Source organism: Ruegeria sp. CDSA141 (assembly GCF_059612005.1).
This window is the reverse complement of sequence record NZ_JBXWPT010000004.1, coordinates 1-57,671: the sequence shown is the minus strand read 5'-3', so window position 1 is coordinate 57,671 and position 57,671 is coordinate 1. Positions and strand designations below refer to the sequence as shown.

Sequence of the window (57,671 nt, the reverse complement as noted above, 5' to 3'; positions counted from 1 at the left end):
ATACACCTTCCTCGAGGTCCTGACCCTTGAGCCCGCGCAACTTTCCCGCCAGCCGCACCAGCGGCTTGCAGCGTTCCAGCGGCAGGCCGCTTTCCTCCGCGACCACCTCGGCCTCCAACTCGGGCGAGGGAAAGTCGAATTCCAACGAGATGAACCGTTGCCGGGTCGAGGGTTTGAGGGTTTTCAGGATGTTCTGGTAGCCGGGGTTGTACGAAGCCACCAGCATGAAACCGGGCGCGGCCTCAAGTTCTTCGCTGGTTCGGTCGATCGGCAAGATGCGCCGGTCGTCGGTCAGTGGGTGCAGAACGACAGTGACGTCCTTGCGGGCTTCGACAACCTCGTCAAGATAGCAGATCGCGCCTTCGCGCACCGCGCGGGTCAGGGGGCCATCGACCCAAACGGTTTCTCCGCCCTTCAGTAGATAGCGTCCGATCAGGTCGGCGGCGGCGAGATCGTCGTGGCACGCCACGGTATAGAGCGGGCGGCCAAGTTTCGCAGCCATATGGGCTACAAACCGGGTCTTGCCGCAGCCCGTCGGTCCTTTCAGCAAGACCGGCAGGTCGTTGTTGTAGGCGGCGGTGAACACATCGCATTCATCACCTTGGGCGAGGTAGAAGGGGGCGTTTGCCGCCCCCTCTTTCAGGTTCATGGAGCCATCCATATCCATCACTCCGCAGGGGTTTCGGCTGCGCCGGGTTCAATGACCTCTTTCCGGGGAACCCAGATCGAGTAGATGAACAGCAACGCTCCAAGAACCACGACCACACCGGAGCCAAGACGCATCCAGTAGAAGATCGCGATTTGGTCTTGCACGTCCATGAAGTAGTCACCGACCACACGCTGCATGTGCGTCTGCACGGTTCCACCGAAGGTCAGGACGAAGGTCATGAAGACCATGCCGCTGGTCATCAGCCAGAACGAACCCATATTCAGAACCTGATTATAGGGATCACGGTTCTTGAGGATCGGCATCGCGTAGCTGAAGATAGCCAGATTGAGGCAGACATAGGCTCCGTAGAAGGCCAGGTGCCCGTGTGCCGCGGTGATCTGCGTACCGTGGGTGTAGTAGTTCACCCCGTGCAGCGTGTGCAGGAAGCCCCAGACACCGGCGCCGAAGAACGCCAGCGTGGCACAGCCCAGCGACCACAGCAGCGCGGCCTTGTTGGGGTGGTCCCGACGACCCTTCCAGACCATGACGAAGGCAAAGGCCATCATCGCGAAGAACGGGATCACCTCGAGGCTGGAGAAGATCGACCCGATCCACTGCCAGTATGCAGGCGTACCGATCCAGTAGTAGTGGTGGCCGGTGCCGAGGATGCCCGAGAACAGCGCGGCAGCGACGATGACATAGAGCCATTTTTCGACCACCTCACGGTCAACACCGGTCAGCTTCAGCATCAAGTAGGCCAGGATCGAGGCCATGATCAGTTCCCACACACCTTCGACCCACAGATGGACGACATACCACCAGTATTGTTTGTCGAGTGAAAGGTTGCCCGGGTTGTAGAAGGCAAACAGGAACAGCAGCGCCAGACCCCACAGCCCCAACAACAGGATGTTGGTAATCGCGGTCTTTTTGCCTTTCAGAACGGTCATCGATACGTTGTAAAGGAAGATCAGCGCGGCCACGACGATGCCCGCCTTGACCCATTTGGGTTGTTCAAGGAACTCGCGCCCCTCTTTGCCCAGCAGCCAGTTGCCTTCGAACAGGTTGAAGACATAGGTCACGACCACCCCCAATGTGCCGACCACAAGGATGATCAGCTGCAGATAGGCCAGCTTGGGTGAGTGGATCTCGCGTTCCGCCTCTTCCGGGATCAGGAAGTAGGCCGCACCGAAGAAGCCCAGAATCAGCCAGACGATCAGTGAGTTGGTGTGCAGCATCCGCACGATGTTGAACGGCAGAAGCTCACTCAGGAAATTGGGGAATACATAGATGAAACCGGCCAGAAGACCGCCAATCACCTGTATCGCGAACAACGCCATGGCTACCGCAAAGTAGGCATAGGCGATTTTTTGGGATTCGTATTTCATTGCTCCGTTCCCTTTCTCAGCCTGCCTCGTTGGGCGGCCAGCCCTGTGCGTCGATATTGTCCGTCCAGATCAGGAAGTTGGTCAGGTCACGGATTTCTTCGTCGCTGAGGTTGAAATTGGGCATTTGTCGACGACCGGGAATGCCGGTCGGTTGTGCTTCCATCCAGCCCTTAAGGGATTCAAAGGCTGATTCCGGGTCGTCCAGCACGCCCCAGCGTGTCATCACGTTGCCGACTTCGGGGGCAAAGTAGGCCCCTTCACCCAGAATCGAATGACAGTTCACACAGGCGTGTTTTTCCCAGACATGTTTACCCCGAACCACACTATCATCGAGTTTCGCGGCATTTTCGGAATTGACGATATACCAGTGGGAGTGGGCCGAAAGGGCCAAAAAGATGAGAATGAAGAACAGTGACCCGCCATAAAAAATATTGCGGGCCATGCTCTTTGTCATGACGTCTCGCATCGCGCTCTCCTTTGCGCAGATTAGCTAGTGAGAGCAACATGCCGGGCGGGAGCCGGCGATGCCTTAACGAAAGTCAAGGCCTGTCACGAGATCAACCGGACGGTTCAGAATAGAGCGATTTGGACCCGCTGATCGTCAGGAGAAAAAGATCTGCCAATCAATTTGCGAACAGCATTGCTTTTTTGAGTGCTCTCTCCATTGTATGGCCTTTAAATTGACGCAAGTTTTTGCCAAGCGGTATGAAAGGAAGGAGAGTCAGCGCACTTTCCTTACTGTGGGTAAGATTTCCGGTGCCTCGGTAGCGCCAATGGTTAAAAGGTACGAGTATGGCAAACTATTCCTATATTGGTTACGCCCCCGGGGTCATTACGGTCGATTTTAATTTTGGCCCCGACTTCATTACGCTTGACCCCAATTTCGATCCCGCAACAGACCGTCGTGTATTTGATGTCACCGATGCAGCTGGCGGAACGATCCTGAACGGGGCGAACCCTCTGCCCGATACTGGCACTGTGTTCAATGGTGACCGCTTCAATAACGAAAACGGTGACGACGCCACGCAAACTGGTGTGGTGACCAACCTGGACGGATCGACTACTTTTGCCGACGGAGACATCTACCTTGAAGAATCCTACTCCCTGACCAATCCAGCGGGCGGAACGATTGACGTGTTTCGGGTCGAAGTTGAAGGCACATTGGTTGGCTACATCACGTCCGAGCCTCTGGTTCCGGGTCTGACCTATACGTTCCAGGCTTCGAACGTTACTCCGACCAACGCCCCTGACACTACGGATCCCTCCGCGATTGTCGATGTACCGTGCTTTGTGGCGGGAACACGGATCATGGCCCCGACCGGTCCAACACCGGTCGAGGATCTGAAAGTTGGCGATGTCGTTTTGACCGCAGACAATGGGCCGCAACACATACGTTGGATTGGCACGCGACATCTGGACCAAGCGGCGCTTCGCACCCGTCTGAGGCTGAAGCCCATCCGGATCGAGGCCGGTTCACTGGGCGATCAGTTGCCCCAGCGCGATCTGTTCGTGTCACCGCAACACCGTATGCTGGTCCGGTCCCCGATTGCCGTCAGAATGTTCGGCGCCGAAGAAGTTCTTGTTCCTGCACACATTCTTGTGGGCGTTCCTGGCATTTCGGTCGCCGAGGACACTTGTGCGGTGACCTATGTCCATCTTTTGTTCGACCGTCATGAAATCATCTATGCAGAAGGCGCACCTTCCGAAAGCCTGCTCACCGGCGCGCAGGCCCTGTCCAGTGTTCACTCTGACGCACGGTCAGAAATTCTTGAACTGTTCCCTGAATTGGGTCAGCGCAATTTCGTTCCGCCGGCCGCACGACGGATACCGGATAAAGGGAAACGTGCCCGTGCGCTGATCCGTCGCCATATCAAAAACGAGCGGCCTCTGATCGCTGGAAGATAAGTTCAGTCTTTACAAGCTTCAGGTTTGTTTCACGGCACGGGGGCCAGTCAGGGCAGGCCACATGGCAAACAGGTACAGTCCTGTTGCGGCGATCCAAAACCCGTCCGCGGTCAACATCGCTGTCATGTAACCTCCCGCCAGTCCGGACCCCAGCCAACGCACAAGCGCAGCAACCGCCATCAAGCCATAGGCAATCACCATGGGCTTTGGCGCGACAAGGGGACGACCGCTGTGGCCCAAGGCGGCGCGGCTCATGACGGCAAGGGTCATGCCGCCAACGCAACCGATGCCCAGAACGTGGAGCGCGCCGATCTCATTTCCCATTCCAATGGCTGCCAACCCCCAAAGAATCAGACCCAAGGCCAGCATCCCGAGGCCCAGATGCAGGGCGATCAGGATCGGTTGACGCAAAGCCCATCCGGTTCTCCAACGCGCCATGCGCATCATTTGAACACCACCCATCGACAGGGCAACGCTTCCCGCAAGAGGCCCGACATCAAGTGCAAGCACAAGCAGGGGCAGCAGCAGTGCCAGAATCATCGTCGCCCTGTCCAACCAGGCCACAGATACCGGCCACGATGCTTCGGGTTGACCAGCTCTCTTCATTGCATTGCGGGTAAAAGCTGGCGTAATCCGGCCGCCCAGGATCGCAATCATCGAACACAAGGTCAAAAGTCCGGCCCGGATGCCGGTGTTCAGTGTATCCACCGTGACCCCCATCCATTCCAAGTGAACCATTACATTCGAGGCCAGAACCAGAATCAGAAGATACAGAAACACCACATTCTGAGGCTTGGGCCGACGGACCAGTTGACTGGCAATCTTCAGCGCCAGAATGGGAACAAAACTCAGGTCCACGATCGCGACGACCATGGGTGACAACGCTCCGGAAAACCAGACCGTCAGGCGCCCGGCCATCCAGATCAATGCGACTAGCGTGATAAAACGGGCCCGCGCCTCGGGCGCACCAGTCCAGTTCGGCACGGCGGTCAGAAAGAAGCCGCCCAGAGCGGCCGTTGCATATCCAAAAATCATCTCATGAGCGTGCCACATGACCGGGGGCATGGCGTAGCTTTGTTCCATGTGAGGCATCAGCCCGTCCAGCGACGCCAACCACACGCCCCACGCGACCCCTGCAAACACACCATAAAGACCCGCCGAGAGGAAAAAGACCCGAAACCCTTCACTGAAAACACGTGCGATTACAGCTGTCATGCCTGCTCTCCATAGCTTTTCCCGCCGTTGAGCAATGTGTAGTTCCTTCACGACGCGGCGCCCTTAACCGAAATCAAGACAAGGCTTAAAGATGCGGTAAAAACACAAGATTTATTGAGGGGTTTTGACCTGAGTTTTCTGTCCAAAGCGCTCAGTCTGCACCTTTCCCGTTGACTTTGGTCAAGGATGACATCCTCGTGATGCTTCACTCTCAGCAGCGCCTCACCACGCATATGGAGAGTGATCATGTCACTTGGAATCAGCTACAACAAACCCGGCCGCGCCTTTGGGGTCGGATTGGCAATGTTGTTGGGCAGCGTCGCTGCTCCGACTTTCGCCGAAGAGCCAACTTTGAGCGAAGAAGTCTTTGAATCGTCTAAGCAGCTCTATTTCGAACAATGCGCAGGCTGCCACGGTGTGCTGCGCAAGGGTGCCACAGGTAAAAACCTGGAACCCCACTGGAAAAAGACCGCAGCCGACGGCACGGTAACCGAAGGCGGCACCCTGCAACTGGGGCAGGAACGCCTTGAAAAGATTATCGCCTGGGGTACCGAAGGCGGAATGAACAACTTCTCGGACATCATGACCGAGCAGGAAATCAAGGACATGGCGACCTACATCATGATGGAGCCGCCAAAGCCACCTGAAATGTCGCTGGAACAGATGATGGCGACCCGCAAGGTTTACGTCGAAGAAGAGGACTATCCGACCGAGCCGCTGCACGGTCGTAACTGGGAAAACTTCTTTGTCGTCATCGAACGTGACGTAGGCAAGGTGGCCGTGATTGACGGTGACACTAAAGAGGTCCTGACCCACATCCCGACCGGCTATGCGGTGCATGTTCTCAAAGCATCCGAGCACCACGCGCTGGAAGAGCCGGAACAGCCCGGGCGCTTCTGGTACACCATGGGCCGCGACGGCAAGATGACCAAGATCGACCTCTGGCAGACGCCGGACAAGATGTTGGTATCCGAGGTCAAGATTGCCTATGACGCCCGCGATGTCGCCGTGTCCGGCGATGGCAAATACGTCATCGGTGGTGGCTACTGGCCGCCGCACTTTGCAATCGTTGATGCCCAGACCATGGAACCGCTCAAGGTCGTATCGACCCGTGGCGTGAACGTTGACGGCGAGTATGTGGAAGAAGCCCGTGTGGCCGCCATCTACACCACGCCGAACGAACCCACCTGGATCGTTGCCGTTAAAGAGCTGGGACAGTTGTGGCAGGTCGACTACACCGATCTGGACAACCTTCGGATCGACAAAATCGACAGCGCCAAATTCCTGCATGACGGGTTCTTTGACCCGACCGGCCGGTATTTCCAGATCGCCGCAAACGCGTCGAACAAAATGGTGGTCGTTGATACCGAGACCCACAAGCTTGAGGCGATGATCGACACAGCCGCATTGCCGCACCCGGGTCCGGGCGCCAACTGGGTCGACCCGAACTGTGGGCCTGTGGCCGGCACAACCCACCTTGGTGTCGGTACTGTGACCGTATGGGGTAACGATCCTGAAAACCGTCCGGATGACGCCTGGAAAGTCTGCTACGAAGTGGAAACCGACGGCCCCGGCCTGTTCGTCCGCACCCACCCGAACTCGGATTACATCTGGGCTGACCAGACCAAGCATCCGGAACCGGAAGTGCAGCAATCCGTGCAGGTCATTTCGAAAGAAACCGGCGAGATCGTGAAAACGATCCAGATCACTGAAGACGAAGGCAGCGCCGCTGTTCACTTCGAATTCAACGCCGACGGCACAGAGGTTTGGGTTTCCAAGTGGAACCTGTCGGACTCGAAAGAACCAAATGGTCAGATCGTGATCTTCGACGCGAAGACGCTGGAAGAGATCGGCCGCATCGATGGGCTTTACGCCCCGACCGGCAAGTTCAACGTCTACAACCGGTCGAACCACGTCACCTGACGAGGGTGAGACCATTACAGGAAAGGGCGGGCCCCTCGCCCGCCCTTTCCTTGTTCGAGGCATCAGCCAAACTCACCGGCCTGCCACTAAGGGCCAGACAATACAGCCAAAACGGAGCCCGGATATGACCTCCGAACCGGATAAGAAAAAACCGATCTGGCGCCGGTATTTCCTATGGGGAATGCCTGTGGCCGGTATCGCCGGAGCCTTTGCCGCCGGCATCATCTTCTGGGGCGGGTTCAACACCGCCATGGAAGCCACCAACACCAAGGAATTCTGTATCTCATGTCACGAGATGCGTGATTTTGTTTACGAAGAATATACCGGCACGATTCACGACGTGAACCGTTCGGGTGTGGGTGCGGTCTGTTCCGATTGTCACGTACCCAAAGACTGGACCCACAAGATGATCCGCAAGATCAAGGCCTCCAAAGAGCTGTATGGCAAGATGGTCGGAACCATCAACACCCGCGAAAAGTTCGAAGCCAAGCGTGTGCATCTGGCCATGAATGAATGGGAGCGGATGAAGTCCACCGACTCGCGCGAATGCCGCAACTGTCACGATTTTGAATCGATGATGCCCGAGTTCCAGAAACCCCGTGCCCGTCAGCAGCACCTCAATGCGATGAGCGTCGGACAGACCTGTATCGACTGCCACAAGGGGATTGCACACTCGGATGCACGCGACCGGGCGGACGAAGAGTATCTGGAAAAGCTTGAAGCACCAAACCCGGACTTCATCCGGCCGATCCCACCAGAATACCTGGCCAGTCTTGAAAAGATCGAAGCCAAGGAGGCCGCCGAAGCTGAAGCAGAAAAAGCCGCCAAGAATGCTCAGCAAGAGGCCGTGCAGGCCCAGATCGCAGCGGCCGTTGACGCTGCTTTGGCGGAAGAACGCACAAAGGATTCCGGTGAAGAGGCCGCAGCACCTTCGGGTGGAGCAAGCGACGTTGCGTCCAACATAGACTGGAACGCCGTGACCGGTTCGGATCTGAAACTGTTCTATCCCGGTCAGGCCTCGTTTGAATGGGTTCAGAACGGCAAGTTCCATGGCGGAGCGCGCCCCCTGACCAAAGGCGGAGATCAATGCACCACCTGCCACGCCAAGGAACTGGACACCATCGGCAACAAGATCGTTGCAGGTGGCGATCTTGAACCGACTCCGATTCCGGGCAAACGCGGTGTCATCGACGCAACCGTTCAAGCGGCACATGACGACGAAAACCTGTACATTCGTCTGCAATGGCCGGACGCAGGTCACAACCCTGCCCCGTTCGTCGATGGCGGCAAGATGGATCCGGACAACCAGATCAAGGTTGCCATGATGATTACCGGCACTGGTATCGAGCTGGGCGATCAGGTGGGTTGCTGGGCCTCGTGCCACGCTGACAACACGTATATGCCTTTTGCGCCCGAAGCGGATGGGATTGCTGCAAACGCAGAAGTTGCCGGTCGCCTCAGCACACAGGACAGCGTAACCAAATACATCAGCGAAAGTCGCACGGATGTTGAGGTCAAAGGCCGCCGTGGCAAAGCTCTAGGTGGCTGGGACAAGTTGCAGGCCGCAGAACAGATCGAGCAGTATCTGGCCGACGGCACCTATCTTGATCTGATGCGTGTCTACGCTGACGGCAGCGCCACCAACGGCTATCTGCTAGAGCAGCGCGTGGTCAATGATGGTGAAATCGCCGCGTCGGCTGAACTGTCCGGCGGCATGTGGACCGTGGTCTTTACCCGCCCACTGAACTCAGGGGCGCCCGGTGATGTGCCGCTGGAAGCAGGCCAGACCTATACCGTCGGCTTTGCCATCCACGACGACTTCGCTGCTGCAAGGTTCCACCACGTGACGCTGAACACCAGCCTGGCACTGGATGACGACAGCGCGTTCATCAACGTGGTCAAACAATAACGGATCGAGGCCGGATCATCCGGCCCCGGCCACCTTTGGAAAGGAGACATGGACCATGAAACCCCAACGCCTTCTTCCCGCGCTACTGCTTCTGGCCGCGCCCGCCTGGGCGGACGAGACCGCCGAAATCTGTGCCGAGGCTGAAGAGCGCTACGTCGAGCTGTTCGGAGAACCCTCGTCCGCTGTCGAGGACGCTGAAGTGGTACTTATGTATAAATACAATTTTTGCCCGTCCGAGTTGACGGTTAAGGCAGGCACAACTGTCCGGTGGGTGAATGTCGACAAACGCACCAGCCACTCAGTTCTGTTGAAGGACGGAAGCAAACCTGAAAGTGATCGCCTGTTCCCGGAGGAATCAGTTGAGCTGACCTTCCTCACGCCAGGCCCACAGGACTATCTGTGCGGCCCGCACTGGGAGACACAGAACATGATCGGAATGATCACCGTCGAACCCTGAAGCAAGGCACAATACAGGCAAGATGAAGGAGCGCGGAGGCAAATCCCGCGCTCCTTAACTTATGTCAAGGAGGTTGGTTATCGAATGGGCCAGTCTTCCCTCAAGACCCGCCCGGCTCACCCAGCAACGTCTTGCAAACGCAACGGATCTGCATGGGACACCGGGTTACGAAGACTTTCAGACCAAGCGAGTTTGCACATGAGCGGTAAGGTATTTCTGATTGGCGCAGGCCCCGGCGATCCCGAACTGATGACCCTGCGCGCACTGCGGATGCTGCAAGAAGCGGACGTAGTGGTTTATGACAGGCTGGTGTCAGCCGACATTCTGAATTTACACGCGGAAGGCGCACGGCTGATCCCTGTCGGCAAAGCCCCCAAATGCCACACCGTTCCGCAGGACCGCATCAACGAAATACTGCTCGAAGAGGCCAGCGCTGGTCACACGGTTGCACGGCTGAAGGGCGGCGACCCCATGATCTTTGGTCGCGGCTCGGAAGAGGCTGCTTACCTGATTGCCCGCAGTGTTGCTGTCGAGTACGCACCGGGCATTACGGCAGCCCAGGGGGCGTCTTGTTCGACGGGTGTGCCGCTGACCCATCGCGGGCTGGCAACCTCGGTTCAATATGTCACCGGGCACAGGCAGGCCGACAAAGTGCTGGATCTGGACTGGAAACGTCTTGCCGATCCGGACTCGACATTGGTGGTTTATATGGGCGTTGCCAATATCGGTCAGATCGCCATGGGACTGATGACCGAAAACCTGCCGGGCTCGACATCGGTTCTGGCAGTGGGCAAGGCCACAACACCTGATGAGCGTCGTCTTGTATCACGGCTTGACCAACTGGCCACGGATGTGCGCGCAGCCGAGCTGAAGGCGCCGACGCTGTTTATCATTGGCAAGGTGGTTTCGCTCTATGCCGAACGGCCCGTGACCGAGCTTCTGGAACAGGCCCATGGCTAAGCTGGGAAGAAGAGACCGAGGGATTGACCCAACACGTGCCGGCAGATCGCCGGGGCGGTCGGGATGGGCTGGGCGGACCTGCCTGACCATTGCGGTTCTGGCCGCGACCTCCGCCTTCGCGGCTGATGTCATCGACCCCGACACCCTGAAAAGACTTGTGCATCAGGATTGCGGTTCCTGTCACGGCTTGTCCCTGAAGGGCGGCCTTGGTCCTGACCTGCGCAGTGAAACACTGGGCCACTACGACGCGGATGTTTTGACCAGCGTCATCCTTGACGGCATCCCTGACACCGCGATGCCCCCATGGCGGCCTCTGATCAGTGAAGAAGAAGCCGAGTGGATCGCCCGTTACCTGCTGGAACAGGAGTCACAATGAAACACTTCATCCTTGGCCTTGCAGCCACATTGATGATGTCCGCAGCTCAGGCTGAACCAACCGCGACAGGCGATCTTGGCCTCGTCATCGAACGTGCCAAGGGCTCGGTTCTGCTGGTGGATCAATCCGACCGTGCAGCTCTGGCCCGGATTGAGGGGTTGGGCGATCTATCTCATGCATCTCTTGTCTATTCGCCCGATGAACGGTTTGCCTATGTGTTTGGCCGCGACGGAGGACTGACCAAGATCGACATCGTGACCCGTCAGGTCGTGAACCGCGTCGTGCAGGCCGGAAACGCCATTGGAGGAGCGATTTCGGACGATGGCAAGCTTGTGGCTGTTTCGAACTATGAACCCGGTGGCGTGCGCGTCTTTGATGCGGACACTCTGGAGATGGTCGCTGACATCCCGACCGATAGCAAAACCATCGGCCTGGTCGATGCACCGGGTCGGCGGTTCGTTTTTACGATGTGGGACACTGGGGAAACCTGGATTGCCGATTTCGCAAAGGGCGCACCAGAGATCACCAAAATCCCGGACATGGGCAAAAACCCCTATGACGCGCTGATCACTGCCAATGGCCGCACCTATATCACAGGTCTGTTTGGCGAGGACGGCCTGACCGCGCTGGACCTGTGGGCCGAAACACCCGAACCGATCCGGGTTCTGCCCGATTACGGGCGTGGTCAGGAAGAAATGCCGGTCTACAAGATGCCTCATCTGGAAGGCTGGGCTCTTACGGGTCGCGAGTTTGTTTTGCCCGCTGTCGGCCATTACGAGGTTTTGTGGATCGATGCCGATACCCTGACCGAAACGGGACGGACCAAAACCCACGGGCAACCAGTCTTTGCAATGGCGCGTCCGGATGGGCGGCAGGTCTGGGTCAATTTCGCCCACCCGTTGAACGATACGATTCAGGTGATCGACAGCGTCAGCAAAGAGATCATCCACGAATTCAAACCCGGCCCGGCCGTATTGCACATGGAGTTCACGCCGCGCGGGCATGAGGTCTGGATCAGCGTGCGCGACGCCAACAAGGTCATGGTCTACGACACGCATAGCTTTGAAAAACTGCGCGAGATCGATGCAGACAGCCCGTCCGGCATTTTCTTCACTGCTCGCGCCCACAGAATAGGGCTGTAACCGATGCGACATATTACGGACCCGATCGACCGCCGTCTGCTGGACGAGTTTCAACGCGATTTTCCAGTTGCTGAGAGACCGTTTCAGGTGTTGGGTAACGCTCTCGGGCTGGACGAGGCCGAAGTCATCCATCGCCTGTCTCGGATGCGCGCCACAGGCCGCATTACACGGGTTGGTGCAACCATCACGCCCGGCGCGGTGACGGCCAGCACCCTGGCTGCCGTGTCGGCTCCGGAAGATCGATTGGAGGAGGTCGCCGCCCAGATCGATGCTGAACCCGGTGTGAACCACAATTATCAACGTGAAGACGCGTGGAACCTGTGGTTTGTCGCGACCGGGCCGGATCGCGCGCATGTCAACAATACCCTTGCGCGGATCAGTCGATCCACCGGATTGCAAGTGCTGGACTTGCGGCTGGTGCGTCCTTTCAACGTGGATCTTGGGTTTCGCATGACTGGAGGCACCAAAAACGTGCCCACAGCGCGAAAGGTCGATGCATCTGTCATGCGCGAGGGCGATCGTTGCCTGCTGCAGTCTCTGAGTTCCGGGCTATCTTTGGTCTCAGAACCCTACGCCGCTCTGGCTCGTTCGCTGAAAAGGGATGTCATCGACGTGATGGAGCGGGTCGAAGCCTTGCATGCCGCCGGAATAATCTCGCGGCTCGGCGTCATCGTGCGTCACCGGGCGCTTGGCTGGTCGGCCAATGCGATGGTGGTCTGGGATCTGCCGGCAGAGCGGATCGACACCGCTGGTCCCGCTTTGGCCGCCTACCCAGGGGTGACTTTGTGCTATGAGCGTAATCCGGTGCCCGATGTCTGGCCATATCGCCTGTATTCCATGATCCATGCCAGAACCCGAAGCGAGGCCTTGGAAACATTGGCGGGTGCGATTGCACTGACCGAACTGGCCGGAGCACGGCACAAGGTTCTCTTCTCAACCCGCTGTTTCAAGCAGACCGGAGCGCTGATTCAGGCCAAGGAGGCTGCCGCATGACGCTGGACCAAACGGATCGGGCGATCCTGAATCGCGTGCAAGATGATCTGCCACTGACCTCGCATCCTTACGCAATCGTGGCCGCAGAGCTGGGCCTGTCCGAGGCGGAATTGCTGACGCGTCTGAGCCGCATGAAAGAAGACCGCGTCATCACGCGCTTCGGTCCATTTTTCGACGCCGCGGCCATGGGTGGGGCTTTCTGCCTTTGTGCAATGGCCGTTCGAGCCAAAGATTTCAAAACCGTCCTGACCAAAGTCAATGCACATCCCGAGGTGGCCCATAATTATGAACGCACGCACCGGCTGAACATGTGGTTCGTGCTGGCCACCGAAACACCCGAGGGGATCGAGGCCGCCGCCGATGCCATCGAACGGGAAACGGGGATCTGCGTTCTACGTTTCCCCAAACTTCAGGAATTCTTTATCGGCTTTCGGGTAGCGGCATGATCGACGCAACAGACAGACAGATTATCGAGGCGCTGCAGGGGGGCTTACCCCTGACCCCGGCCCCGTATGTTCAGGTTGCCCACGAGCTGGGGCTGCAGGAAGATGATTTGCTTGAGAGACTGTCATCCCTCAAAGCGCGCGGGGTGATCCGACGGATCGCCGCAGCCCCCAACCACTATAAGCTGGGCATGACATCGAACGGCATGACCGTCTGGGATGTACAGGATGACCTGATCGGCGAACTGGGCGCTCATATCGGGGCCCTGCCCTTCGTCACCCATTGTTATGAACGGCCTCGCGCTCTGCCCGACTGGCCCTACAACCTGTTCGCCATGGTCCACGGCCAGTCGCGCGACGAGGTCGAAGACAAACGCGGCCAGATCGCCGCGATTCTGGGATCGGCCTGCCGGGGCAGCGACATCCTCTATTCCACGCGCATCCTGAAAAAGACCGGGCTGCGCCTGAGACAGAAAGGTTGATACATGTTCCGCCTGACCGAATACATGCATCAGCTGGTCAAACCGACTCCGGTGCGCAAACGTCGCCCCGGCGCGGTAAAGCCGGTTGTGATCTGGAATTTGACGCGGCGCTGTAACCTGAAGTGCCGCCATTGCTACACCGTCTCGGCGGATGTCGCGTTCCCGGGTGAGCTCAGCCATGAGCAAGCCATGGTAACCCTTGAGGATCTGGGCCAATTTCGCGTCCCGGCCTTGATCCTCTCGGGTGGGGAACCGTTGGATCGGTTCGATTTCTTCGACATCGCAAAACGGGCCCGTGATCTGGTGCCAATGCTGGCCTTGTCGACCAACGGCACCCGGATCTACGACGAAACGGCCGATATGATAGCGGATGTCGGATTCAACTACGTCGGCATCTCGCTGGACGGGATTGGAGCGACGAATGACTGGTTCCGTGGCGTCGAGGGCGCTTTTGCTGACGCCCTGCGCGGCGTGCGCGAATGCAAAGAGCGCGGTATCAAGGTCGGCCTGCGGTTCTGCCTGACCGAAGGCACGCAACATCACTTGCCTGACTTGCTGGCATTGTGTGACGATGAAGGTGTCGACAAGTTCTACCTGTCTCACCTTGTTTATGCGGGGCGCGGCGACAAGAACCGGGGTGAAGACGCTGAACATCAGCGCACCCGCAAGGGTCTGGACCTGTTGCTGGAACGCGCCTGGGAAGCCGCATCGGGCGGTCGTCCGTTGGATATCGTGACGGGGAACAATGACGCCGACGCGGGATATTTTCTGAACTGGATTCGCGCGCATTTCGACGCCGAAAAAGCGGCACATGTGCGCGAGCACCTGGCCGCGTGGGGCGGAAACTCGAGTGGTTTGGGTGTCGCCAATATCGACAATCTTGGCCGGGTCCACCCGGACACCTATTGGTCCGATTACACAGTCGGCAACGTAAAGACCAAATCGTTTTCCGAACTCTGGACCAGCGATGATCCGATGCTTGCCATGCTCCGCACCCGCCCACGCACGCTGAAGGGGCGCTGTGGAGCCTGCGAACTCAAGGACGTGTGCGGCGGCAATACCCGCATCCGCGCCTTGCAATTGACCGGTGATCCATGGGCCGAGGATCCAGCCTGTTACCTGACCAACCAGGAAATCGGTGTGGATACCGCAGGTGAGCGCCTTCAGGTCACACCGTTCCGGGGGAAAAGCCATGATCCGGCGCATCAGTTCTTTTAAGACACTCACGGTCAGCACATTATGGTCCGTACTTCTGGCAGGAACCGCATGGGCGGATGCCCCGTCGGACTACGCTGAACATTGTGCTTCATGCCACGGCGAAAACCGTCTGGGCGGAGTTGGCCCCGCGCTGATCCCGGAAACACTCAAGCGCATGCGGGGTCCGCGGGTAGCTGCCGTGATTGCCGAAGGTCGCACGGCGACACAAATGCCCGCATTCTCGCACGACCTGGATGCTCTGCAGATCGAGGAACTGGCAGGCTGGTTGAAATCGCCGTTGGAATCAGACCCGGAATGGGACGAGGCTGAGATTATGGCCAGCCGGACGCTGGACGAGGAATATGTGCCAGTGGATACACCCGTCTGGAACAGCGACCCGATGAACATCACGCTGGTCGTCGAGACCGGGGATCACCATGTCAGCGTTCTGGACGGGGATACGTTCGAAGTACTGGACCGGTTCGAAACTCCTTTCGCCGTTCATGGCGGACCGAAATTCAGCCCGGATGGGCGTTACGTCTTCATCATGTCCCGCGACGGGTGGGTTCAGAAGTACGACATTTGGGCACTGAAACAGGTGGGCCGTGTACGTGCCGGCCTGAACAGCCGCAATATCGCCATGTCCGGCGATGGCAAATGGGTGGCTGTGGCGAACTACCTGCCCAACAGCTTGACAGTGTTGTCCACTGAAGACCTTTCAGTCGCAAATGTCATCGAGGTCAAAAGCAAGAAGGGCCTGCCCAGCCGCGTTTCCGCTGTCTACCAGGTCCCTCCGCGGGAAAGCTTTGTTCTGGCGCTGAAGGATGTGCCCGAGATTTGGGAAGTGTTCTATGGCGCCAATCCCCCGCAATCCGGGCTTGGTCATGATTTCCGCATCGAAGGCCAGTTCAAGAACCCCGACCCCTTCCCGGTGCGCAAGATCACTACGCCTGACTACCTTGACGATTTCTTCTTCGACCAGAGTTATGAATATGTCATGGGAGCGTCCCGCGATGGCAAGGGCGGACAAGTGATTGATCTGGTGATCGGGCACAAGGTGGCCGATCTGGATTTGCCCGGAATGCCACATCTGGGCTCGGGGATCACATGGAAACACGGCGATACGACCGTGATGGCCACGCCGCACCTGACAGACGGCGCCGTGTCGGTGATCGACATGGAAAGCTGGGAAACCGTCAAACGGATCAAGACCGAGGGCCCCGGGTTCTTCATGCGCAGCCATGAGAATTCGCCTTATGTCTGGGCCGACGTTTTCTTCGGCCCCAACAAGGACGCAATGCATGTCATCGACAAGCAAAGCCTTGAAATCGTAAAGACCCTGCGCCCCGTTCCCGGAAAAACCGTGGCCCATGTCGAGTTTACCAGGGATGGCAGCCACGCACTGGTTTCGATCTGGGAAGATGACGGCGCCGTAATCGTCTATGACGCGCAGACGCTGGAAGAGGTCCGCCGCCTGCCGATGCGCAAACCTTCGGGGAAATACAATGTCTGGAACAAGATCACCTTCTCGGAAGGAACCAGCCACTGAGGGGAAATGGCCGGTTTGGAAACTGGCCATTCTGCTGTATCCGGCCACGGCGTTAACCGTGGCCATCAACCTGTTTTTGCTCGGCCTTATCCTGCACAGCGTCGGGTTCGGTGCAATCGAACCGGTTCCGGCAATCCTCTGGTCGATTCCGCTGGGCATTCCTGCGGCATGGTTGGCCGGTCGGTGGGTGCGCGGATTGATGGACGAGGCCGACGGGTAGGTGCAATTTGTCAGGCACCTGACCTAAGTCAAGTCTCCGCCTGAGAGAACCCCCTACGGTTCAGAAAAGAACGCCGAGCTGGATTCTCAATGCCTACCTTCCGCCCCCCGCATAGCCTGTTTGATCGCGTGTCCCGCGCGGTGTGCGGTTTGGTGGGTATTTTCCTTTTGCTTTTGCAGATGCTTGGCCCGGTGCTGGCGAGTCCCGGGGACAGCATGTGGATCGAGATCTGCTCGGAGGCAGGGGCGGTCTGGGTTGAACTGGACCTTGAGGAAGGCACTGATGACCCGACCGCACCTTGCCCGAAATGCGCCGATTGCGCGCTGTGCGCGGTGACAACGGCAGCGCCGCTGCCTGACCAGCCATCGCTGACGCAATCGGGAAATGTACGGATCGTACCCGCTGCAATCGAGGATCTGTGCATTTTGTACAACTCAAGGCGACTGTGGCCCGAAACCCGAGGGCCCCCGTTTGCGACCCAAGAAGAATCTGAACGCGCCCTGCGCGCGTCCGTGGCGTCCACCCTAGCAATCGGAGGTGCGCCGTGGTCGTAAGACGCGCAATCCATTTCCTGCTGGCTTTCACCCTGTCCTGCCTGATGGCGATCAGCGCCCATGCCGACAGCCTGGCCAGTTTCCTGCCCGACATCGAACCTGCCGATCTGGCCCCCGGTGCCGATGCCTTTGGCCCGGTGCGCGATGACGTCAAGGTCGCTCCCGTCCTGAAGGGCGGCGAGACCGTTGCCTGGGCATTCCTGACCTCGGACTTTGTTGGCACGACGGGTTATTCCGGCAAGCCGATCCACGTCGTTGCCGCCATCGATAACGATGCTGTGTTGACCGGAGTGCAATTGGTCAAGCACTCGGAACCCATCGTGCTGATCGGCATCCCCAATTCCCGCATGGTTGAATTGACCGAAGGCTATGCCGGCCTTGACCTGAAGATTGAAGCTGAAACCGGGGGTGAGGGGCACGACCTCGACATCATCTCGGGCGCGACCGTCACGATCATGGTTATCGACGACAGCCTTGTGCGTGGCGGCATCAAGGTGGCGCGTGCGTTGGGTCTGGGCGGCTTGTCGCCGTTGCAGGCCGATGGGCCAAAGCGCGAAGTCGATATGGCGCAGAATGCGGTCTATGACTGGTCGACCCTGTCGGGTGACGGCTCGATCCGGCGGTTGACGCTGGATGTCGGGCAGGTCAATGCCGCCTTCGAGGCCACCGGCGACCAGCGCGCGATCAAACGCCCCGAGCCGGGCGAACCGGATGACACCTTCATCGACATGCATATGGCGCTTGTCTCGGTTCCGTCGATCGGCAAATCACTGCTAGGCGACGCCGAATACCAGAACCTTGTGAACTGGTTGGACGAGGGCGAACAGGCCATTCTGGTGCTAGGTCGCGGGGCTTACAGCTTCAAGGGGTCGGGCTATGTGCGCGGCGGGATTTTCGATCGAATTCAGTTGATCCAGGGCGACAACTCGGTCCGGTTCTTCGACAAACAGCAAGTACGCCTTGGCAAGGTTGCAGCCCCTGATGCACCCAGTTTCACTGAGCTGGATATCTTCAAGATTCCCGCCGATGCCGAGTTCGACCCGACAGAGCCGTTCCGCCTGCAACTGCTGGTACAGCGTGCCGTGGGTGCAGTTGAGAAAACCTTTCTGACATTCGATCTGGGCTACAAACTGCCTGACCATTACCTGCTGCCCGTTGCAGCCCCAACGGTTGTAGAGGATGCAACCGGCGAAGCCGCCGCCAAAGCTGCCCTGTGGCAGCGCATCTGGAAGGATCGCACTGTCGAAATTGGCGTTCTTGGCGTCATGCTTCTGGTGCTGACTGCGACGTTCTTCTTCCAATTCCACGCGACGATGAATGCACGGGTCTTCTACTGGTTCCGCATCGGTTATCTGACCATGACTCTGTTCTTCATCGGCTGGTACGCCAACGCGCAGCTGAGCGTGGTGAACCTGATGGCGCTGGCGGGCAGCTTGCGCACCGGGTTCTCCTGGGATGCGTTCCTGCTGGACCCGCTGGTCTTTATCCAGTGGTTCGCGGTCGCTGCCGCGCTGCTGTTCTGGGGGCGTGGCGCCTATTGCGGCTGGTTGTGCCCGTTTGGTGCGTTGCAGGAGCTGACCAACAAGATCGCCCGCGCGCTGAAAGTACCGCAATGGACTCTGCCCTGGGGACTGAACGAGCGCCTGTGGCCTGCAAAATACATGATCTTCCTCGGTCTCTTCGGCCTCAGCTTTGTCTCGATCCCGTTGGCCGAGAAATACGCCGAGGTCGAGCCGTTCAAAACGGCGATCATTCTGAAATTCATGCGCGACTGGCCTTTCGTGGTCTTTGCGCTGGCCCTGCTGGGAATCGGGCTGTTCATCGAACGGTTCTATTGCCGCTATCTCTGCCCGCTGGGCGGAGCACTGGCGATCCCTGCCCGTATCCGCATGTTCGACTGGCTGCGCCGCTACAAGGATTGTGGCACGCCCTGTCAAACCTGCGCCAATGAATGCCCCGTTCAGGCGATCCATCCCACCGGTGAGATCAATCCGAACGAGTGCGTCACCTGCCTGCATTGTCAGGTGCTCTACCAGTCCGAGGACAAATGTCCCGTCGTTATCCGCCAACTGAAACGGCGGGCCAAGACAGGGTCGGTCCAACCAAAGACCCCCCTCGGACAACCACCGGCGAACCATCCGAACGCCAAACCGCAATCCGTTTCCTAAAAGGAGGAACGAACATGTCGGAACATGACAACAAACTAACCGTCACACGCCGCGGGATGCTGGGTGCAACTGCAACCGGCGCCGTGCTGGCCGGGACTGGTCTGGGCTCAACCCTGATGACCGCAAAACAGGCGAGCGCTGCGGCCAATGCCAATCTCGAACCCGGCGAGCTGGACGAGTATTACGGTTTCTGGTCTTCGGGTCAGACCGGTGAGTTGCGCATCCTGGGCTTCCCGTCCATGCGCGAACTGATGCGGGTGCCGGTGTTCAACCGCTGCTCGGCCACGGGCTGGGGTCAGACCAACGAGTCACTGAAGATCATGACCGAAGGGTTGCTGCCTGAAACCAAGGAGTTTCTCGCCAAGCGTGGCATGAAAACTTATGACAACGGCGACCTTCACCACCCGCATATGTCGTTCACTGACGGCACTTATGACGGCCGTTACCTGTTCATGAACGACAAGGCCAACACCCGCGTCGCCCGTGTGCGCTGTGACGTGATGAAATGCGACAAGATCACCGAGATCCCGAACGCCAAGGCGATCCACGGTCTGCGTCCGCAGAAATTCCCGCGCACCGGCTATGTCTTTGCCAATGGTGAAGATGAAACGCCGCTGGTCAACGATGGCAGCGTGCTGGACGATCCGTCGCAATACGTGAACATCTTTACCGCGTTGGACGGCGACACCATGGAAGTCGCCTGGCAGGTGATCGTGTCCGGCAACCTCGACAACACCGACTGCGACTATCAGGGTAAATACGCCTATTCGACCTCGTACAACTCGGAAATGGGCATGAACCTGGCCGAGATGACCGAGAACGAATTGGACCACGTCGTTGTCTTCAACCTTGCGGAAATCGAAAAAGGCATCGAAGCCGGCGATTATCAGGAGCTGAAGGGCGTCAAGGTTCTGGACGGACGTAAGGGTCAGAACAAGAAATACACCCGCTACATCCCGATTCCGAATTCGCCACATGGCATCAACACCGCGCCAGACGGCAAGCACGTCTGCATCAACGGTAAACTGTCGCCGACCGTGTCGATCATGGACGTCGCCAAGCTGGACGCGCTGTTCGAAAGCGATGCCGACCCGCGGTCCTGCATCGTTGGTGAACCGCAGTTGGGTCTTGGCCCACTTCACACTGCCTATGATGGTCAGGGCAACGCCTTCACCACGCTGTTCCTGGACAGCCAGATCGTGAAGTGGAACATCGACAAGGCCATCCGCGCCTACAATGGCGAGGACGTGGACCCGATCATCTCGAAGGTCGACGTGCATTATCAGCCGGGTCACAACTCCACCTCGATGGGTGAAACCAAGGATGCCGATGGCAAGTGGCTGATTTCGATGAACAAGTTCTCGAAAGACCGCTTCCTGAACGTTGGTCCTCTTAAGCCCGAGAACGAACAGCTGATCGACATTTCGTCGGATGAGATGAAAGTGGTGCATGACGGCCCGACCTTTGCCGAACCGCACGATTCGATCATTGTACGCAGCGACATCGTAAACCCGGTCAACGTCTGGGATCGCAACGACGTCACGTGGGAAGACGCCCGCAAACAGGCCGAGGCCGATGGCATCGATCTGGAAGAAGGCGCTGAAGAACCGATCCGGGATGGCAACAAGGTGCGGGTCTACATGACCTCGCAGGCGCCGACTTTCAGCCTCGAGAAGTTCACCGTCAAACAAGGTGACGAGGTGACGGTTTACATCACCAACCTCGATGACGTGGACGACGTGACCCACGGCTTCTGCCTGGGCAACTACGGTATCGCTATGGAAGTGGCGCCGCTGGCCACCGCCTCGGTCACCTTCACTGCCGACCGTCCGGGCGTGCACTGGTTCTACTGCCAGTGGTTCTGCCATGCGCTGCACATGGAAATGCGCGGTCGGATGCTGGTCGAACCGCAAGGAGCCTGACCCATGCGCTGGTCTCTGCTCATACCGCTCCTGCTCGGCTCGCCCCTTTGGGCGGCGGATTGGGATGTGCCCAACCGGGCGGGGGCCATCAATGAAATACTGGCGCAGGCGGCGGATGGAGACACCCTCCGCCTGAGCCCCGGTGTCTATGCCGAGCATCTCGTCCTGGACCGGCCCGTCACCATCGACGGGCAGGGCAAGGCCACCATTGACGGGCAAGGCACCGGCAGCGTCATCACCGTGACTGGCCCGGGCGTGACCGTGCGCGGTCTGACTGTGATCGGCTCGGGCTCAAGCCATGACGGGATCGACAGCGGAATCCAACTGACCAAGACGGCCCGCGCGCCGGTGGTCGAGAATAACGTTCTGCTGGGCAATCTTTATGGCGTCGACATTCATGGTGCCAAAGACAGTATCGTGCGTGGCAACCGGATCGAAGGACGTTTGGACCAGCGGATGAATGACCGCGGCAATGGCGTCTATGTCTGGAATGCGCCGGGCGCGGTGGTCGAGGGCAATGACATCCGCTATGGGCGCGACGGAATCTTCGTGAACTCGTCCAAGAAGAACACCTTTACAGGCAACCTGTTCCGCGACCTCCGGTTCGCAGTGCACTACATGTATGCCGACAATTCAGTGGTCAGCGACAATGTCTCGATCGGTAACGATCTGGGCTATGCGGTCATGTTCACGACAAATGTGAAGGTCGCAGACAACGTTTCGATCGGTGACCGTGAACACGGCGTGATGCTGAACTACGCCAACAAGAGTGAGATCACCGGAAACGTGGTGATCGGTGCCAAGGAAAAGTGCACTTTCCTTTACAACTCCAACAAGAACGAGTTCACCGACAACTGGTTCCAGGGATGCGGCATCGGAATCCATTTCACCGCCGGCAGCGAACGCAACCGGATCGTCGGCAACGCCTTTGTCGGCAACCGGACACAGGTAAAATACGTCTCGACCAAATGGGTCGAGTGGTCGGAAGACGGCCGCGGCAATTACTGGTCCGATTTTGCCGCCTATGATGTGGATGGCAACGGCATCGCCGATGCCCCCTATCGCCCAAATGACTCGATGGACCATGTGCTGTGGACCCAACCCGCAGCCAAACTGCTGCTCGGCTCTCCTGCCGTGCAGCTGGTGCGCTGGTCGCAATCCGCTTTTCCGGCACTGTTGCCCGGTGGCGTGATGGACAGCAATCCATTGATGCAACCCCCTGAACCCCCAGCTATGAAAAAGGTGCCTCATGACGGATAAGGCCCTGACTATTGACCATGTCAGCAAGGACCGAGGGCAAACCCGCGTTCTTGACGATATCACCCTGTCTCTTGCCCCCGGCCAGCGCGTTGCGCTGCTGGGCCATAACGGCGCAGGCAAGTCGACCCTGATCAAATCCATCCTTGGCCTGACGCCGATCCATCGCGGAGCCATTCGGATCGGGAACGCCACCCCCGGTAGCGCTCAGGCACGGCGCGAGACGGCTTATCTGCCCGAAGCGGTGTCGTTTCATCCCGCATTGACCGGGCGCGAGCAATTGACCCTTTTCGCAAAACTGTCCGGGACCAAGGCCGATGTGCCCAGCTTACTGGATCGTGTCGGCCTGAGCGACGCTTTGGACCGTCGGATTGGAACCTATTCCAAAGGAATGCGGCAACGTCTGGGTCTGGCGCAGGTGCTGTTGGGCCAACCGAAAGTGGCTTTGCTGGATGAGCCGACAAGCGGGTTGGACCCGATTTCACGGCAAGATCTTTATGCCATCATCGACGAGTTGGCCGCCCAAGGCACCGCCGTCCTGATTGCCAGCCACGCACTGACCGAGGTCGAGGCCCGCACCGACCGTATCGCCATCATGCGAAAGGGTCGGATGGTGGCCGATGACACCCTGAACAATCTGTCGGCGCTGGCCGGTCTTCCGATCCGTCTGAAAGTGCGTGCTAGCGCCAACGCCGATGCCTTGGCTGCTGAACTGGGTGGCAACCGGATCAACGGTGCGTTGGTGGAACTGCTCTGCACCCCCGCTGACAAGATGGAGGCTCTGCGCCGCATCGCCGGAATGGGCGACGCGGTAGCGGATGTGGAAATGACCCCGCCCAAGCTTGAAGATCTCTATCGTCACTACGCGCAGGAGGGACTGCAATGACCCGCTTTCTCGCCATCACCCGCACCGAAATGCTGATCCTGCGCCGCAACCGCTGGTTGCTGGTCGCTACGCTTATCATGGTGCTGTTCGCATTGGCGTTGACCTTTGCGGGCAGCGCGCCAACTGGCACGCTGGGCGTTGACATGCTGACCGTTTCGGTTGCGTCGATGACCACGCTGTCGGTCTACCTCACGCCCCTTCTGGCGTTGATGATCTCGTTCGACGCCATCGCCGGAGACGTGGACCGGGGCAGCCTGTCTCTGTTGTTGTCCTATCCGGCAGGGCGCGGAGAAATCCTGTTGGGCAAGTTCACCGCACATCTGTCTGCGCTGGCGTTCGCCATGACGGTTGGTTTCGGGATCGCTGGCGCAGTGGCTGCCTTCTTTGGCGGTGCCGGGCCGGAAAGCCTTATGGCTTTGGTCCGTCTAATTCTCACGTCCATCCTTCTGGGCGCCGTGTTTCTGGCGCTGGGATACCTGCTGTCTGCCATGGCTAAGGGGGCTACGGCGGCGGCGGGTCTGTCGGCCGGGCTCTGGCTGGTTTTTGTTGTCCTCTATGATCTGGGCCTGTTGGGGGCTGTCGTCATGGACAAGGGCGGCACCTTTACCCAATCCGTCTTTCCATGGGTGATGGTGGCCAACCCGGCCGACGCATTCCGTCTGTGGAACATCGCTGCGACCGAAGGAGTCGCGATGGCTTCGGGCATGACCGGGGCCGCGCAGGCCCTGCCTGTGTGGGCCGCGCCGGCATCTTTGTTGATCTGGCCAGTGATTGGCTTTGCCCTCGCGCGACTGGCATTCCGGAGGGTCGAGCCATGAAACCCCTAGTCCTGATTGCGTTGATCGCGCTGGCGGCCTGCAAGGAAGAACTGGCCGAAGCCCCCGACCCGGTCGACCTGACCCCTGATGCGCTGAGCTATTTCTGCCAGATGAACATAGCCGAACATGGCGGCCCCAAGGGGCAGATCCATCTGAAGGGATACCCCGCACCGCTGTTCTTTGCGCAGGTGCGAGACATGGTGGCATATCTCAAAAGCCCTGAACGAGATGCCGACATCACAGCCGTCTATGTCAGCAACATGGGCATTGCGCCAAGCTGGCGACAGCCGGGTATCTCGAACTGGATCGCTGCGGATGGCGCGACCTTTGTTGTTGGCGCCAATGTGGCGGGCGGCATGGGTGCGCGTGAAGTGGTGCCATTTGCCGATCCTGCTGATGCAAAGGCATTCATTGAAATCTACGGCGGGACCGCACTGGGCCTGCCGGACATCCCGGATACCGAAGTGCTTGGCCCCGTCGATCTTGAACTGCCGCTGGAGACCCCCGTATGACCGCCCTGTCGCGCCGCCGATTTCTGATCATCTCAGCCGCTTGTGCTGCGGCCACACCGGCCGCGGCCTCTGACGCGCGTTGGCACGGCACCGCGCTGGGTGCCGCTGCAAGTCTGCGTTTGGTCGGGATGACGGATGTTGAAGCTGCACCCATCATAGCGGCCGTTGAGACCGAGATTGCCCGGCTGGAAGATATCTTCAGCCTGTATCGCCCTCAATCGCAGCTCAGCCGGTTGAACCACGATGGTGTTCTGACTGCGCCTGCTCCTGAATTGTTGAACGTGCTGAGTCTCAGCACAGCGCTGCATCAGGCATCGGGTGGCGCATTTGATCCGAGCATTCAACCCGTGTGGAGGGCATTGGCTGCGGGCGCGCGCGCTGACGATCTGGTTGAATTTCAGCGGGCAATAGGCTGGGAAAAAGTAATTTTCGATGCCTCGACCATTCGCCTGCCCATGCCCGGAAGATCCGCGCTGACGCTGAACGGTATTGCGCAGGGCGCGATCACTGATCGGATCGCCGCACTGCTGCGTGGCTTTGGTCTGAGTGATGTTCTGGTTGATATGGGGGAAATTGCTGCTTTGGGCGCGCGTGGCGACGGTGCGCCCTGGAAAGTTGGGCTGGCAACACCGGATCACACGGTTCTGAAGCGGATCGCGCTGCGCGACCGTGCCGTGGCGACATCGTCTTCGCTGGCCACTCAACTGAGCCCCGGTCTTGGGCACATCATCACCCCGGACGGGCCAGCAAATCGTGAAAGAACGGTTTCGGTTTCTGCCCCGGAAGCAGCAATTGCGGATGGGCTGTCCACTGCACTTTGCGCGGCATCAGCCGACAAAGCGAGTGAGATCGTAGTACGTTTCCCCGACGCCCGTATCGAACTGAACGTATGACGAAGGATTACGTTTCTCAGGCAGATCAAGAAAAATTCGCGAAAAGTATGATATAGGTCAATTCGTACGCTGCTTCAGGCAGCTAGGAAGTAAAGACGCGAACCTATCTATCCAAATACGAGTCGCCAGCTATGAGCCAGATGACGAGCAGACGCGCTTTTCTAAGCGCGCGTGTCCTGCGGGAGGACCGCGATGCGATCCGTCCGCCGGGGGCAGTCGCAACTGGCTTCGGCGATTTGTGCACGCGTTGCGAAGATTGCGCCGGGGCTTGTCCCGAAGACATCATCACGTTCGACGACAGCGGCTTTCCCGTTCTGGACCTTTCCGCAGGCGGTTGCACCATGTGTGGTGACTGCGCTGACATTTGCCCGACCCCTGCGTTGCTGCCCGAGCGTGTTTCCGAATGGCCATGGCGCGCACGGATCGACGCCGCAAGCTGCCTGTCGATGAACGGAGTGAGTTGCCGCTTATGTCAGGACAATTGCGAACAGGATGCCATCCGCTTTCGCCTGCAACTGGGCGGACGCGCTGAACCGGCGCTTGAAACTGAAACCTGCATCGGTTGCGGCAGTTGTTCCGCCGCCTGTCCCGCCGGGGCCATCGCGATGCATCGCCCCGCCCCTCAACACCCGGAGGTGACCCAATGAATATCTGTGGCTGTCTAGTCCACATCGCCCCCGATTACACCGACGCCGCTCGCGCGGCGATGACCGGAACCCAAGGCGTCGAGCTTCATGCCGAAGCCCAGGATGGCCGGTTTGTTGTTGTTGTCGAGGATACGGCCGACCGGCTGGCCTCGGACACCATCATGGATCTGCACCAGATCCCCGGCGTGATCTCACTGTCACTGACTTATCACCATTTCGAAGATCTCGCGGAGACGGCTCCGCGTCCTGATGCTCCAAGCCAACCGTCCAGCAGGAGGCCCATGCAATGACCATCTCTGAATCCCGTCGTACATTCCTGAAAGCGACCGCAGCGGCAGCCACTGCCTCGGCTGCGGGCATTCCCATGGCCGCAGGTCAGGCCAACGCCCAGGTCGGCGCGCCCGATATTCGCTGGGACAAGGCTGCCTGCCGGTTCTGCGGCACAGGCTGTTCCGTTCTGGTGGGCACCAAAGACGGTCGTGTGGTGGCCACGCAAGGTGACCCAGACGCACCAGTGAACCGGGGACTGAACTGTATCAAGGGCTATTTCCTGTCCAAGATCATGTATGGCAAAGACCGCCTGACCACGCCGCTTTTGCGCAAGACCAACGGCGCCTATGACAAGAATGGCGAGTTCGAGCCGGTCAGCTGGGATGAAGCTTTTGATGTGATGGCCGCCAAATGGAAAGAGGCCCTTGCCAAGAAAGGCCCGACCAGCGTGGGGATGTTCGGTTCGGGTCAGTGGACGGTCTGGGAAGGCTATGCCGCTGCCAAGATGATGAAGGCCGGGTTCCGGTCGAACAACATTGATCCAAATGCGCGTCACTGCATGGCTTCGGCTGTGGTTGGTTTCATGCGCACCTTCGGCATCGATGAACCGATGGGGTGCTATGACGACTTCGAGCACGCCGATACGTTTGTGCTGTGGGGCTCGAACATGGCCGAGATGCACCCGATCCTATGGTCGCGCCTGACCGACACCCGCCTGACCAAGTCGGGTTGCGAAGTGCATGTGCTGTCGACTTTCGAGCACCGCTCGTTCGAGCTTGCCGACAATGGCATAGTGTTCAAACCGCAAACTGATCTGGCGATCCTGAACTATATCGCCAATTACATCATCCAGAATGGTGCGGTGAACGAAGAGTTCGTCAAGAACCATGTCAACATCACCAAAACAGCAACCGATATCGGCTATGGTCTGCGCGACAACAACCCATTGCAGCAAGAAGCCGAAAACCCGAACTCGGGCAAGATGGAACCAATAAGCTTCGAAGAATATGCCGAGGCTGTTTCCGAATACACACTGGAATACACTTCGGAACTGTCCGGTGTCCCGGCAGAAAAACTGGAGCGTCTTGCCAAACAATATGCCGACCCGGACCGCAAGGTCATGAGTCTGTGGACCATGGGTTTCAACCAGCACACCCGTGGGTCCTGGGTAAACTCGCTGATGTACAACGTGCACCTGCTGGTGGGCAAGATTTCGGAACCCGGCAACTCACCCTTCTCGCTGACCGGTCAGCCGTCGGCCTGCGGCACAGCGCGAGAGGTCGGTACTTTTGCTCACCGTCTGCCCGCCGACATGGTCGTCATGAATGACAAGCACCGCGAGATCTGCGAAACCTCCTGGAATGTGCCTGCGGGCACCATTCCGCCCAAGCCCGGCTTTCACGCCGTGCTGCAACACCGCAAGCTGAAGGATGGCGATCTGAACGCCTATTGGGTTCAGTGCACCAACAACATGCAGGCTGCGCCGAATATCAACGAGGAAGGCTATCCCGGCTATCGCAACCCGGAAAACTTCATCGCTGTTTCAGACCCCTACCCGACGGTCACTGCGGTTTCCGCTGACCTGATCCTTCCAACCGCCATGTGGGTCGAGAAGGAGGGCGCCTATGGCAACGCCGAGCGCCGCACCCAGTTCTGGCGGCAACAGGTCAAGGCCCCGGGCGAGGCCAAATCGGACCTGTGGCAGCTGATGGAGTTCTCGAAGCGCTTCACCGTCGAAGAGGTCTGGGGCGAAGAATTGCTGGCCACCATGCCGGAACACCGTGGCAAAACCATGTATGACGTCCTGTTTGCCAATGGCAGCGTCGACAAGTTCCCGCTGTCGGAGACCGCCGAGGGCTTTGACAACGATGAATCCGAACATTTCGGCTTTTACGTTCAGAAGGGTCTGTTCGAGGAATATGCCGACTTCGGACGCGGGCACGCGCACGATCTGGCACCGTTTGAAACCTATCACCAAGCCCGTGGTCTGCGCTGGCCGGTCGTCGACGGCAAGGAAACGCTTTACCGCTTCCGCGAAGGCTATGACCCATATGTATCGGCGGGCACCGGTGTGGAGTTCTATGGCCACAAAGACGGCAAGGCCAAGATCATTTTTGCGCCGTATGAACCTGCTCCGGAAGAGCCCGACGCGGAATTTGATCTGTGGTTGTGCACCGGTCGCGTGCTAGAGCATTGGCACTCGGGCTCGATGACACGCCGGGTTCCTGAGCTGCACCGCGCTTATCCATCCGCTGTCGTCTACATGCATCCGCAGGACGCCAAGGATCGCGGATTGCGCCGGGGCCAGGAGATTGTTCTGTCAACCCGTCGCGGCGAGGTCACCAGCCGGGTTGAAACCCGGGGTCGGAACAAGGTGCCACGCGGTCTGGTCTTCATGCCCTGGTTCGACGAAAGCCAGTTGACCAACAAGCTGACGCTGGACGCGACCTGCCCACTGTCGAAAGAGACCGATTTCAAGAAGTGCGCCTGTAAAGTCGAGCGCGCGTAACCAGAAAGGATCCTACGGGTCGTTCCCATGTCTCTTGTCGATAAACCCCTTTCGCCGCAGCGGCGCCGGTTCCTTCAGGACTCGGCGCGGGCGGCGGGCGGCTGCGTGGTCGCAGGATCGCTGCTGGCCTATCTGGCCCGCGACGCCCGCGCCCTGCCTGCCGATGCCTTGCGCCCACCCGGCGCATTGCCGGAGAAGGAGTTCCTGTCGGCTTGTATCCGTTGCGGTTTATGCGTGCGGGAATGCCCATACGACACCCTGAAACTGGCCGAACTTGGCTCGGATGCGGTGGCAACGGGAACACCATTCTTCACCGCCCGGGATGTTCCCTGTGAAATGTGCGACGACATTCCGTGTGTCGCCGCATGTCCAACAGGGGCACTGGACCCCGGGCTGGACAATATCGACGACGCCGAGATGGGGGTTGCCGTACTGGTCGATCAGGAAAACTGCCTGAATTTCCTCGGTCTGCGTTGCGACGTCTGTTATCGCGTCTGCCCCGTCATTGACGAGGCGATCACTTTGGAGACGGCGCATAATACCCGGTCGGGCCATCATGCGTTATTCATTCCCACCGTCCATGCCGACCAATGTACAGGTTGCGGCATGTGCGAAAAAAGCTGTGTTCTGCCCGAGGCCGCCATCAAGGTTCTGCCTGCCCGGCTGGCGCGCGGCAGTTCGGCAGAGCATTACCGAAAGGGGTGGGAGGAAAAAGCCGCCAAAGGTGCACCAGTGGTCGAGGGGATCATCGATCTGCCCGACCGTTTGCCCGGACCGGGAACCGACAATCTTGCCGCGCCCGGCGGATTTGCGCCGGAATATGATCTGCCTGGGGTGGGACAATGAGTGCTCGCACACATATGCCCGTAGGTCAGGAGGCGGTTGAAGGCAAAGGGTGGATCGGGGCGCATCGTTTTTTGCTGATGCGTCGTGCAAGTCAGCTGTTCTTTCTGGTTCTGTTTCTGCTGGGCCCATGGTTCGGCATCTGGATCGTGGAGGGCACTTTGGCGGGGTCACTGACGCTTGGCGTGTTGCCGTTGACCGATCCGTTCATCTTGTTGCAAAGCTTCGTCGCAGGCCATTGGCCCGCGATGACTGCGCTGATCGGTGGGCTGATCGTTCTGGTGATCTATGCCCTGATCGGTGGGCGTGCCTATTGTTCCTGGGTCTGCCCCATAAACCCGGTGACGGACGCGGCCAACTGGGTGCACCGCAAACTGGACCTGCCGAAAGGCTGGCAACCCAAGCGCGGCACTCGGTTGTGGATTCTGGCAACCGTCCTGCTGGTCTCGGGCCTGAACGGCGTGATCGCGTGGGAGTTGGTCAACCCGATCACCATGCTGCATCGCGGGCTGGTATTCGGCATGGGCTTTGTCTGGGCCATGATCGCGGCCGTCTTCGTCTTTGACGTTTTCGTCTCACGCCATGGCTGGTGCGGCCATCTATGCCCCGTGGGCGCGTTCTACGGGCTGATCGGGTCGAAAAACCTGCTGCGGGTCAGTGCAGCCAATCGCGCGGCCTGCGACGACTGTATGGATTGCTATGCGGTCTGTCCTGAAAATCAGGTGATCTCGCCCGCGCTGAAAGGCAAGCCGGGAAGCTCGCCCCTGATCCTGTCATCCGACTGCACAAACTGCGGACGCTGCATCGATGTCTGCGCAGTCGACGTCTTTAACTTTACTCACCGGTTCGACGACCATGTCGTTCAACCTTCCGATCCAGTTGCCGCGCCTGAGCCGCGCGCTGCCAGACCTATCTAGGGGAGTGCCAAGATGAAAAGAACAATCGTTACAGGCGGAATTGCCCTTCTACCCGTATTGTTGATGAGCGGATGGGCCCTTGCGCAATCCGCACAGGTAGAATCCCTGCGCGGGGCCGAGATTGACGAACCGGTGCCACTGGATCAGATCCACCGCAACGTCGAAGGGCGGCAGCAGCGCAATTATCGCCAGCAGCCGCCGTTGATCCCGCATTCGGTCGAACAATACCAGATCGACATTCGCACCAACCAATGTCTGTCCTGTCATGACTGGACCAAGGCGGGCGAGCGCAACGCACCGACCCTGTCGATGACCCACTATCTAGATCGCGATGGCAACGAGCTGGATCAGATTGCCGGAACCCGGTACTTCTGCAATCAGTGCCACGTTCCACAGGCAGACGCACCGCCACTGGTCGACAACGTGTTCCAGCCCTCCGCCAGCAACTGATCCAACGCAAGACTGAAAGGAGCACCGACATGGCAGACTCCCCTGAAAAACGCGGCTTGCTTGGTCGCCTCTGGAACGCGATCTGGACACCGGCAGTGATGTTCAGCTCGGGCTTTCTGATCCTTGCCGGCTTTCTGGTCGGTATTCTGTTCTGGGGTGGATTTCACTGGACGCTGGAACTGACCAACACCGAAGAGTTCTGTGTGTCCTGCCACACGATGGAAACGAACCTGGGCGAGTACCGGGAGACGATCCACTACAACAACCACTCCGGTGTACGTGCGATCTGCTCGGATTGCCATGTTCCGGATGAGTGGAGCCACAAGATCAAAGCCAAGATCATGGCCGTGAAAGACGTCTATCATGAACTGGCGGGCACGATCAGCACACCCGAAAAATATGAGGAACACCGTCTGGCGATGGCGTCGGCCGTGTGGAAAAAGATGAAAGCGTCTGACAGCCGCGAGTGCCGCAACTGTCACAACTTTGACTACATGGACTTCACCATTCAGGAAACACGCGCCGCGTCGGAACACCAACGCGCCATAGACAGCGGTATGACCTGTATCGATTGCCACCAGGGCATCGCGCACAACCTGCCACCCAACTACCTGGAAACATACGAGAAGGTGACTGCTGCACTGGACGGTGAAGTTGTGCAGGAGCACGCGACTGCCGCGGGTGACGACATCCGCGATTTCCTGAACAACAGCTCAAATTGATGTGGGGGCAGAGATGTTAGAGTTACTTGGAACCATTGGCAGCAACATCCTTGGTTTGCCCGGCATACTCGGTCTGGCCCTCGGCATGATGACCCGCAAGTTGTGGCTGGGCGCGACATTGGGCGGTGCAGTTGGTGTACTTGAAACGCTGGTTTTTGCAGGCTTCCAGTTTGCGCATGTAGAGCCACTGGAACTGATCATCTCGATTGTGGTCGGCATCTGTGCAGGAAGCCTGGGCACTGCCATTCGCATCAAAGGCGCAACGGCCTGAAACACAGCCGGTTTCACCATTTCGGTGGAACCGGCTTGTCCCGTCGGGCCAGGGCAGAATTGTCACAAAATCAAGGACTGTCTGCTTGTGCTTTCACGCTCGCTATCACCAATTCCGCATCTCCGGGTAAGGAGCGGAAGGATGCGGGCAATTTGCGATTGGTGATAAGCACGTCCTTCTCGGTCAGCCCAGGCAGGCGTAATGCCGGGCTGGTCTGGGCCTCGTTGAATTTTGTAGAATCAACAGCCATGAAGGTCTGGTCAGCGATATCAGACATCGCACGGGCCATGTCAGCCTCGCATTGGTCATAGACCATGAAGCCTTTGCTTGGATGCACCAGCGATGCCGACAATATGGCCGTCCGGGCCGAGAATCCTGCAATAACGTCATATGCGGCGCGGTCAAAGGCGGCCCCGTCGTGGTTGCGCAACTGTGTTCCCGCCATGAAGACCCTGTTGCCCTCTTCCATCGATAACGTGGCCGCGATGAAGGCCGAATTTGTCACCACCGTGAGGTTTTTCCGCGCGCGAAGTGCTTGAGCTATGAAGCCCGAGGTCGAACCCGTGTCGATGGCGATGGCCGAACCGTCCGGTATCCGCCCTGCAACGGCATCGGCTATCGCGACTTTGGCGGCGCGGTTCTTCGTCATGCGGGCCAGAAACGGTGGATCCAGCACATTTTGAGTGCTGACCAATGCACCATGCACCTTGGACAGGCTGCCTTTGGCGACCATCGGCTTCACGATTCGCCTTACGGTCTGGTCCGACACCTGGAGAATGCGCGCCAGTTCTATGACCGAAATTCGCCCATGCAGGTTTACCGTGCTGAGAATCTCTTGCTCGTATTTCGACATAAAGCGCCGCGTTATTTGTTGATTTCATCAGGTTACTTGTAAGGTTGACGCTGTTCAAGCGACTTACTTCAACACTATTCAAACTATTTTGTTGATTTATGTTGTTTTTGGATTTTTGATGAAAGCATATCAATTGAAGTGAGTTGGCGCATGACAACGCATTCGGTCAGACATCTCATCATTGGCGGGGGCATCATCGGATGCTCAATCGCGTATCATCTCGCACGGTCCGGTGAGACAGATGTTGTTCTTCTGGAAAGGGCGTCCCTGACCGAGGGGGCCACCTGGCATGCGGCGGGGCTTGTCGGGCAGTTGAGGTCATCACGCAACACGACGCGGATGCTGAAACGGTCCGTGGCGCTGTATGATCGTCTGGCCGAAGAAACCGGGATGGAGTTCGACTGGAAGAAGGTCGGAAGCCTGCGCCTGGCGGCAACCAAAGAGCGGCTTCTGGAAGCCAAGCGTCTAGCGACAATGGCCCGCAGCTTTGATCTGGAGATGGAGATAATCTCGGCGGCCGAGGCCAAAACGCTGTTTCCCTATATCGACGCGAAGGGATTGGAAGGCGCGGCCTTTATCGCCTCGGACGGTCATGTCGATCCCGCAGGCTTATGTCAGGCAATCGCGTCCGGTGCCCGGATGCACGGTGCCCAGATCCGCCAATCCGTGCAGGTTACCGATTTTGAAATCCAAAACAATCGCATCGCCAAAGTGACGACATCAGAAGGGGACTATGAAGCGGAAACCGTCGTTCTGGCCGCCGGAATGTGGAGCCGCGAGCTTGCCGCGAAACTCGGGGTCGTTGTCCCGGCCTGCGCCGTCGAGCATCAATACATCGTAACAGAACCCCTGCCCGACCCCGATCTTGTAAAACGCCTGCCAACCCTGCGGGATCCCGAGCGGCTGGTGTATTACAAGCCTGACGCGGGCGGAAGACTAGTGATCGGCGGGTATGAGGACAACACGCTGCCGTTCGGCGACAGGGGCATTCCGGGCGCGTTTGTCCGGCAGTTGTTGCCCGACAACCTGGAGCGGTTTGCGCCCCTTGCCGAACTGGCAGGTCGGGTTACGCCGGTTGTCAACACCGTTGGAATCCGGCAGGTCATCAACGGCCCCATCCCTTATTCCGCAGATGGCGATTTTGTCATGGGATGGGCGCCCGAGCTGGGAAACCTGATGCTGGCGACCGGATTTCTGTACGGCATCGCGGCAGGTGGTGGCGCGGGAGAGATGATCGCGGAGTGGATTGTTGAAGGCCGCCCGAGCCTTGATCTGTGGCCTCTGGACGTTCGCCGGTTCAGTCCGCATCACGCCACGCGCGCCTTCATGTATCCCCGCGCTGTCGAACACTACGCGCATCATTACAAGATGCGATATCCGGGACAGGAGGCGGAAACGGCCAGAAACCTGCGCCTGTCGCCACTGCATGAGCGGCTGAAGCAACATGGGGCGGTGTTCGGGTCAAAGAATGGATGGGAGCGGCCGCTCTGGTTCGCTCCTGTCGGTGTAGAGCCGGTGGATCAGTTGGATTTCCTGTCGCCGGGTTGGAAAGCCTATGCCGAGCAGGAACACAAGGCCGCGCGCGACGGTGTAGTTCTGATCGATCAAACCAGTTTCTCAAAGTTCGAACTGATCGGTCCTGGCGCGCTGGAAGCCCTTCAAAACCTCGCCGTTTCTAACATGGACAAGCCGGATGGCACGGTGATCTACACCCAATTGTGCAATGATCGCGGCGGCGTTGAAGCCGATATCACCGTCACCCGATTGGGGCGGGAACACTTTTATATCGTGACCGGGTCCGGATTCGGCGTGCATGACGCGGACTGGATCCGACGTCACCTGCCCCGCGACGGGTGCGCGCAGCTGATCGAAATGACATCGGCACGCGCCGTCATCAACATCTGCGGCCCCAAAGCGCGGGATGTGATGCAGACCGTTGCGGAAGAAGACGTCTCGAACCTTGCGTTTCCCTTTGCAACGGCCCGAGAGATCACTCTGGGAACGGCAAAGGTCCGCGCGATCCGTATAGGCTATGTGGGAGAGCTGGGATGGGAGCTGCATATTCCAACCGAGTTCGCCCTGCATGTTTACGACCTATTGTGGTATGCCGGTCAGAACCATGGCATCCGCGACATCGGCTACCGCACGATCGAGTCCTTGCGGCTGGAAAAAGGCTATCTTTACTGGAGTACTGACATCACCCCAGACTATTCACCAATCGAAGCAGGCCTTGGCTCCCGGGTACATTTGAAGTCCAAAGAGGACTTCATCGGACGGTCGGCGTTGGAGGCGCAGAAAGTGAACAGTCCTGACCGGCAGCTCTGTACATTCATCACTGAAGAACGGCTGCCGGTCACCGGAGGGGAAACCATACTGCAGTCCGGCAAGACAGTCTCGCTGGCATGCAGCGGTGGATATGGGTTTACCGTCGGCAAGACCATCCTCTACGGTTATCTGCCTGCGGGACTGGCTGGTGGGTCAGATTTCGAAGTGGAGGTGTTCGGGGAACGCCACGCCATCCGCCGCGTGGACGGGCCGCTTTATGATCCAGCAAACGGCCGGTTGAAAGCCTGAGGGAATGAGCGATGCAGAATGAACCAAAAAATGAGATTATTCAGGTCCTTCGCAACGTGGCGGGGTTCGAAACCCTTGTTGAGGCGGACATTCACACCCAGCGGCTGGGTGGGTTGACCAATCTGGTCTATCGCGTCGAAGGCGGGCCAAGGACGGTGGTTGTGCGTATCCCCGGTGAAGGCACCGAAGCCTATATCGACCGCGCGGTCGAAATCCACAACGCACGGGTGGCGGCAAAAGCCGGGGTCGGCCCCGAAGTTCTGTGGGCAGACGCGTCATCTGGCGTGATGATCAGTGATTGCGTGACCGACATCGTCACGATGACACCCGAGATGTTTGCGACGCGCCCGGGGTCTGCTGCCCGCGCGGGAAAGGCCCTGAAGCAGCTTCATGGCGCCCTTGAGCCGTTCAAGTTTCGGTTTGAGCTGTTTTCGATGATCAGCGAATACATGAAGGTGCTTGCGGACAAAAACGCCACCCTGCCAGAAGGTTACGCGGACGTCGTGGCTGAAGCGGCTCCGATCCGCGCGTTGCTGCGTGACAAACCCGGGACATTGGTCCCCAGTCATTGCGACCCGCTGTGCGAAAACTTTCTGGATGACGGCCAGCGCATGTGGATCGTCGATTATGAGTATTCAGGCATGAACGACGCCCTATGGGATCTGGGTGATCTGTCCGTCGAAGCCGGGTTGAGCGGCGAGCAGGAACTAGAGATGTTGACGGCCTATTTCGGAAACCCGCCCAGCGATGCGCAGATCGGGCGTATGGTGATCTACAAAGCCATGTGTGATCTGCTGTGGACCCTGTGGGGATTGATCCAGCACGCGGATGAAAACCCGGCCGAAGATTTCTGGGCCTATGCCACCAATCGGTTCGAACGGTGCAAGGCCCTGATGCTGGCTCCGTCCTTTGCGGCCCATGCGAGAGCCGTGGCGCAAGAATAGAAGGTTGCCCGCTGGCACATCAAACTTGGAAACCGGTTGTGACTTTGCCTGTCTCCTAGCTTTGGATCGCATCCGCCGACGCTTTAATGCCGGCAAAGGTCGGTCTGAGTTCAATTCAGGGTGACGACGGGACGTGGATTTTTTCTTGCGAAGTGGATTGGTTCCGGGTTCGCAGCTTCCTTATGCACGGCTTCGGAATACCTTCCTGCAAACCATTAAGAAGCCGCTTGGAAAGGCGCATGTCGGGTGGCTGTGTCCTTGACCTGAGCGCGCTGGATGTGATGCGAACCTGATGCAGGGCGTTTTGATGAGCAGACACGAACGCAACGCCATTTGAGTTTTATGACATGCAATCGTGAGTGTCCGATTTGCCGTTGGAACGAGGCAGAAAACGCTGCGAAACGAGGCGGTTCTGCCAGATATTTAATGTCGGCAACAGCGCTTGCGCAAATACGGCAACCTTGACGTCACGTCTGGCATATGACGACAATCTTGATAGTCCGGTCGTTCCGAGCCCTTGCGGGTATAATCAATTGGAAGCTGGAACCCGATGATTTGGCAGGAAAAACACGTGACGGCGTTATAATTCTGACGTATATCGGTCAATCAATGTAACAAGTTAACTGTGCGGCCTACGCCAAACATGGATTCAGCACAAAATCCTCTCTACTTTTGGATTATACATATACATTATGTATTAAGGGGAAAATCAGGGGGATAGATATGGACGGAGTCGCAAGACAATGACGCGAGTCCTTGAGGCATCACCACGCATTTCAAAAGTCCTTTATCTGGCAGATCTGAACGACTATGCCACTCTGTTTCAGAGAGAGGGCGTGGATGACGACATTCTGGACGAGTTGACTGATCCGGAACTGCGTGATCTCGGGTTGACGGTTGGTGAAAGGAAGCGGTTTCGGAAGGCGCAGGCCAGGCTGAAATCACAGGAAGCTTCGACGCGGCCCGAAGTTCAGTCGAATGCCGAGCGCCGGCATCTCACTTTGGTTTTCTGCGATCTTGTGGGGTCGACACGGCTGGCTCAGCGATATGACCCGGAAGACCTGATGCAGATCATGAACCTGTATCTGGATACGGCGATCGGCACCTTGAAACAACACGGCTGTCACCTGGCCTATCGGCAGGGCGACGGCATCATGGTGTATTTCGGATACCCGAAGGCCATGGAAGATGACGCCGAGCGTGCTGTGCGGGCGGTATTGGAAACCATTGAAGCCGTTCAGAATCTTGAAAACGAGTTTGGAGAAAAGCTCGACCTACGGGCGGGTATTGCGACCGGTATGGTTGTTGTGGGTGTCGTTTCCTCGAAAAGCCTGGGATCTCAGGACTTTCTGGTGGGTGAAACGGCGAATCTTGCGTCCCGTCTTCAGGGGTTGGCCGAACCGGGTGAAGTGATCATTTCTTCCGAGACCTGGCGGCTGACCCAAGGTGCCTTTGAATTCGAACCACGTGGCAGCCATGAGCTGAAAGGCTTTGACAATCAGCGCAACGTGTACCGCGTGGTGTCGGAAATCATTTCCTCCAGCCGGTTCGACGCGCGGGTGGGTCAATCTGCGGTCGATCTTGTGGCCCGGCAGGACGATCTTTCGACTCTGACCCAACTTTGGAGCGAGGCACAGGAAGGCTCAGGCAGGCTGACGCTTGTCGGGGGTGCGGCAGGTATCGGCAAATCAAGGCTGATCAAATCGCTGTCTGAAACGATCGGGGTCAAGCCCTTTACGTTGCAGTGCATCCCTCACCTGACCAGTCTTCCCCTGCATCCTATTGTAGGAGAGTTGAGGCGCGTTTCAGGTGATAAATCAAATGACAGCATCACATCTTCGATTTCCGACTTCGTGCAAACGGCTTCTCGTCTGAGTGAAGCCGATTTGCCCGTTCTTCTTGATCTGGCGGGTGTGGAGACCGGTGCCCCGACAGAGTCGGACCCGTTGAAGAAAGCGCGCAAGTCTCTTGACGTGATGCTGCGCAGTCTGGGCAGCCTGTGCGACAGGCGCGGTACTTTGTTGTTGGTGGTTGAAGACGTTCACTGGGCCGATGCTACCACATTGGACGTCCTGGATGCGCTTGCGTCAGCTTTGAGCAACTTTCCGGTACTGGTGGTTCTGTCCCATCGACCTGAATACGAACCTCCGGAACATTTCGAGAGCCGAGCCGCACGCATTAATCTGTCTCCGCTTGGCAACACCGAAGCATCCGAACTGGTTCGACGCGTGGCTGAGCCATACAGTTTGCCTGTCATCCTGATCAGGCAGATTATCGAGAAGGCGGATGGCGTGCCGCTGTACATCGAAGAAATGACAAAGGCGGTTTTGGACCAGCTTCCCCAGGACGCCCCGATCAATGCCGAGGTTCTGGATGCGCTGAGCGTCCCGGCCACCCTTCAGGACTCGCTGATGTCGCGTCTTGACCGGATGGAAAATGCCAAGCCGGTCGCCCAGCTCGGATCGGTTATCGGACGCAGTTTCACCGCTCAGACGATACACGCGGTCGCGCATGCAGATATGGATGTAGAAAGCGCCCTCATGCAGCTTATGGCGGCTGGCGTCGTGCTGATTACCAGCGATTCAGGGTCGGCCACATACACGTTCAACCACGCGCTGGTTCAGGATACAGCCTATAATTCGTTGCTGCGGGAAGACCGGCAGAAGGTGCATCTGAAAATTGCCCGGGCCTTGCTGGACGGTCACCAAGCATTCGGCAGTCCGGCCCCCGATACCGTCGCGCATCATTGCGATCTTGGCGGATTGAAGGATGAAGCCGTTGCGAATTGGGTCACTGCAGGTGAACTGGCATTGTCCCGGCTGGCGAATCTGCCTGCGATTTCCGCTTTCCGGGCCGCTCTGCGCAACATCGGAACCATGGCGGCCAACGCAGATCGCGATGGATTCGAGCTTCGGGTTCAGATGAATATTCTGCCCGCGTATATGGCGATCTACGGGTGGTCGGCCGACCAGGTCGGAGAAACTGCTGCCCGGGCAATGGAACTGGCCCAGTCTTTGGGCGACGGTGAAACCCTGTTCGCCGCAACCTTCTGCCGCTGGACCAACTTCTTTGTTGGCGGTCAGATGAACCGAGCGATGGAAATGGGACAAGCACTGGATATGATGGCAGGCATGTCCGCTGACCCCGTCGCCAACGTTCTTGCGGCGCGGGCCCTGAGCTTTACTCATTACTTCCGTGGGGAATTTGCTGAATGCGAACAACAGCTTGAGCGCGCTTTCGCCCTGATCACACCCGAGCTGGATATGGCCATGATGCCCATGACCCAGTCTTCCACGACCGCCTCTTTGCTGGCCATTCAGGGATGCCTGCTGTGGCAGCAGGGGAAATTCGAAAAGGCCGAAGCCGCGCGTCTGGAGGCCATCGAGGTCAGCAGGGCGCTGAATCATGCACCCAACCTTGTCTACGTCATGGGCGCTTGCAGCATGTTCCTGCCCTATGCGGGTGAATGGGACCGGCTTGATGTGACGATGAAGGAAGCCAGAAAAGTCGCGGATGAGGAAGGGTTTCTTTACCTTCACGCGATGCAGGACATCTACATGGGTCTCGCGCAAGCCGGGAAAGGCGATATCGCAGGTGTTCCGGAACGCATCGAGGCATGCATGAACCTGATCTCCAAATCTGGTGGAAACTTTACTTTTCCTCAGAATCAGATTGTTCTGTCTGAGTTAATGATAGATCACGGAGATATTGATCAGGCTTTGGACCGGCTCGAAACCGTTTGCATTCCCGGTTGGGAACGTGGGGAGATGCTGAACAAACCTGAATATCACCGTGTGCGAGCAAAGGCTTTTGCCGCAAAGGGGGATTTGGACGCTGCAATTGGCGAGGCGAAACAAGCGCTTTCGCTTGCCCAAGATTGCCGCGGTGTCGTTCAGGAGCAGCGGGCGCGCAATCAGCTGGACAGATTGAGCGAAACAAAATGAGAACAATATTGACTGCCCCGCCGAATTGGGCAGCAGCAGCGAGAGGGATTTGAAATGACCGATGCATTGGATTGGAATGAAGATCAGTGGAGCGCCGTGAACAAGGCCGTCCATGACGAGGCACTGCGCGCCCGGGTGGCAGCCAGTTTCCTACCCCTATACGGACCGCTGCCCGCAGACACGCAATCTGTTCCGCTGAACAAGCTCAGTCTGGTCGACAACTCATCTGGTGCATCCAAAGAACGTCTTGACGTGAACGACTATGACACCCTGCGCCTTACAACCGTATCGGTGAACGTGTACCTGAAAGGTGCACAGGTGGCTGATCCGGAACTGGCCGCAGCTCAGATCATGTTCCGCCGAGCGGCCGCTGTTGTGGCCCGGGTAGAGGACGACATCATTTTCAACGGTCAACCCGGTACCGGACAAGCCCCCAAACACGCTGGCGGCGCGGGCACCTCACTGCCGCAGATCTATACGATCAGCGGCGGTGGCAAATATCCGGGATTGCTTGAAGCGGGCGAAAGCAAAACCAATACCGCGACCAAAAAGGGCTATACCGGAACCGATGTTTTCGAGGCCGTCGTCGCGGGCATCAGCACGCTGGAAACGCATGGCTATCTGGGCCCCTATGCCTGTGTGATGGGCAATGGTCTGTTTCGGGCAGCTACCACTCCGCTGCCGAACTCGATGGTACTGCCTCGTGACAGCATCCTCCCGTTCCTGGACGGGCCCTTGCTGCGTTCCAGCACCCTGCCCCCGAACAAGGCAGTGCTTGTGTCCCTGCTGGGTGCACCAGTTGAAATCGTCGTGCCCTCGGATATCGCCGTGAAGTATCTGCAAACCTCTGCCGAAGGAGAGCATATCTTCCGCGTGCAGCAGAAATTCCATCTCAGGATCAAGGAAGCTGAGGCCATCTGCACCATCACGTGCTAACCGGAGATCGGGTCGTGCGCGAGTTTACAGATCGGGGCGTCACGCTGCGTTGGTCCGAGGCGATCAACGCAGACGGTCTCAATCGGGTACTGGTGGAAGCAGGTCCCGCAGTGTCGTCGCATGACACGGTACGTCTGATCTGTTCGGAAAACGGAGGCCCCGAACGCGCCATTCGCGGGTGGCCCGTGTTACGAGACCCGCAAACCGGGTTTCAACAATTCACAGCCATTTTGCCGTCGGTGATACAGGAAAAATCCTTGTCCTGGCGTCCGGTGCTGACCTCGGGTGGTCGCGAGTACGACCCTGGACCCGAAGAAGCGCCTGAAGCAGCAGCCCCACCAACACCCGCGAAACCTTCGGCACAGTCACCCGTTCTGGAACATGTCGCCAAATTCGTCGTGCCGTTCACCAGCAATTTTTCCCCTTCGGGCGAAACACCGGACGGAATCTGGCTACACTTCGCGATCAAAGAGGGGGGTACCGTCGAAGGCCCGCATTTGAAAGGAACGATCGAACCGATTGGCGGAGATTGGATGCGCGTGCGTTCCGATGGTGTGGGACTGCTTCATGCAAAGGCGCTTATCAAACCGTCCACGGGGAATGCTCCGATCCTGTTCGAAGATACGGGCGTGTGTGACTTCGGCCCGGACGGTTATGCGGCCTTGGCCAACGGCAATCTGCCCGCTTCGGCCCCGGTACGGCTTGCTCCGCGTTACCTGACCTCAAACCCGCATTACAGCTGGATGAATCGGTTGCAGGGTTTTGGCATTGGCGAAGCCAGCCTGTCAGACATTACCCTGCGCTTTGACGTTTATTCCGCGAAAGGAACTTCCGATGCCTGAAAAGGTTGTCATTCTTGGAGGCGGCGTGGCCGGAATGAGCGCCGCGCACGAACTGATTGAACGCGGGTTCGAGGTAGAAGTCCACGAACGCCAGTTGATCCCGGGTGGCAAGGCCCGCAGCATCCCAGTGATGAAGGGTGAAGGGGACCATGGTTCGAAAGCAAATCACATCAAGGCGCTTGAAAGATGGGCTGAGATGGATGGGGCCAGTTATCCGCCCGGCGTGAAACGCCCCTGGCTGCCCGGCGAACATGGATTTCGGTTCTTTCCGAACTTTTATCGGCATATCACGGACACGATGGCCCGTACGCCGTATTACGACAAGGGGACATGCTTTGACAATCTGGTCCCCACCACTCAGGTTCTGGTCAGCCAGTTCGATAAACCCGGCATCATTGTCCCGGAACGGTTTCCCCGCACGCTCAAGGATGTCTCAGATGCCTTCAAGACGATTGCCTTCGCGCTCTCGCCGAGGGACCAGATTGCGTATGAAGATGTCGAGCATTTTGTCGCCTGCATGTGGCGGATCGCAAGCTCCTGCAAGGAACGCCGGTTCGACGAATATGAACGGATCGGCTGGTGGGATTTCATCGGCGCGCAAGACCGTTCGGAAGCCTATCAAAAGTTCCTTGCCATCGGCCTGACCCGTTCATTGGTGGCCGCCAAGGCCACGACAGCCAGCACGAAGACAGTGGGGGACATTGCGATTCAGCTTCAGCTGGGCATTGCCACGCCCGAGCCACACTGCAACAGGCTGCTGAACGGGCCCACCAATCTCGTATGGATTCAACCGTGGCTGGATTACCTGAAAAGCAAGGGGGTCGTTTACAAGTTTGACTCCAAAGTTACGGGCATCGAGTGCCGGAACGGGCGGATTATCGGCGCGACAGTCGAACAGGACGGAGAAGAAAAACAAGTCACCGGGGACTGGTTTATCAGCGCGATGCCGATTGAACGCATTGCTCCACTTGTGACCCCGGAAATGATGGCGCTCGACCCGGCCCTCGCCAAGTTGTCTCTGCTGGCCGAGGACGTACAGTGGATGAACGGCATTCAGTTCTATCTGACCAAGGAAGTTGAACTGACCCACGGCCACGTCATCTTCATTGACAGCCCATGGGCTTTGACCGCTGTGTCGCAAAAACAGTTCTGGCACCAGATTGATTTCGACAACTGGGCTGAAGGAAAGACCAAAGGCCTGCTGTCGATCGACATTTCCGAATGGGACAAACCCGGTCTGAACGGGAAGACAGCGCGTAATTGCAGCCGGGAAGAGATTGCAAGCGAGGTTTGGGAACAGGTCAAGCGCGGCATCAACGTGGATGGCCAAACCGTTTTGCGGGACGAGGATATGCATTACTGGTTCCTCGATCCCGATATCGTTCAAGACCCGAACGACCCCAAGCGTCAAAGCAATGTCGAACCCTTGCTGGTCAACCGTATCAACAGCTGGCGCTTGCGCCCGGATGCGGCCACGCTCATCCCGAATTTCTTCCTGGCATCGGACTATGTCCGTACTTTCACCGACCTTGCCACGATGGAAGGGGCGAACGAGGCCGCGCGCCGTGCCGTCAACGCCATCCTTCAGCGCAGTGGATCGGATGCACAACCCTGCCAGATCTGGGATCTGCACGAGCCCGATATCCTCAAACCGCTGCGTGCCTATGATTACGCCCGGTATCAGGCTGGCCTTCCGTGGGACAACCGGTTCGCGGTTGCGGTTGAAGCCGCGCTGAAAATGGGTCAGGACACGGCAGGAGTTGATCGTGGCGGTGATGGCCCCCTTGCCGCCATAGGAGAACCGGCAACGGAATATTCAAAACCCGGCGGCGTCACCGAGGACCCAGCCATTGCCGAAGCGCTTAGAATGATTTGCCCCCCGAAAGAGCTGTACGACCTCATCGCGAATTACGAACCCACCACGGATCTTCCAATCCCGGGGGATGAGCTTGCCGAAGATGTCGCGTATGATCTGGGTCGAGACAGCGGTCAATCAGATGCCTTGTCCAGGGCGATACCAATTTCGGATGCACCGCTCTCTGCTTTTGGCGCCGGTCCGGAACGATCCGGCACGCCTGAAAACAAAAGTCGCGTGATCATCACCCAGAAGGGCTGAGCCTGTGAAATCCGGAACCGCGCATTTGGATCCTGCGGCGAAACAGGATTTTCTTGAAACGCTGACCTCCTACGGGGATCAGGCGCGCGAAACGCTGTTGGGCTTGTTGCCGACGGGTGAGCCTCAGGCCTATCTGTATGGTCCGATGCGCGATTATATCGAAACCTCGGGCAAGGGTCTGAGGCCTGCGCTGTTACTGGCTACATGCGAAGCCTTCGGTGGAAACAGCGAGAATGCGAGGGTCTCGGCCGCAGTTCTTGAGTTGCTGCACAATGCCTTTCTGATCCATGACGACATCGAAGATCAAAGCGATTTCCGGCGCGGGCGCGAATGTATGCACAAGCGGCTTGGGGTTCCACTGGCGATCAATACCGGCGACGGGATGCAATCGCTGGCCCTGCGCCTGCTGCGTCAGAACCTGGGACCGTTGGGCCCGGAAACCGGTATGCGCGTGGTTGATGAGTTCGACCATCTGTTGCAGCAATCCATCGAAGGTCAGGCGTTGGAGCTTGGCTGGATACGAGACAATCGACTGAATGTCGATGCATCCGACTATCTGAGGATGTGTCTGAAAAAGACCTGCTGGTACAGTTTCATTCACCCGATGCGTATCGGGGCCCTGATTGCGCGGCCACATGATGTCGAGTCCGGCGCGCTTAATCTGGATGATTTCAATGCCTTTGGCTTTTTCCTGGGTGCAGCGTTTCAGATTCAGGATGACGTTTTGAATCTCGTCGGCTCTCAGGACAGTTACGGCAAGGAAATTGGCGGCGACATCTATGAAGGCAAACGCACGCTGATGCTGGGCCAGCTTGGACTGAAGGCGGATGAACCTGAACAGGCACGGTTGGCCGAGATGTTGTCAAACCCGCGCGATACCAGGTCGACGCAAGATGTCACCTGGGTGCTGGAACGCATGAACCACTATGGCAGTATCCGCTATGCACAGGACGCGGCGAATGACCTGCTGGCTTCAGCCCGGAGTGAGTTCGCGCAGGTATTCGCGGGGACCAAAGACGGGCCGCGCGCGTTTCTTGGACAGTTCATGGACTATCTCGTGACCCGTCAGGTCTGAGCGCCCGCCACCTCGAAAATCACCACAAGCGAGGTCTGGTCCGTTCCTGTACAGGCGATCCGGCCATGATATTCACCGGGTTCGGTGAGATCGGGTATGGTGACGGCAACAGCAACATCAGTTGCTTCCCCAGGGTCAAGCAGGATTTGTGGCGGGATCACACTGATGCGGTTCGCCGGCAGAATGTCGCCGTTCGAATTGGTCAGATCGCCAGGTTCGAACTGCATCTGAACAGGGGCCGCACCTTCCGGTGCCTCAAAGGACAGCAGAATGGTGGCGGTACTGCCGGGATGGCAGGTTTTGCGGCACATGAAGGGACCGTCCAGATGCTGCTGCGGGCCCCGTTCCCTGTCAAGCACACGGCGTGCTATATCGGAAATCGGTTGATTGTCGGGCTGCGGCGCAATCGGGCTGACCGCACGAGATACACTAACATATGGTTTTCGTTCGAAATACGGCATGCCTAACTGTGCACGTGTGGTGCGGATCAGTAAATGGCAAATTCACGTTCTGCGATCAGACTTCACTTCCCTTTCCAGACCGGATCCCTTTTTTCGGCGAAAGCGCGCGCGCCTTCCAGCTGATCTTCACTGGCATAGAGAACGTCCACAGTACTTAGCTGACGCTTAGTTATGCGGTTCATGGCATCCTGAAACTTGGCATCTTCGGCATCACGTACGATTTCCTTGATCGCGGCGTAAACCAGAGGTGGCCCCGAGGCCAACAGCCGGGCCAGCTCCCAGGCGCGGTCCATCAGTTGATCTGCCGCGATGATCTCGTTCACCAGACCCCAGCGATTGGCTTCTTCGGCGTCGAACCACCGGCCGGTAAGCAGCAGCTCCATCGCGATGTGATAAGGGATACGCTTGGGCAGTTTGACGCTGGCCGCATCCGCGACAGTCCCCGAGCGGATTTCCGGCAGGGCGAATGTGGCATGATCTGCGGCAAGGATCACGTCCGCTGACAGGGCCAGCTCCAGCCCGCCGCCACAGGCGATGCCGTTGACGGCTGCGATCACGGGTTTGTTCAGGTCCCGCAGCTCTTGCAAGCCGCCGAACCCTCCGACGCCGTAGTCCCCGTCCACAGCATCACCGTCGGCCGCTGCTTTCAGGTCCCAGCCCGGACAAAAGAATTTCTCTCCTCCGCCCGTCAGAATGGCCACGCGCAGCTCCGGATCGTCGCGAAACTCGGCGAACACCTCACCCATTCTGCGACTGGTGACAAGATCGATGGCATTGGCCTTGGGCCGGTCCAGTGTCACCTCAAGGATCGTTCCGTCGCGGCGGGTTTTGATCGGGTCCATATCTCAGGCCTTTCTTATCAGAGCATCCACGGCAACGGCCTTGTCCGGCGTGCACAGGAGCGGGTTAATCTCGACCTCGCCAAGCGTGTCGGCGTTTTGCATGACATAGGCCTGAACAGCCTCGACTGCGGCAATGATTGCATCCATATCAGCAGCCCGTTGGCCGCGATAGCCCGCCAGCAACGGGACGATTTTCAATTTGCCGAGCGCGGCGCGGATGTCTTCGGACGCGCTGGGTACCAGCATTGACACCGTGTCGCGCAGGACTTCGGTCAGTACCCCCCCCGCCCCCAATGTCAGGACAAACCCATGCGCGGGGTCACGGACGATGCCGACCAGAAGTTCGGCGACGGTTCCGGTGATCATCTCTTCGATCAGGATATCTTCGGTGCCGATGTCAGCGGCCACACTGGCCACGTCTTTGGTTTGAATGCCCAGCCGAACAGCGGCGTGTTCGGATTTATGCGCAAGCCCAACACCTTTCACGGCAAAGGGGGCTTCCATGTCCTGCGCTGCTGCGAGGGCTGCCGCTGGCCCGGAAACCGTGCAGGTTCGGGGGATTTGCAGGCCGCATTCAGCCAGCGCCTGCTTCGACTCGCCTTCGGTCAGGGTTTGGGTCGCCTCAGCCGTTCCCGGCAACCAGACGGGATGCGTGGCAGGGGCCGAGACCTGACCCGCCGCCCGGGTTGACGCCAGTGCCTCGCGCAGACCCATGAACGGAATTACACCACCGGCCATCAGGTCCTGCGCGACGTCTTCAGGCAGATTTTCGGGCAACGTCGCGACGATTGCAAACCGAGCACCGGTTTCAGCGCGCACTCTCAACGCAGCTCGGGTCGCACAACTCCAGTCAGTCGGATCCGTCGTCGGATAGTCAACGATCGAGAACGTCAGGTCGATGTCTTCACCCGTCATACCCGACCATGCCTGTGCCATCGCCTCTTCGTCACGCCAGATATAGGTGTGATAATCCAGCGGGTTATTCAGAGCGACCATGGGGCCGAGAGCGTCACGCAGACGGGCCCTTTTGTCATCGCTCAACTTCGGGAAACGCAGGCCCGTACCGACGGCCATATCTGCGATCAGGCTGGCCTCACCCCCTGAACAACTGATCGAAGCGATGCAGCCACCCGGCAGCGGTCCATAGCAGTGCAACAGTTTCAGCGTTTCAAGAAAGTCGGGCAACGCGGACAGCCGCGGGATTCCGAGCCGGTCCAGAAGGGCCTGTGCGCCCGCATCGCTGCCCGCAAGAGACGCGGTATGCGAAATGGTGGCCGCCTGCGCCTGTTCCGATGCGCCCACTTTGAGGGCGACCAGCGGGATGCCCTTCGAATAGGCCTTGGCGGCCAACGCCTCCCATTCCCGGATGTCCTTGAACCCTTCGATATGCAAACCCACGGCGGTTACGCGCGGATCGTCGATCAAGGCCGAGGCAGTTTCGGCCTGGCTGGTCTGGGCCATGTTTCCACAGGCCAACATATAGGCAATCGGCAACCCGCGTTTCTGCATGGTCAGGTTGATCGAGATGTTCGAACTTTGCGTCAGGATCGCTACGCCCTTGTCAACCGGGGTCGCCCCGTGCTGGTCCGGCCACAACAGGGCCCCGTCCAGCGCGTTGATGAAGCCATAGCAGTTCGGGCCAAGAATGGGCATGTCACCGGCTGCACCGACCAGTTGATCCTGCAAGTCCCCGCCGGTGTCATCTTCGGCAACGGCCTCGGAAAAGCCCGAGGCAAAGCACACCGCCCCGCCTGCACCCATACTGGACAGTACACGAACGGCCTCGATGGTGGCGTGGCGGTTGATACCGATGAAAACCGCATCCGGGGCTTCGGGCAGGTCCTCGATGTGGCCAAAAACCCTGTGGCCCGCAATTTCCGACGCTTTGGGATGCACCGGCCAGATTGGACCGGCATAGCCCATGCGTTCGGATTGCAGAATAACCTGCTGACACCACGCGCCGCCGCCGATGACGGCGATGGTTTTCGGGCGCAGCAGCCGGGTCAGGTCTTTGTTCATGGTCAGGCGCCCAAGGGGCGTAGAAGATCGCGGCTGATGATGTGGCGCTGAATTTCGCTGGTGCCGTCCCAGATGCGCTCGACCCGGGCATCGCGCCAGAACCGTTCGATCGGGAAATCGTCCATCAAGCCCATCCCGCCGAAGATTTGCAGCGTGGTATCCGTAACCCGCGCCAGCGTTTCCGAGGCATAGAGCTTGGCCGAGGCAATCTCGCGGTTCGATGGCAGGTTTTGATCCAGACGCCACGCGGCGGCGAGTGTCAGCCAATCGGCGGCGTCGATCTCGGTGATCATGTCGGCGATCTGGAAGCCGACGCCCTGAAACTTGCCGATGGGCTGGCCGAACTGCTTACGCTCGGCCGCATAGTTCAGCGCATAGTCAAAGCAGCGCCGTGCGCGACCGACCGAGAACGCCGCGACCGTCAGACGGGTCGCGTATAGCCATTCGTTCATCACGGCAAAACCGCCATCAACCTCGCCCAGGACCTGCGCGTCGGGCAATCGGCAATTGTCGAAATACAGGATGTAGTTCTTGTAGCCCTTGTGGCTGACCGAGTTATAGCCCTCGCGCACTTCAAACCCCGGAGTGCCGCGATCCACCAAAAAAGTGGTGATGCGTTTTTTCGGGCCTTTGGGGGTTTCGTCTACGCCGGTCGCGATGAAGACGATGAAGAAATCCGCGTGTTCCGCGCCCGAGATGAAATGTTTCGATCCGTTGACAACCCAATCGCCGCCATCGCGCACCGCCTGGCATTTCATACCACGCACATCCGAACCCGCATCCGGCTCGGTCATCGCCAGGGCGTCCATCTTGTCGCCACGTACGGCAGGCAGAAGATAACGTTCACGCTGGTCGTCGTTGCAGGCCATCAGGATGTTCTGCGGGCGACCAAAGAAATGCGTCAGTGCCATTGACCCACGGCCAAGCTCGCGCTCAACCAAGGTGAAATCCAGATGAGACAGGCCCGCACCACCGACTTCTTCGGGAAAGTTGCAGGCATAAAAGCCCAGATCGATACATTTCTGCTTAATCTGCTCGCCCAGCTCGGGAGGTACGGTTCCCGAGCGCTCGACCGCGTCTTCATGCGGGTAGATTTCGTTTTCAACAAAGCTGCGGACCGTCGAGACGATCATTTCCTGTTCTTCTGTCAGACCAAACTGCATGGCGCGTGTTCCCTGGATCGGTGGTTGACCAACCAAACGCCATCACTCATGGTCACGACATGCAGAATTGATATAAGATCATGCCGAATTCGAAAATTTTAACACGACAATACAACATTCTGCTCTTCAACGGGTTTTCGAACCATTGCCTTGCAAACATGGTAGAACCGCTCAGGGCTGCGAACAACCTGTCGAGGCAGGTTTTGTATTCGTGGTGTTTCTGTTCCATTGACGGAGACCCCGTTCAAAGTTCCAGCGGTCTTGTCGTTACACCGAATGGTGCAATCTCTGATCAGCAAGGCGACGTTCTGGTCGTCATGCCGTCTTACGGATATCGCAAGCTGGACACACGATCGACCACACGCACCGTGCTGGCTACAGCCAAAAAACACCGGCAAGTGGCCGGATTGGATACCGGAAGCTGGCTGCTGGCCCGCGCCGGTTTGCTGGATGAGCACCGGGCGACCATACACTGGGACGAGCTTTCCCGGTTCGAAGAGAGTTTTCCGGCTGTGGATGCGGTGCAGGAACGTTTTGTCATCGATGGCAACAGGTTGACCTGTTCCGGGGCCATGGCCGCGTTCGATCTGGCCTCGGCCCTTATCCGCCGGGATCACGGGCCTCTTTTGTCCATGGAAGTCGGGTATCTTCTGATGAGCCGAAATGGGCAGGATCATTACCCTTTGCCTCTGAAGTCCGAAGACATATTGGTCAATCGCGCACTGGGTTTCATGCAGGCGAACCTTGAAACACCTCTTTCGATCAGGGAATTGGCCCGCAAGATCGGGTGTTCGCAAAAGCGGATCGAAATGCGCGTTCAGGCGGAGCTTAAAACCACGCCGCAAGCGCTGTATCGTCGGCTGCGGCTGAACCTGGCACGCAATCTGGCAGAAGATACCGAGCAATCCATCGCCGAAATCGCCAGTCGTTGCGGATATGAAAACGCCAGCGCCATGACGCGGGCATTCAAGGCAGAATTCGGCCAGACACCGACTGCGTTTCGCCACCGAAGCCTGTCTGACGGCTGAAAGGGGTGCGCATGGCGATGCCCGCTTTCCTCAAGAACCAAGGAAAACCATGGAAGTTATTCCAGCGAGACCCACAGCACCTTAGCGTCTTCTTCGCTGGTCGAAATACACCCATGCCCCATTCCACTGTCATAGTAGAGTGAGTCGCCGGCCTTCATTGGCAAAGGGCGGTAATGTTCAGACACGAAGATGAGTTCGCCGCTGAGCACATACATGAATTCTTCTCCGGAATGTCGGATCCACGTCTCGAATTCCGACAGGTCGCGCGCCTTGATTGTCGCGATATAGGGCAGCATCCGCTTGCTGGTCAGTTCGGGGCAAAGCAGTTCATGCATGTAAGTGGGCGTATTCTTGATTTCCCCCTCGCCTTTCGGAGTGAAATCACGGCGGCCTGAAATGCCGGACTGACCCGACTGAAGAAACAACTGCGGGGTGCTCATATCAAGGGCCTGTGTCAGACGCCGTACAATGTCAAAACTTGGCTTCGTCTGATTGTTTTCGATCTTGGACAGCGTCGACCGCCCGATACCCGCAGCGCGGCCGGCTTCTTCCAGAGTCCACCCTTTTGCGCGCCGTGCATCGCGGATGGAGCGACCCAGAGCCTCACCTTCACTCAGATCTTCCTGTCCGGAAACATCATTTCGGCTTTCGTCGCCCATTGAATTCCCCCTGTTTTATCAAAGGCTACATGTTTCCCAGTATACACGCAACTTCTTGAATAAGAGATTTTTGTTGCCTATTGCGCATTATTTCTCCTATAGGAAACAAAGTTTCGTACTGAGGATTCGGGGCAAAAGGAGGAGACTATGTTCAAAACGTCGCTGATTGAGGCAGATCCCGTCATTGCCGCGTCCATCTCACGTGAGGGAGAGCGTCAGGCGGATCAGATCGAGTTGATCGCCTCGGAGAACATTGTCTCGAAGGCCGTGATCGACGCGCAGGGCTCGGTATTGACCAACAAATACGCCGAAGGCTATCCGGGCCGACGCTATTATGGCGGCTGTGAATATGTCGATGAGGTCGAGGTCGAGGCCATCGAACGTCTCAAGAAACTGTTTGGCTGTGTATATGCCAACGTTCAGCCCCATTCTGGCGCACAGGCCAACGGAGCAGTCAAGCTGGCGCTGCTGAGCCCGGGCGATACCATCCTGGGAATGTCGTTGGATGCAGGCGGCCATCTTACCCATGGCGCGAAACCAGCTCAGTCAGGTAAATGGTTCCGGCCCGTACAGTACGGCCTGACCGATGCAGGATTGATCGATTATGATCAGGTTGCCGAATTGGCGCGGGCGGAAAAGCCCAAGCTGATCATCGCAGGTGCGTCGGCTTACTCGCAAAAGATCGACTTTGCCAGATTCCGTGAAATCGCGGATGACGTTGGCGCCTGGTTGCTGGCCGACATGGCTCATATCGCCGGGTTGGTGGCGACCGGCCTGCACCCCTCGCCTGTAGGACACGCACATGTCGTGACCTCGACCACGCACAAGACCCTGCGCGGGCCTCGTGGTGGCATCATCCTGACCAATGACGAAGCGCTGGCGAAAAAAATCAACTCGGCCGTATTCCCCGGCTTGCAGGGCGGCCCACTGATGCATGTGATCGCGGGCAAGGCGGTTGCCTTTGGAGAGGCACTCAAGCCTGAATTCAAGGAATATATACAGCGCGTCGTAGACAGCGCATCGGCCTTGGCAAACGTCATGATGGCGCGCGGATGCGACATCGTTTCCGGCGGCACCGAGAACCACCTGATGCTGGTCGACCTGCGCCCGATTGGCGTGACAGGCAAAGACGCCGAAGCGGCACTCGAGCGGGCCGGCTTCACCTGCAACAAGAACAGCGTTCCTGGTGATCCCGAGAAACCCACCATCACCAGCGGCATCCGTCTGGGCACCGCCGCCGGGTGCAGCCGTGGCTTTGGCCCAGAGGAATTCAAGCAGATCGGCCATCTGATCGGGGTTGTTCTGGACGCACTCGCGCAGTCCCCTGATGGGAACGAAACCGTCGAAATGAAAACTCGCGAACAGGTTCGCGCGCTCTGTGCAAACCACCCGATCTACTGAAAGTACGCGAAATGAATACCTACGACCTCATCGTTATCGGGGGCGGACCGGGCGGCTATGTTGCCGCGATCCGCGCGGCTCAGTTGGGCCTGAAAGTTGCATGTGTCGAAGGACGCGGAGCACTTGGCGGCACATGCCTGAACGTCGGATGCATCCCCTCCAAAGCGTTGCTGACCTCCTCGGCCAAATATGCCGAAATTGCACATCTCTCCTCCCATGGCATTGCGGTCGAGGGGGCCAGCATCGACGTCAGTGCGATGATGGGGCGCAAGGACAAGATCGTCGGTGATCTGACGAAGGGTATCGCGTTTCTGTTCAAGAAGAACGGTGTCGACCTGATTGAAGGATGGGCCAGCATTCCAGCACCCGGTCAGGTCAAGGTCGCCGATAACGTTTATGAAACAAAGACCATCCTGATCGCGACCGGATCCGAGCCGACCTCACTGCCGGGGATTGAAATTGATGAGCAGGATGTCCTCAGCTCGACCGGCGCAATTGCGTTGGAGAACGTTCCTGATCATCTGGTGGTCATCGGAGCGGGTGTGATTGGTCTGGAACTTGGTCAGGTCTGGGCGCGTCTCGGCGCCAAAGTCACCGTTGTTGAATATCTGGATCGCGTTCTGCCCGGCATTGATGGCGAAATCGCCAAGCTGGCGCAGCGCGCGTTGTCCAAGCGTGGGTTGAAATTCCAGCTGGGTCGTGCCCTCAAATCGGTTGAGAAAACCGCGGTTGGCCTGACCCTGACCGTGGATCGCGTCGGCAAGGACAAGGAAGAGGTGATCGAGGCCGACAAGGTTCTGATCGCCGTCGGATGCCGCCCCGTCACGCGTGGGCTTGGACTGGAAGAATTAGGCGTGTCCGTGAACCCACGTGGTTTCATCGAAGTCGATGAAGCATTCCAAACGTCTGTGCCCGGCATCTACGCTATTGGCGACTGTGTGCCCGGTCCGATGCTCGCGCACAAGGCAGAAGAAGACGGCGTTGCCTGTGTCGAGATGCTGACCGGCGAAGCGGGGCACATCGATTACAACACCGTGCCGGGTGTGGTCTACACGGATCCCGAAGTGGCTTCGGTTGGTCAGACCGAAGAAGCGCTGAAAGACGCGGGCGTCGAATACGTTGTCGGCAAATTCGCCTTCATGGCCAACTCGCGGGCGCGAACGACGGGTGAAACAGATGGCGCAGTCAAGGTTCTGGCCGGTTCCGACGGCAAGATTCTCGGAGCCCATATCTGTGGTGCCCATGGCGGCGATCTGATCGCCGAGTTGGTGCTGGCCATGTCCAAAGGCGCCACGGTCGCTGATGTTGCAGCCTCGTGCCATGCACATCCCGCCATGGGTGAGGCGGTCAAAGAAGCATGTCTCGACGCCATGGGCCGTGCAATCCACGCATAACGAGGGACAGCCAGATGACGATCCAGCTCAGAGCACGCCACCCGGAAAAGGCCAAGAAGGCCGACAGCGTCATTCCGCGCAAACCCAGATGGATACGCAAGAAAAAGGGCGACAGCGCCGCGTATTACGAAACGCGACGGCTGATGCGGGATCACAATCTGGCAACGGTCTGCGAAGAAGCTGCCTGCCCCAATATCGGCGAATGCTGGTCCAAGCGTCATGCGACCATGATGATCATGGGTGAGGTCTGTACCCGCGGTTGTTCCTTCTGCAATGTGGCCACCGGTCGTCCCGATGCGCTTGATGCATTCGAACCCGGTCGCGTTGCATCGGCAGTCATGAAACTGGGCCTGCGCCACGTAGTGATCACTTCGGTTGATCGCGATGACTTGGATGATGGTGGGGCACAGCACATCGCCCAGACAATCCGGGCCGTGCGTCATCAGAACCCCGGCACCACGGTCGAGGTCCTGACGCCGGACTTCCTAGGCAAGGGCGACGCCGTCAACATCGTCTTCGAGGCAGCGCCGGACGTCTTCAACCACAACCTGGAAACCGTCCCTCACCTGTATCCGACAGTTCGCCCCGGCGCGCGCTATTATGCCTCGCTGCGGCTGCTGGACGATGCCAAACGTGCAAATCCCGAGATTTTCACCAAGTCGGGCCTGATGGTCGGGCTGGGTGAAACCCTGAACGACGTGCGTCAGGTCATGGATGATCTGCGCGCGGCACATGTCGATTTTCTGACGGTCGGGCAGTATCTGCAACCGACCCCGAAACACCATCCGATTGACCGGTTCTGGTCGCCCGAGGAATTCGCCCAACTGGAACAGATCGCACGTTCCAAGGGCTTTTTGCACGTGTCAGCCACACCGCTGACCCGTTCGTCGTTCCATGCAGACGAAGATTTCACTGCCCTCAAGCAGGCCCGCCAGCGGGCCATCGCGACCGGGGCATAAACCAAACGCAAATGGGAGGGAAACCATGGAAGCGTTAAACTCAATCGTAGGGGCCATCAATGGCGTCGTGTGGGGGCCGTTGATGCTGGTCCTCATTCTTGGCGTCGGCTTCTTCCTGCAGGTGGGGCTGAAATTCATGCCGATCCTGCGCATCGGCACGGGCTTCAGCCTGTTGTTCAAAGGCCGTGAAGGTCAGGGCGAAGGGCAAATCAGCCCGTTCAACGCGCTGATGACCTCGCTGTCGGCGACCATCGGTACAGGCAACATCGCCGGTGTGGCCACTGCTGTCTTCCTGGGCGGTCCAGGCGCCTTGTTCTGGATGTGGATGACCGCCCTGGTGGGCATGGCCACCAAATACGCCGAGGCTGTCTGCGCGGTGAAATACCGTGAGAAAGACGAGCTGGGCAACTATGTCGGTGGTCCGATGTACTACATCAAGAACGGTCTGGGCGCGAAATGGGCCTGGCTGGGTGTTGCATTTGCCCTGTTCGGCGCGGTTGCTGCCTTCGGCATCGGCAACGGCGTGCAGGCCAACGGTGTGGCACAGGTGCTTGAGGCCAACTTTGGCCTGAACACTTCGGTCACCGGCGTTATCCTGATGGTTCTGACCGCAGCCGTGATCCTGGGTGGCATCACCCGCATCGGTGCGGTTGCCGGTAAACTGGTTCCCTTCATGGCGATTGCTTACATTGTCGCCGGTCTGCTGGTCCTGCTGATCAACATCGGAGAGATCGGCAACGCCCTGTCACTGGTCTTTACCCATGCTTTCACCCCGTCCGCCGCAGAAGGTGGATTCGCGGGTGCAGCCGTGTGGGCCGCCATCCGCTTCGGTGTGGCACGTGGTGTGTTCTCGAACGAAGCCGGTCTGGGTTCGGCCCCGATCGCACACGCCGCGGCCGAGACCAAAGGTCCGGTCAACCAAGGCCTGATCGCGATGCTGGGCACGTTCATCGATACCATTATCGTCTGCTCGATCACCGGTCTGGCCATCATCGCTTCGGGGGCATGGACATCGGGTGAATCCGGTGCGGCGCTGACCAGCCACGCGTTCGAACTGTCGCTGCCGGGTATCGGTGGGTATCTGATCGCCATCGCTCTTTCGATCTTTGCCTTCACCACCATCCTTGGTTGGTCGTTCTACGGCGAAAAATGTGTCGAGTTCCTGCTGGGTGTGAAATCCCTGATGCCCTACCGCGTTCTTTGGATCGTCATGATCTACTTCGGGGCAACTGCGGATCTGGGCTTCATCTGGTTGCTGGCGGATACGCTGAACGCCATGATGGCCATCCCGAACCTGATCGCCCTGGCGCTGCTGAGCCCGATCGTCTTCAAACTGACGAAAGAGTTCTTCGCCTCGGGCGGCAAGTCCGAAGAGCCGGGTGGAACACCTGCCGAATAAGCTCGGCCCCACCAAAACGGGGGGCCATCCCGGCCCCCCGCCTATGAAACAGAATTCCATATCTCGAGGAGAGACGTGATGGCCACGAAAATCCTGCTGCCCATTGATCACACCGACGACCGCTCGTGGAAGAACGCCCTGCCGATCGCGCTGGAGCAGGCCAAATTCTACGGCGCCGAACTGCATGCAGTTGCCGTCATCCCCGAGATCATCCAGCTGCCGAACCTGCCCGCCAACTATGGTGCCGGCGCCAAAGACCACGTGCGGGGTGCGGTTCAGGTGATTCTGGATCATGCCAATGCTTCCGACGTGCCGGTTCATGTGGAAGAAGGCAGTGTTTACCGCGAAATCCTGAAGCTTGCCTACAAGGAAGGCTTTGATCTGATCGTCATGGCATCGACCAAGGGCGATTTCCCGAACTACGAGATTGGCCCGAACCTGGCCCGTGTCGTGCGCAATGCGCATTGCACTGTCATGGTCGTTCGCGACCAGTCCCGCTGATTGAAAGGTTGAAGAAATGACCGATTTGAAACGCACGCCACTTCACTCGTTGCACGTTGCTTTGGGCGGTAAGATGGTTGATTTTGCTGGGTGGGAGATGCCTGTTCAGTATCCTTT

General features: G+C 58.4%; 52 protein-coding genes (1 of these 52 running past the window's edge). 42 read left to right on the top strand and 10 right to left on the bottom strand.

Annotated features, from left to right (window positions below; genetic code table 11):
* The 3 genes in view from AC2FLP_RS08255 to AC2FLP_RS08245 are tightly spaced (at most 16 nt apart) and all read right to left on the bottom strand, a layout consistent with a single transcriptional unit that may run on beyond the window.
* On the bottom strand, positions 1-661 hold the 5' portion of the coding sequence (locus AC2FLP_RS08255) for a CbbQ/NirQ/NorQ/GpvN family protein (RefSeq protein WP_496670860.1). Its footprint begins 149 nt before the window's first position; the window shows 661 of its 810 coding nt (coding positions 1-661); its start codon is at positions 659-661; its stop codon lies off the left edge, out of view.
* A 5-nt stretch (positions 662-666) separates the two neighbouring features.
* Positions 667-2,034: a cbb3-type cytochrome c oxidase subunit I gene (locus tag AC2FLP_RS08250; RefSeq protein WP_171169762.1), complete on the bottom strand. Its 1,368-nt coding sequence runs from the start codon at positions 2,032-2,034 to the stop codon at positions 667-669.
* Positions 2,035-2,050: 16 nt separating this feature from the next.
* Complete coding sequence (locus AC2FLP_RS08245) at positions 2,051-2,500, bottom strand: c-type cytochrome (protein WP_117873455.1); 450 nt, start codon at positions 2,498-2,500, stop codon at positions 2,051-2,053.
* Positions 2,501-2,826: 326 nt separating this feature from the next.
* On the opposite strand from AC2FLP_RS08245, the gene AC2FLP_RS08240 reads away from it, so the two are divergent.
* A complete protein-coding gene (locus tag AC2FLP_RS08240) occupies positions 2,827-3,939 on the top strand; it encodes a Hint domain-containing protein (protein ID WP_496683070.1) in 1,113 nt (370 codons plus the stop codon).
* Between the two features lie 18 nt (positions 3,940-3,957).
* Here the strand turns inward: AC2FLP_RS08240 and AC2FLP_RS08235 are convergent, their stop codons facing one another.
* Positions 3,958-5,154, bottom strand: coding sequence for an NnrS family protein (locus tag AC2FLP_RS08235; RefSeq protein ID WP_496683073.1), 1,197 nt, complete (start codon positions 5,152-5,154; stop codon positions 3,958-3,960).
* Positions 5,155-5,400: 246 nt separating this feature from the next.
* On the opposite strand from AC2FLP_RS08235, the gene AC2FLP_RS08230 reads away from it, so the two are divergent.
* The 28 genes from AC2FLP_RS08230 to AC2FLP_RS08095 all read left to right on the top strand — a co-directional run bounded on the left by AC2FLP_RS08230 (position 5,401) and on the right by AC2FLP_RS08095 (position 32,444).
* Positions 5,401-7,077, top strand: coding sequence for a cytochrome D1 domain-containing protein (locus AC2FLP_RS08230; protein WP_117873461.1), 1,677 nt, complete (start codon positions 5,401-5,403; stop codon positions 7,075-7,077).
* Positions 7,078-7,201: 124 nt separating this feature from the next.
* Positions 7,202-8,986 (top strand): NapC/NirT family cytochrome c, encoded by a 1,785-nt coding sequence (locus AC2FLP_RS08225; RefSeq protein ID WP_496683077.1) that lies wholly within the window; start codon positions 7,202-7,204, stop codon positions 8,984-8,986.
* A gap of 55 nt (positions 8,987-9,041) precedes the next feature.
* Complete coding sequence (locus AC2FLP_RS08220) at positions 9,042-9,443, top strand: cupredoxin domain-containing protein (protein WP_117873465.1); 402 nt, start codon at positions 9,042-9,044, stop codon at positions 9,441-9,443.
* Between the two features lie 198 nt (positions 9,444-9,641).
* Complete coding sequence (cobA, locus tag AC2FLP_RS08215; protein ID WP_496683081.1) at positions 9,642-10,403, top strand: uroporphyrinogen-III C-methyltransferase; 762 nt, start codon at positions 9,642-9,644, stop codon at positions 10,401-10,403.
* On the top strand, positions 10,396-10,779 hold the full coding sequence (locus tag AC2FLP_RS08210) for a c-type cytochrome (RefSeq protein ID WP_366140763.1): 384 nt from the start codon (positions 10,396-10,398) through the stop codon (positions 10,777-10,779). Before cobA ends, AC2FLP_RS08210 begins: the two co-directional genes overlap by 8 nt.
* Positions 10,776-11,921, top strand: coding sequence for a cytochrome D1 domain-containing protein (locus AC2FLP_RS08205; protein WP_496683084.1), 1,146 nt, complete (start codon positions 10,776-10,778; stop codon positions 11,919-11,921). Before AC2FLP_RS08210 ends, AC2FLP_RS08205 begins: the two co-directional genes overlap by 4 nt.
* 3 nt (positions 11,922-11,924) lie before the next feature.
* Positions 11,925-12,914, top strand: a complete 990-nt coding sequence (gene ahbB / locus AC2FLP_RS08200; protein ID WP_117873474.1) for a siroheme decarboxylase subunit beta — start codon at positions 11,925-11,927, stop codon at positions 12,912-12,914.
* Positions 12,911-13,360 (top strand): Lrp/AsnC family transcriptional regulator, encoded by a 450-nt coding sequence (locus AC2FLP_RS08195; RefSeq protein ID WP_496683088.1) that lies wholly within the window; start codon positions 12,911-12,913, stop codon positions 13,358-13,360. Before ahbB (AC2FLP_RS08200) ends, AC2FLP_RS08195 begins: the two co-directional genes overlap by 4 nt.
* Positions 13,357-13,839 (top strand): siroheme decarboxylase subunit beta, encoded by a 483-nt coding sequence (gene ahbB, locus AC2FLP_RS08190; protein ID WP_117873478.1) that lies wholly within the window; start codon positions 13,357-13,359, stop codon positions 13,837-13,839. The genes AC2FLP_RS08195 and ahbB (AC2FLP_RS08190) overlap by 4 nt, the downstream gene beginning before the upstream one ends.
* Before the next feature lie 3 nt (positions 13,840-13,842).
* Positions 13,843-15,057 (top strand): heme d1 biosynthesis radical SAM protein NirJ, encoded by a 1,215-nt coding sequence (gene nirJ, locus AC2FLP_RS08185; protein WP_496683091.1) that lies wholly within the window; start codon positions 13,843-13,845, stop codon positions 15,055-15,057.
* Complete coding sequence (locus AC2FLP_RS08180; RefSeq protein ID WP_496683094.1) at positions 15,032-16,585, top strand: cytochrome D1 domain-containing protein; 1,554 nt, start codon at positions 15,032-15,034, stop codon at positions 16,583-16,585. Before nirJ ends, AC2FLP_RS08180 begins: the two co-directional genes overlap by 26 nt.
* Positions 16,542-16,805 carry a hypothetical protein gene (locus AC2FLP_RS08175; protein WP_117873484.1) on the top strand — a complete coding sequence of 88 codons (264 nt, stop codon included), beginning with the start codon at positions 16,542-16,544 and terminating at the stop codon, positions 16,803-16,805. Before AC2FLP_RS08180 ends, AC2FLP_RS08175 begins: the two co-directional genes overlap by 44 nt.
* 89 nt (positions 16,806-16,894) lie before the next feature.
* Positions 16,895-17,359, top strand: a complete 465-nt coding sequence (locus tag AC2FLP_RS08170) for a DUF2946 family protein (protein ID WP_496683097.1) — start codon at positions 16,895-16,897, stop codon at positions 17,357-17,359.
* Positions 17,360-17,403: 44 nt separating this feature from the next.
* On the top strand, positions 17,404-19,527 hold the full coding sequence (locus AC2FLP_RS08165; RefSeq protein WP_299898378.1) for a NosR/NirI family protein: 2,124 nt from the start codon (positions 17,404-17,406) through the stop codon (positions 19,525-19,527).
* A 14-nt stretch (positions 19,528-19,541) separates the two neighbouring features.
* Positions 19,542-21,449 carry a TAT-dependent nitrous-oxide reductase gene (gene nosZ / locus AC2FLP_RS08160; protein ID WP_299898318.1) on the top strand — a complete coding sequence of 636 codons (1,908 nt, stop codon included), beginning with the start codon at positions 19,542-19,544 and terminating at the stop codon, positions 21,447-21,449.
* A gap of 3 nt (positions 21,450-21,452) precedes the next feature.
* A complete protein-coding gene (locus AC2FLP_RS08155; protein ID WP_496683101.1) occupies positions 21,453-22,709 on the top strand; it encodes a nitrous oxide reductase family maturation protein NosD in 1,257 nt (418 codons plus the stop codon).
* Positions 22,699-23,592 carry an ABC transporter ATP-binding protein gene (locus tag AC2FLP_RS08150; protein ID WP_117873492.1) on the top strand — a complete coding sequence of 298 codons (894 nt, stop codon included), beginning with the start codon at positions 22,699-22,701 and terminating at the stop codon, positions 23,590-23,592. The genes AC2FLP_RS08155 and AC2FLP_RS08150 overlap by 11 nt, the downstream gene beginning before the upstream one ends.
* Positions 23,589-24,410, top strand: coding sequence for an ABC transporter permease (locus AC2FLP_RS08145; RefSeq protein ID WP_496683103.1), 822 nt, complete (start codon positions 23,589-23,591; stop codon positions 24,408-24,410). The genes AC2FLP_RS08150 and AC2FLP_RS08145 overlap by 4 nt, the downstream gene beginning before the upstream one ends.
* The gene (locus AC2FLP_RS08140) at positions 24,407-24,922 is read left to right on the top strand and encodes a nitrous oxide reductase accessory protein NosL (RefSeq protein ID WP_117873496.1); all 516 of its coding nucleotides are present in this window, start codon (positions 24,407-24,409) and stop codon (positions 24,920-24,922) included. The genes AC2FLP_RS08145 and AC2FLP_RS08140 overlap by 4 nt, the downstream gene beginning before the upstream one ends.
* Complete coding sequence (locus AC2FLP_RS08135) at positions 24,919-25,815, top strand: FAD:protein FMN transferase (RefSeq protein ID WP_496683106.1); 897 nt, start codon at positions 24,919-24,921, stop codon at positions 25,813-25,815. The genes AC2FLP_RS08140 and AC2FLP_RS08135 overlap by 4 nt, the downstream gene beginning before the upstream one ends.
* A 131-nt stretch (positions 25,816-25,946) precedes the next feature.
* A complete protein-coding gene (napF, locus tag AC2FLP_RS08130) occupies positions 25,947-26,462 on the top strand; it encodes a ferredoxin-type protein NapF (RefSeq protein WP_299898328.1) in 516 nt (171 codons plus the stop codon).
* The gene (locus AC2FLP_RS08125) at positions 26,459-26,752 is read left to right on the top strand and encodes a chaperone NapD (protein WP_496683109.1); all 294 of its coding nucleotides are present in this window, start codon (positions 26,459-26,461) and stop codon (positions 26,750-26,752) included. The genes napF and AC2FLP_RS08125 overlap by 4 nt, the downstream gene beginning before the upstream one ends.
* A complete protein-coding gene (gene napA, locus AC2FLP_RS08120; protein ID WP_496683111.1) occupies positions 26,749-29,241 on the top strand; it encodes a nitrate reductase catalytic subunit NapA in 2,493 nt (830 codons plus the stop codon). The genes AC2FLP_RS08125 and napA overlap by 4 nt, the downstream gene beginning before the upstream one ends.
* Positions 29,242-29,268: 27 nt before the next feature.
* A complete protein-coding gene (napG, locus tag AC2FLP_RS08115) occupies positions 29,269-30,087 on the top strand; it encodes a ferredoxin-type protein NapG (RefSeq protein ID WP_299898332.1) in 819 nt (272 codons plus the stop codon).
* Complete coding sequence (gene napH, locus AC2FLP_RS08110; protein ID WP_496683114.1) at positions 30,084-31,001, top strand: quinol dehydrogenase ferredoxin subunit NapH; 918 nt, start codon at positions 30,084-30,086, stop codon at positions 30,999-31,001. The genes napG and napH overlap by 4 nt, the downstream gene beginning before the upstream one ends.
* A 12-nt stretch (positions 31,002-31,013) precedes the next feature.
* A complete protein-coding gene (locus tag AC2FLP_RS08105) occupies positions 31,014-31,451 on the top strand; it encodes a nitrate reductase cytochrome c-type subunit (RefSeq protein WP_496683116.1) in 438 nt (145 codons plus the stop codon).
* A 29-nt stretch (positions 31,452-31,480) separates the two neighbouring features.
* Positions 31,481-32,173, top strand: coding sequence for a NapC/NirT family cytochrome c (locus tag AC2FLP_RS08100; protein ID WP_117873511.1), 693 nt, complete (start codon positions 31,481-31,483; stop codon positions 32,171-32,173).
* Between the two features lie 13 nt (positions 32,174-32,186).
* The gene (locus AC2FLP_RS08095; RefSeq protein ID WP_496683118.1) at positions 32,187-32,444 is read left to right on the top strand and encodes a hypothetical protein; all 258 of its coding nucleotides are present in this window, start codon (positions 32,187-32,189) and stop codon (positions 32,442-32,444) included.
* A gap of 70 nt (positions 32,445-32,514) precedes the next feature.
* Here the strand turns inward: AC2FLP_RS08095 and AC2FLP_RS08090 are convergent, their stop codons facing one another.
* The gene (locus AC2FLP_RS08090; protein ID WP_496683120.1) at positions 32,515-33,297 is read right to left on the bottom strand and encodes a DeoR/GlpR family DNA-binding transcription regulator; all 783 of its coding nucleotides are present in this window, start codon (positions 33,295-33,297) and stop codon (positions 32,515-32,517) included.
* 150 nt (positions 33,298-33,447) lie between these two features.
* On the opposite strand from AC2FLP_RS08090, the gene AC2FLP_RS08085 reads away from it, so the two are divergent.
* The 7 genes from AC2FLP_RS08085 to AC2FLP_RS08055 all read left to right on the top strand — a co-directional run bounded on the left by AC2FLP_RS08085 (position 33,448) and on the right by AC2FLP_RS08055 (position 45,728).
* Positions 33,448-35,871 (top strand): GcvT family protein, encoded by a 2,424-nt coding sequence (locus AC2FLP_RS08085; protein WP_496683123.1) that lies wholly within the window; start codon positions 33,448-33,450, stop codon positions 35,869-35,871.
* An 11-nt stretch (positions 35,872-35,882) separates the two neighbouring features.
* Positions 35,883-36,815, top strand: coding sequence for a phosphotransferase (locus AC2FLP_RS08080; RefSeq protein ID WP_496683125.1), 933 nt, complete (start codon positions 35,883-35,885; stop codon positions 36,813-36,815).
* A 743-nt stretch (positions 36,816-37,558) separates the two neighbouring features.
* Positions 37,559-40,759: an adenylate/guanylate cyclase domain-containing protein gene (locus AC2FLP_RS08075; protein ID WP_299898340.1), complete on the top strand. Its 3,201-nt coding sequence runs from the start codon at positions 37,559-37,561 to the stop codon at positions 40,757-40,759.
* 54 nt (positions 40,760-40,813) lie between these two features.
* Positions 40,814-41,695 (top strand): encapsulin, encoded by an 882-nt coding sequence (locus AC2FLP_RS08070; protein ID WP_299898341.1) that lies wholly within the window; start codon positions 40,814-40,816, stop codon positions 41,693-41,695.
* A 14-nt stretch (positions 41,696-41,709) separates the two neighbouring features.
* On the top strand, positions 41,710-42,537 hold the full coding sequence (locus AC2FLP_RS08065; protein ID WP_299898342.1) for a DUF3237 domain-containing protein: 828 nt from the start codon (positions 41,710-41,712) through the stop codon (positions 42,535-42,537).
* Complete coding sequence (locus AC2FLP_RS08060) at positions 42,530-44,653, top strand: hydroxysqualene dehydroxylase (RefSeq protein WP_299898343.1); 2,124 nt, start codon at positions 42,530-42,532, stop codon at positions 44,651-44,653. The genes AC2FLP_RS08065 and AC2FLP_RS08060 overlap by 8 nt, the downstream gene beginning before the upstream one ends.
* A gap of 4 nt (positions 44,654-44,657) precedes the next feature.
* Positions 44,658-45,728: a polyprenyl synthetase family protein gene (locus AC2FLP_RS08055; RefSeq protein ID WP_299898344.1), complete on the top strand. Its 1,071-nt coding sequence runs from the start codon at positions 44,658-44,660 to the stop codon at positions 45,726-45,728.
* On the opposite strand, the gene AC2FLP_RS08050 is transcribed toward AC2FLP_RS08055, so the two are convergent.
* From AC2FLP_RS08050 to AC2FLP_RS08035, 4 genes are all read right to left on the bottom strand, one after another.
* Positions 45,719-46,189 (bottom strand): hypothetical protein, encoded by a 471-nt coding sequence (locus AC2FLP_RS08050; RefSeq protein WP_299898345.1) that lies wholly within the window; start codon positions 46,187-46,189, stop codon positions 45,719-45,721. The two genes, AC2FLP_RS08055 and AC2FLP_RS08050, sit on opposite strands and share 10 nt — an antisense overlap.
* 62 nt (positions 46,190-46,251) lie before the next feature.
* Positions 46,252-47,031, bottom strand: a complete 780-nt coding sequence (locus AC2FLP_RS08045) for a carnitinyl-CoA dehydratase (protein WP_117873529.1) — start codon at positions 47,029-47,031, stop codon at positions 46,252-46,254.
* 3 nt (positions 47,032-47,034) lie between these two features.
* Positions 47,035-49,050 carry an acetate--CoA ligase family protein gene (locus AC2FLP_RS08040; RefSeq protein WP_496683130.1) on the bottom strand — a complete coding sequence of 672 codons (2,016 nt, stop codon included), beginning with the start codon at positions 49,048-49,050 and terminating at the stop codon, positions 47,035-47,037.
* 2 nt (positions 49,051-49,052) lie between these two features.
* Positions 49,053-50,213 (bottom strand): acyl-CoA dehydrogenase family protein, encoded by a 1,161-nt coding sequence (locus AC2FLP_RS08035; protein ID WP_299898347.1) that lies wholly within the window; start codon positions 50,211-50,213, stop codon positions 49,053-49,055.
* Between the two features lie 80 nt (positions 50,214-50,293).
* On the opposite strand from AC2FLP_RS08035, the gene AC2FLP_RS08030 reads away from it, so the two are divergent.
* Positions 50,294-51,241: a GlxA family transcriptional regulator gene (locus AC2FLP_RS08030; RefSeq protein ID WP_299898348.1), complete on the top strand. Its 948-nt coding sequence runs from the start codon at positions 50,294-50,296 to the stop codon at positions 51,239-51,241.
* 56 nt (positions 51,242-51,297) lie between these two features.
* Here AC2FLP_RS08030 and AC2FLP_RS08025 read toward each other — a convergent pair whose 3' ends face one another.
* Positions 51,298-51,900, bottom strand: a complete 603-nt coding sequence (locus tag AC2FLP_RS08025) for a helix-turn-helix domain-containing protein (RefSeq protein WP_299898349.1) — start codon at positions 51,898-51,900, stop codon at positions 51,298-51,300.
* A gap of 147 nt (positions 51,901-52,047) precedes the next feature.
* Here AC2FLP_RS08025 and glyA point away from each other — a divergent pair, with 147 nt between their 5' ends.
* The 5 genes from glyA (at position 52,048) to AC2FLP_RS08000 (ending at position 57,554) form a co-directional block, all read left to right on the top strand.
* Positions 52,048-53,301 (top strand): serine hydroxymethyltransferase, encoded by a 1,254-nt coding sequence (glyA, locus tag AC2FLP_RS08020; protein WP_496683133.1) that lies wholly within the window; start codon positions 52,048-52,050, stop codon positions 53,299-53,301.
* Positions 53,302-53,312: 11 nt separating this feature from the next.
* Positions 53,313-54,695: a dihydrolipoyl dehydrogenase gene (lpdA, locus tag AC2FLP_RS08015; RefSeq protein ID WP_496683135.1), complete on the top strand. Its 1,383-nt coding sequence runs from the start codon at positions 53,313-53,315 to the stop codon at positions 54,693-54,695.
* Between the two features lie 14 nt (positions 54,696-54,709).
* Complete coding sequence (gene lipA / locus AC2FLP_RS08010) at positions 54,710-55,654, top strand: lipoyl synthase (RefSeq protein WP_299898352.1); 945 nt, start codon at positions 54,710-54,712, stop codon at positions 55,652-55,654.
* Positions 55,655-55,679: 25 nt separating this feature from the next.
* Positions 55,680-57,053 (top strand): alanine/glycine:cation symporter family protein, encoded by a 1,374-nt coding sequence (locus AC2FLP_RS08005; RefSeq protein ID WP_117873545.1) that lies wholly within the window; start codon positions 55,680-55,682, stop codon positions 57,051-57,053.
* Between the two features lie 78 nt (positions 57,054-57,131).
* Positions 57,132-57,554 (top strand): universal stress protein, encoded by a 423-nt coding sequence (locus tag AC2FLP_RS08000; RefSeq protein ID WP_299898353.1) that lies wholly within the window; start codon positions 57,132-57,134, stop codon positions 57,552-57,554.
* The last annotated feature ends 117 nt before the right edge of the window (positions 57,555-57,671 follow it).

What these genes read in the sequence shown, in the direction of transcription:
- AC2FLP_RS08250 (WP_171169762.1), bottom strand. Translation starts at nt 2,034, where the DNA reads ATGAAATACGAATCCCAAAAAATCGCCTATGCCTACTTTGCGGTAGCC.
- AC2FLP_RS08245 (WP_117873455.1), bottom strand. Translation starts at nt 2,500, where the DNA reads ATGCGAGACGTCATGACAAAGAGCATGGCCCGCAATATTTTTTATGGC.
- AC2FLP_RS08240 (WP_496683070.1), top strand. Translation starts at nt 2,827, where the DNA reads ATGGCAAACTATTCCTATATTGGTTACGCCCCCGGGGTCATTACGGTC.
- AC2FLP_RS08235 (WP_496683073.1), bottom strand. Translation starts at nt 5,154, where the DNA reads ATGACAGCTGTAATCGCACGTGTTTTCAGTGAAGGGTTTCGGGTCTTT.
- AC2FLP_RS08230 (WP_117873461.1), top strand. Translation starts at nt 5,401, where the DNA reads ATGTCACTTGGAATCAGCTACAACAAACCCGGCCGCGCCTTTGGGGTC.
- AC2FLP_RS08225 (WP_496683077.1), top strand. Translation starts at nt 7,202, where the DNA reads ATGACCTCCGAACCGGATAAGAAAAAACCGATCTGGCGCCGGTATTTC.
- AC2FLP_RS08220 (WP_117873465.1), top strand. Translation starts at nt 9,042, where the DNA reads ATGAAACCCCAACGCCTTCTTCCCGCGCTACTGCTTCTGGCCGCGCCC.
- cobA (WP_496683081.1), top strand. Translation starts at nt 9,642, where the DNA reads ATGAGCGGTAAGGTATTTCTGATTGGCGCAGGCCCCGGCGATCCCGAA.
- AC2FLP_RS08210 (WP_366140763.1), top strand. Translation starts at nt 10,396, where the DNA reads ATGGCTAAGCTGGGAAGAAGAGACCGAGGGATTGACCCAACACGTGCC.
- AC2FLP_RS08205 (WP_496683084.1), top strand. Translation starts at nt 10,776, where the DNA reads ATGAAACACTTCATCCTTGGCCTTGCAGCCACATTGATGATGTCCGCA.
- ahbB (WP_117873474.1), top strand. Translation starts at nt 11,925, where the DNA reads ATGCGACATATTACGGACCCGATCGACCGCCGTCTGCTGGACGAGTTT.
- AC2FLP_RS08195 (WP_496683088.1), top strand. Translation starts at nt 12,911, where the DNA reads ATGACGCTGGACCAAACGGATCGGGCGATCCTGAATCGCGTGCAAGAT.
- ahbB (WP_117873478.1), top strand. Translation starts at nt 13,357, where the DNA reads ATGATCGACGCAACAGACAGACAGATTATCGAGGCGCTGCAGGGGGGC.
- nirJ (WP_496683091.1), top strand. Translation starts at nt 13,843, where the DNA reads ATGTTCCGCCTGACCGAATACATGCATCAGCTGGTCAAACCGACTCCG.
- AC2FLP_RS08180 (WP_496683094.1), top strand. Translation starts at nt 15,032, where the DNA reads ATGATCCGGCGCATCAGTTCTTTTAAGACACTCACGGTCAGCACATTA.
- AC2FLP_RS08175 (WP_117873484.1), top strand. Translation starts at nt 16,542, where the DNA reads ATGTCTGGAACAAGATCACCTTCTCGGAAGGAACCAGCCACTGAGGGG.
- AC2FLP_RS08170 (WP_496683097.1), top strand. Translation starts at nt 16,895, where the DNA reads ATGCCTACCTTCCGCCCCCCGCATAGCCTGTTTGATCGCGTGTCCCGC.
- AC2FLP_RS08165 (WP_299898378.1), top strand. Translation starts at nt 17,404, where the DNA reads ATGGCGATCAGCGCCCATGCCGACAGCCTGGCCAGTTTCCTGCCCGAC.
- nosZ (WP_299898318.1), top strand. Translation starts at nt 19,542, where the DNA reads ATGTCGGAACATGACAACAAACTAACCGTCACACGCCGCGGGATGCTG.
- AC2FLP_RS08155 (WP_496683101.1), top strand. Translation starts at nt 21,453, where the DNA reads ATGCGCTGGTCTCTGCTCATACCGCTCCTGCTCGGCTCGCCCCTTTGG.
- AC2FLP_RS08150 (WP_117873492.1), top strand. Translation starts at nt 22,699, where the DNA reads ATGACGGATAAGGCCCTGACTATTGACCATGTCAGCAAGGACCGAGGG.
- AC2FLP_RS08145 (WP_496683103.1), top strand. Translation starts at nt 23,589, where the DNA reads ATGACCCGCTTTCTCGCCATCACCCGCACCGAAATGCTGATCCTGCGC.
- AC2FLP_RS08140 (WP_117873496.1), top strand. Translation starts at nt 24,407, where the DNA reads ATGAAACCCCTAGTCCTGATTGCGTTGATCGCGCTGGCGGCCTGCAAG.
- AC2FLP_RS08135 (WP_496683106.1), top strand. Translation starts at nt 24,919, where the DNA reads ATGACCGCCCTGTCGCGCCGCCGATTTCTGATCATCTCAGCCGCTTGT.
- napF (WP_299898328.1), top strand. Translation starts at nt 25,947, where the DNA reads ATGAGCCAGATGACGAGCAGACGCGCTTTTCTAAGCGCGCGTGTCCTG.
- AC2FLP_RS08125 (WP_496683109.1), top strand. Translation starts at nt 26,459, where the DNA reads ATGAATATCTGTGGCTGTCTAGTCCACATCGCCCCCGATTACACCGAC.
- napA (WP_496683111.1), top strand. Translation starts at nt 26,749, where the DNA reads ATGACCATCTCTGAATCCCGTCGTACATTCCTGAAAGCGACCGCAGCG.
- napG (WP_299898332.1), top strand. Translation starts at nt 29,269, where the DNA reads ATGTCTCTTGTCGATAAACCCCTTTCGCCGCAGCGGCGCCGGTTCCTT.
- napH (WP_496683114.1), top strand. Translation starts at nt 30,084, where the DNA reads ATGAGTGCTCGCACACATATGCCCGTAGGTCAGGAGGCGGTTGAAGGC.
- AC2FLP_RS08105 (WP_496683116.1), top strand. Translation starts at nt 31,014, where the DNA reads ATGAAAAGAACAATCGTTACAGGCGGAATTGCCCTTCTACCCGTATTG.
- AC2FLP_RS08100 (WP_117873511.1), top strand. Translation starts at nt 31,481, where the DNA reads ATGGCAGACTCCCCTGAAAAACGCGGCTTGCTTGGTCGCCTCTGGAAC.
- AC2FLP_RS08095 (WP_496683118.1), top strand. Translation starts at nt 32,187, where the DNA reads ATGTTAGAGTTACTTGGAACCATTGGCAGCAACATCCTTGGTTTGCCC.
- AC2FLP_RS08090 (WP_496683120.1), bottom strand. Translation starts at nt 33,297, where the DNA reads ATGTCGAAATACGAGCAAGAGATTCTCAGCACGGTAAACCTGCATGGG.
- AC2FLP_RS08085 (WP_496683123.1), top strand. Translation starts at nt 33,448, where the DNA reads ATGACAACGCATTCGGTCAGACATCTCATCATTGGCGGGGGCATCATC.
- AC2FLP_RS08080 (WP_496683125.1), top strand. Translation starts at nt 35,883, where the DNA reads ATGCAGAATGAACCAAAAAATGAGATTATTCAGGTCCTTCGCAACGTG.
- AC2FLP_RS08075 (WP_299898340.1), top strand. Translation starts at nt 37,559, where the DNA reads ATGACGCGAGTCCTTGAGGCATCACCACGCATTTCAAAAGTCCTTTAT.
- AC2FLP_RS08070 (WP_299898341.1), top strand. Translation starts at nt 40,814, where the DNA reads ATGACCGATGCATTGGATTGGAATGAAGATCAGTGGAGCGCCGTGAAC.
- AC2FLP_RS08060 (WP_299898343.1), top strand. Translation starts at nt 42,530, where the DNA reads ATGCCTGAAAAGGTTGTCATTCTTGGAGGCGGCGTGGCCGGAATGAGC.
- AC2FLP_RS08050 (WP_299898345.1), bottom strand. Translation starts at nt 46,189, where the DNA reads ATGCCGTATTTCGAACGAAAACCATATGTTAGTGTATCTCGTGCGGTC.
- AC2FLP_RS08045 (WP_117873529.1), bottom strand. Translation starts at nt 47,031, where the DNA reads ATGGACCCGATCAAAACCCGCCGCGACGGAACGATCCTTGAGGTGACA.
- AC2FLP_RS08040 (WP_496683130.1), bottom strand. Translation starts at nt 49,050, where the DNA reads ATGAACAAAGACCTGACCCGGCTGCTGCGCCCGAAAACCATCGCCGTC.
- AC2FLP_RS08035 (WP_299898347.1), bottom strand. Translation starts at nt 50,213, where the DNA reads ATGCAGTTTGGTCTGACAGAAGAACAGGAAATGATCGTCTCGACGGTC.
- AC2FLP_RS08030 (WP_299898348.1), top strand. Translation starts at nt 50,294, where the DNA reads ATGCCGAATTCGAAAATTTTAACACGACAATACAACATTCTGCTCTTC.
- AC2FLP_RS08025 (WP_299898349.1), bottom strand. Translation starts at nt 51,900, where the DNA reads ATGGGCGACGAAAGCCGAAATGATGTTTCCGGACAGGAAGATCTGAGT.
- glyA (WP_496683133.1), top strand. Translation starts at nt 52,048, where the DNA reads ATGTTCAAAACGTCGCTGATTGAGGCAGATCCCGTCATTGCCGCGTCC.
- lpdA (WP_496683135.1), top strand. Translation starts at nt 53,313, where the DNA reads ATGAATACCTACGACCTCATCGTTATCGGGGGCGGACCGGGCGGCTAT.
- lipA (WP_299898352.1), top strand. Translation starts at nt 54,710, where the DNA reads ATGACGATCCAGCTCAGAGCACGCCACCCGGAAAAGGCCAAGAAGGCC.
- AC2FLP_RS08005 (WP_117873545.1), top strand. Translation starts at nt 55,680, where the DNA reads ATGGAAGCGTTAAACTCAATCGTAGGGGCCATCAATGGCGTCGTGTGG.
- AC2FLP_RS08000 (WP_299898353.1), top strand. Translation starts at nt 57,132, where the DNA reads ATGGCCACGAAAATCCTGCTGCCCATTGATCACACCGACGACCGCTCG.